We start from the raw sequence: 57671 nt of genomic DNA, 5'->3' as shown, positions 1-57671 counted from the left end.
AATTAGAAAAGTAAAATTAGTTTTGTCTAATGGCCATTATTACCTATTTTTTCTGATTTTTGACTACTTATTGGGCTAATTATTCGTAATTTGCCTTTTTTGAGCGCAACAGTTTGCGTAAAAAGATGGAAATTTTTTTGAAGAAAACAAAAAAATCCCGTAAAAAGGGATTTTATTTCTTAGATTAAGCTTTCTTCTTTGGTAATCTTGGTCATTCCATTCATGTAAGGAACAAGTGCTTCAGGAACAGTAACAGTTCCATCTTCATTTTGGTAATTTTCCAAAATAGCGGCAACTGTCCGTCCTACAGCCAGCCCAGAACCATTTAGCGTGTGCGCCAAGTGTAATTTACCGTCTTCATCACGGTAACGGATTTGTGCACGACGAGCTTGGAAGTCAGTACAATTTGAGCAACTAGAAATTTCACGGTACTTATCTTGAGCTGGCATCCATACTTCCAAATCATAAGTCTTTGCACTTGTAAAACTGGCATCCCCAGTTGACAAAGCAACTACATGGTATGGCAAGTTGAGTTTTTGTAATAAGTGTTCTGCATTCTTAGTCAGTTTTTCTAATTCGTCCCATGAGTCTTCTGGTTTGCAGACCTTAACCATTTCCACTTTTCTAAACTCATGCATTCTAATTAGACCCCGGGTATCACGGCCTGCTGATCCAGCCTCACTTCTAAATGCTGGTGACAGTGCAGTTACATTAATTGGCAGTCTGTCTTCGTGAATAATTTCGTCACGGAAGTAGTTAACAAGTGGTACTTCGGCTGTTGGAATCAAAGTTAAGTCTAGTGGCTTATCTGGATCATCATTATCGACAATTGTATAAACATCCTCACGGAACTTAGGGAATTGACCTGTTCCTTGCATTGATTCGTCATTAACTAGGTATGGTGGTATTACTTCGGTATAACCTTCCTTAGTATTTTCGTCTAAGAAGAAGTTAAAAACTGCTCTTTCAAGCAAAGCTCCTGCACCTTTATAGTAAACAAAACGTGCACCAGAAACTTTAGCACCACGATCCCAATCTAAAATATCTAAGTCAGTACCGATATCCCAGTGAGCCTTTGGCTTAAAGTCTAACTTGGTTGGCTCATGCCATTTACGGATTTCTTCATTATAGCTTTCATCTGGTCCAATTGGATCTGAATCATCTGGGAAGTTAGGCAATCTGAGTAAAATGTAATTTTGTTTTTCAGTTAGCTTCTCGACTTTTTCGTCTAATTCTTTAATTTCCTGTCCAACTTGCCGCATTTCAGCAATTGCATTTGATGCGTCTTCCTTATTTCTTTTAGCTTCAGCAATATCTTTTGAAACCTTGTTCCGCTTAGCCTTCAATTGTTCACTACGACTTAAGCCGTCTCTGCGCTCGGCATCAATTTTGACTAATTCATCAAGTTCTTCGGGCTTAATGCCACGTCTACCTAATTTATCCTTAGCCCAATCAAGATTCTCACGAATCACTTTAATATCTAGCATCTTTTTACCTCCATCAAAAAAGCCAATTCATCCCTCAAATTGGGACGAATTGGCTCTACATGGCTTCGCGGTACCACCCAGTTTCAGTCATTAGCATGACTGCACTTCATTAAGTTGGCGATAACGGTGCCGCAAACCGTGTAACTATTAATTACCCACATTAATGGAATCTGGAAACGACCTCTGTCCACTTTCACCACTACGTGCACTCTCTAAAACAGTCTTAGGATTCCGTGTTTGGATATTATTTTAAGCCATTCTCTTGTTTTTAGCAAATACTATTTCTACTTATATGAAATATTTTGAAAGAGCAAATCATCTATTACCTTTTTTAGCTTATAATACTGATTATCAGGAGGCCAAAATGAAAATTACTAATCTACCTAAAAAGACTTGGCAAAAAATATATGATTTCCAGATTCTTTTTTGTTTACTTGCAGAAGTATTGCTGATGGTGAGCGGCTTGCACAATGCAACAAAGACGAAAAATCAGGTAACTGCTATTATTTTACTTGTGCTTTTTTTAGCACTGACAGTTTATGTTCAAAAAATGAAGGTTAAAGATAAATTTACTTACGAGTTTACGCGGTGGCTAAACCTACTTTTTGGCCCCGGCATCCTTTGCACTTTTTGGCTTAAAATCGGCAACTTACTTTTAGTGCATTTGCCCCAAATTGAAATTATTTGGGTACTACTATTATGGGCAGTGTTGCTTGGTTTGCTACTACCAATTGCCATGGTTTACGCCGCCCAAATTAAGAACTGGTTCTTAAGGCTGCTGATTGTTTTCTTATTAAATATCCAGTATGGACTGGTCAACACGTTAAAAGTCTCCAGAAGTCTCAAAATTATGCATTCACTTACGGGACAAGGAGTAATTGCAGCCATTAGCCTATTTATCTTGGCATGTTTTCTAGGAAAAGCTTGGGGTTTCAGGTTTAATCCCAACTTGAAATTTATCAAAAGCCAAAACTTCCAGCAAGTAACTTTTATTTTACTCATTCTTTTTACATTATTAGACTTGTTTTACAACTGCTTTAACGCTTATTCCAAAGATATTTGGACCGTCTTTTTTAGATATGATTTTAATAATCTGAAATTTTCCTTACCTAATTTAACATGTGCAATCGAACCGGGTATCCTAGAGGAAACTGTACGTTATCTAAACATCATCATCCTGCTAGCAGGTTTTAACCACTTGCCAAAATGGCGGGTTCCAATTGCCATTTATGGTTCCACACTCCTTTTTGGACTTGCCCATCTTGGAAATGTTGGCTGGCACGGTGCAACCCTTTCGGCCACTATTATGCAAGCAATTGGTGTGACCGGTTGTGGCTTTTTATGGGCTGTTCTTTATCTTTATACGGGAAAGCTTTGGCCAGCAATTGTTGCTCACTTCATATCAGACTTCGTCGCTAATATGCTTACTGGTTGGAATTCTTCAGGATGGCACTGGCATGGTTATGCGACAGATTACATTTACACTATCTTGATCGTTGGCGTTCCACTTCTGTTTTCAATTTGGATGATGTTCGGCAAAGCTAGACAAGTAATGGAAGAAAATGCCGATCGAATAATGAATGTGAACTAGTTTGATTTTAATAAAAAAAGTCTGGGAAAAATTCTCAGGCTTTTTTATTTCAAGATAAATCGTCAAATTACCAATTACAAAATAAATTCGGTTAACTCTAAAACGAGTGGAACAACAATTACAAATAAGACCGTTGAAGTAGTAACAACATTAGTTGCATATTGAACGTCTCCGTGAGATTCACCGACTAAAATCGGTAAAACGGCTAATGCTGGCGTAGCAGATTGAACTACTAAAGTTTCCTTTGCAAGGTTCGGTAATGCTGGGCCCCAATTAGCACCAAAGACAATCAAAATAATCATCAGCGCTGGTACTAAAATGAACCTTCCAAGTAGCGCCCAAATTGTATCACGGTCTAAGTGAATTGATTTCAAACCAGCATCGGCTAAAATAATTCCGATATAAATTAGTGACATTGGTGTAACAATTCCGCCCACCATGCTTAGCACGGTTGTAATCCATCCCGGAATCGGCACTTCAACTAATAAACATATTAAAGCAATTAGGAAACCTACTAATGGAGCAGGCAACAATTTCTTCCAATTAAATTTCTGCTGTTTCTGTTTTTGCACAGTTGGATCATCACTTGAGATGAAGAAGACCCCAATTGCCCAAGTAGAAACTGTATTTAACACATAATAAATCAGGAAGTAAGGCATACTTTTTTGCCCAAATAAAGCAATGTTTAATGGTAAGCCAATAAAAATCGTATTGGCATTAGTAATAGCATTGATGAAAGTCCCGCGTCTTCCTTTGCGGATACGAAGAACTTTACACAATAGCCAAGCAAACAAATAGCTAAGGGCGAAACAAATGATGGCATAAACGAGGCCGCCAGTTAAACCAAACAATTTATCGCGGGTCAAATATTTCAACACGGAAACAAAAATTGAAGCTGGTAAAGCAATATTCATGATTAAATATGAAATATTGCCTTTAAACTGATCTCCTAGTTTTCCACTGCTGCGTAGCCAGTAGCCTAACGCAATGACCAATAACAGTTCAACAACACTAGTTAAAGAAGTAATAAAGGCTTGCATTGATCCTCACTCCTATTCATTTTTATATTCCGGCGCCCAGCGCAAAGCTTCAACAGCTTGCTTACCGTCGTCATATTCGTTTTGGTTGAGGTGATCCTTAATTGCTTGGCTAGCCACGGCATGTGCAACTGTTTGCGAAAAGATATTGAGCTTTTCAACTGGTGGTAGAACAGCAGCTCCCGGCTTAGTTGAATCAACGATTCCACCTAATGAGTGAGCAGCCACACTAATCATTTCATCGCTCAAGACTCTAGCATTAACTGCTAAAGCACCAAGTCCAAGTCCTGGATAAACTAAGGCATTGTTTGCTTGACCAATTTCATACTTAACACCTTGATAATTAACCGGATCAGCTGGAATTCCCGTAGCAACTAACGCCTTGCCCTTGGTCCATTCGATTAAATCTTGCGCTTTTGCTTCCGCCAATTGCGTTGGGTTGGATAATGGAAAAATAATTGGCCGTTCAGTGTGCTCCGCCATTTCGGTCACAATATCTTGAGTGAAGGCGCCAGAACGAGTAGATGTTCCAACTAAGATGTCGGGATGAACCGCTTGAACTACACTCTTCAGATCCTTTAACTGATCCGCATTGGTAAATTCTGACCGCTTTCTGACAAAAGGCTTTTGCGCTGGCGTCAAATCAGGTGTATCGTCAAACAATAATCCCTGCTTATCAACTAAGTAGAAATGCTGCCGGGCCTCTTCAGGCTTTAAGCCCGCTTGCAACATTTCAGAATATACTTGTTCAACAATGCCAGTACCGGCGGTACCGGCTCCGAAGCAGACATACTTTTGCTCAGTCAATTTTTGCCCACTAATCTTTAATGCTCCTAAAATTCCGGCTAACACAATAATTCCAGTACCTTGAATATCGTCATTAAACGTCAAAATATGATCACGGTACTTTTTCAGGATATTGTCTGCGTTATCACGGCCGAAATCTTCAAAGTGCAAATACAATCCTGGGAAAAGCTTTTCAACACACTGAACAAATTGATCTACAAACTGGTAATATTTATCGCCATTAACCCGACTATGTTTATTACCCAGGTAAAGATCATCTTTGAGTAATTTTTCGTTATTAGTACCGACATCGAGTACAACTGGCAAAACGCAAGCCGGATCCACACCGGCTGCGGCCGTATAAACCATCAATTTACCAACAGAGATATCAACTCCCTGAGTTCCCCAGTCGCCAATTCCGAGAATCTCTTCACCGTCAGTAACTACAATCAATTTAATATCGCGACCATCTGCAGCATTTTTTAAACTGGCTTCCATTTGATCAGGTTTATCGATTGAAAGGAAAGCGGCATTTTGCGGATTAACAAACAGGTGACTGTAATTTTCAATTGTTTCCGCAATTGTCGGATCATAAACAATTGGCATGAATTCGGTCACATGTTCACTAAAGATTTTAAAAAATAGCACCCGGTTGGTATTAAAAATAGTCATTAAAAAAATGCGTTTTTCTAAGTTAGTTGACTTTTCTTGGTACTGCAAATAGACTTCACGTACCTGGCTTTCAAGCGATTGCTCTTGTGGCGGCAACATCCCTTCTAAATGATATTGCTTACGTTGCTCTTCGGTAAAAGCTGTGCCATGATTCAAAAAAGGATCATTTAACCGATCTTGTCCTGTCTTTTCCATAATTCCACTCTCCAATCTAGACGAAATTTTTCTTTGGTTATTAACACTTTTAGCTTATTCCCATTATAGTGATAGTTCAAATAATTGAGCTTACCAATAAAATCACTTGACTTATTCATATTTTTGCTTAACTGATTTTGATAAAAAAGAAAATAATATTTTAAGTACAAAAAAAGACTAAGAAATCAATTTTCCTAGTCTCTTCTAGTTTAAGTTAATCCAATCCGCCCGTTTAAGCAGATAATATTTTTCTTCATATGAAAATAAGTTGCTGATTTTACTCAAATCAACGGCATATATAAATTTGAAACCTAAATTTCGCAATAATCTTTGCGAGCGTTCATTATCGGTAAAAGTACCGGCCCAGATCTGCTCTTGCTTTAACTTGCTAAAAGCAAAATTAAACAACAAAGTTAAGGCCTCCGTCATGTAGCCATGACCTGAAAACTCTTTATCTAATAAGAAGCCGACTTCCTTAGAGGTAAGTAGTTCGGCTTCATTAGTTCCGCGGTCATATAGTTCAACTAGGCCAATTAGTTTATGCGTTTTTTCCAAGCAGACCCCATAACTATACTTTCTAGCTGCATATTGGCCAGCTGCAATTTCGGCCTGAGTCAGATTTTGGTAGTGATCAAAACCTGCTAACTGGTGATAGTACTGATCTTGGCCCCATTTTAAAAGTGTCGTTGCATCTTCAGCCTTAAATGGTCGCAAATAGATTCGTGCAGTCATTATTTGCCAACTACCTTAAGAAGCCAGTCCATTCCAAACATTAGGGCAAAGCTGTAGGCGGCAATTGTCCATGGCTTACCCAAAATGATAATCCAAAAGTAGGTCCAGAATTTCATATCGGTTAACCCGGCTAGCAGGCAAAGAACGTCATCAGGTGCCATTGGCGCAACAATACAGATTGCAAAAAACCAGTTAAATTTATTTTGGTTTTTGGTCCACTTCATATACTTATCGAGCGTTTTTTCCGAAACAATGTGCAGGATAAATGGTCGTCCATAAAAACGCGCAAGGAAAAAGTTGATGATTGAGCCAATGCAAACTCCGACATAGTTGTAGATAAACCCGGCTAATGGACCGAAGAAAATTACTCCGCCCAACAAAGAGACACCACCCGGAATAATTGGGATGACTACTTGGATAATTTGAATTAAGACAAAAATCACCGGCCCGATGATGCGCTTATCAGCCAAATATGCCTTCATCTTCGCTTGACTAGTAAAAATCCCTAAGCGGTACCAATAAATACACAATAGAATAATAATAATCCCGCTGACAACGGTCAAGATATTGATTAATCTTCGACTAGCTTTAGCTGAAAGATGCATAACTTACCTCCAATATTAGGCTAATTTTACCAAAAAATTCACTCAGATGATTACTTTTTTAGCTCTTCAGCACAATAATTATAATAACTTAAATATTTTAAAATTAATTATAGAAAAGGTAATTAAAAGATAGCAATTTATCATTCCAAGTTAAGTAACTAAAAATAAGGTACCAAGAAGGTAACTGTTTTTCAAAACATAAACACTTTTGCCTTTTAAAGTATAATAAATTCAAGAACGAATTGGAGGTTAGCAATGACGACTATTATTAATGATGTTTTTTATGATGAAAAAAAGCAGTTGGCAACCGATATTTATTTACCCGAGAAGACGAATGCGGAAACTAAAATCCTGTTATTCTGGCACGGTGGTGGTTGGTTTCGCGGTGATAAAAGTAACCTGAAGGATTACTGCACCCAAATTACGGAGCAGAATTTTATTGTGTTTGCGCCCAATTATTCACTAGCGCCCAAATATATTTTTCCAGCCGCTCATAATGACAGTGTTACTTTTGTAAATTGGCTGCTTAACAGTTCGTATGGGGAAAATAGAACTAACGCAATTACCCAATTAGGTGCAAGCAGTGGCGGCGTAATGGCACTATTTTTAGCGGGTAAATACGGTTTCCCAACTGTAACTTGGTCTGCACCTGTTTCTTTTTCTTCTTGGATGAAAAACCACCAAGATGTTCGTCCATCTCAGCAAGCAAATTTTGAATTTGGCATAACTGATTTAAAGCAAATTAATGATGCCTTTTACAAATATTTTACCCTTACCTACACGGGCACGGATAAGCAGGAGACTTTGAAAAAATTAGACGCACAATCCTATGATTACGACAATCTAGGGCGTTTATTAATGCTTAACTCCACTAACGAGTTATCGCCAACCGACTACTTACTTGATTTTATTAGTCAACTAGCTAAAGCCGATCATAGCGTTGACCTCAAACTAATTGCCGGCAAGCGCCATGCCATGTCCTATGCTAGCGACTATCTGGCCGAGTCCATTTCTTACCTTGCTAAAAAACCTGTTAAGTAAGTTACTTATAAATAATTAGTAAAGGTAACCAGAAAAACCCCACTTTTTGATGAAAACGGTTTATAATAGTTGTTATAAATTTTACTGCAATTAGTTGCAGTACATAAGGAGATAACAAGATGGCTAAATATCAATCAATTAATCCGTACACTAACGAAACCTTTGCCAGTTACGACAATCCGACCGCTAGCCAAATTGAAGACTCAATCAACTTAGCACATGCACTTTACCAAAAATGGCGTCATGAAGAGCCAGAAAGTCGGTGCAAGACATTACATCAAATTGCGACAGCCTTTCGTGAACATGAACAAGAAATGGCAGAAATCATGACCCGTGAAATGGGTAAAATGATTGGTGAATCAAAGGGTGAAGTTGAACTTTGTGCTTCAATCTGTGATTACTACGCCGATCATGGTCCTGAAATGCTTAAGCCTCAACCGATCGAGTCCAAGCTGGGCAAGGCCTATTACCTTAAGCAAGCTACTGGCGTAATCATGGCATGTGAACCATGGAATTTCCCACTTTATCAAGTAATTCGCGTGTTTGCCCCTAACTTTATCGTTGGAAATCCGATTTTATTAAAGCACGCCCACAATGTTCCTGGATCAGCAGCCATGACCGCCAAGATTATTAAGCAAGCTGGTGCACCAGAGGGCAGCTTAATCAACCTCTACCCAAGTTATGACCAACTTGATGACATTATCGCTGATCCACGAGTTCAAGGAGTTGCCTTAACTGGCTCCGAACGGGGCGGTTCATCCGTTGCTGAAAATGCTGGTAAGAATCTAAAGAAATCAACGATGGAATTAGGCGGAAACGATGCGTTTATTGTTTTGGATGATGCTGACCCACAAGTCTTAAAGAAGGCCTTGAGTACCGCGCGAACATACAACGACGGACAAGTCTGCACGTCTTCTAAGAGAATCATTGCAGTTAAAACCCGTTACGACGAAGTTTTACATGAATTAAAGAATTCTTTTGCTGCACTGAAGCCAGGTGACCCGCTTGATCCAGCTACTACTTTGCCACCAATGAATTCTGCTAACGCTAAAGACAAGTTAACTAAGCAAGTTGATGAAGCAGTTAAAGCAGGTGCCAAGGTCTTTTACCAATATCCAGAAATTGATTCTGCTGGTGCCTTTTTCCGGCCAATTATTTTAACTAATGTTGACAAGCAAAACCCAGCTTATGATCAAGAATTTTTCGGCCCAGTTGCAATTGTGTATGAAGTCGAAGATGAAGATGAAGCCATAGCTTTGGCAAACGACTCAAGTTATGGTTTAGGCTCATCAGTTATCAGCGCCGACGTAAAGCATGCACAAGAAGTAGCTGCTCAGATTGAAACAGGCATGACCGTTATTAACGGCACCTGGATCAGTTCAGGCGAATTGCCATTCGGCGGAATTAAAAAATCCGGCTATGGTCGTGAGCTAAGTGATCTTGGCATGATGGCTTTTGTCAATGAGCACCTAGTAATCAGTATGCCAACCGAATAATTTAACTAGTAATAAAAAAGGCTAGACGAGATGCGTCTTGCCTTTTTATTGTCCCTAATTTTTATTTTTAAATAAGTTGTAGCCAAGTAAAATCGTCATCATCACACTAGATAAAATCAAGAAGTAAGTCGATGCTCCGATTGAAACTGCGTATAAGAGCAGCTGGCTAGTAATATTCTTTAAAATACCCGTATTTGATAATGCACTGTTTGACATGCGGTAGATTAAATAGACGAGAAATACTGTTTCAATTAACGATAAGACAAAGGAAATCTGGCGTCCCTTAGCCGTATCTTTCAACGTATTATAGGTAATAATCAGCGGAAAGAGCAGAATTAGTAGCCAAATCACACAGACAATTACCCCAGAAAGCATGGTTTCGCTAGATGAGAATAACCGACCGGCCAAGCCAAATGCCACCCTAGTAATCGACATTTTGCCACTATACGAAATATCAGTTACTGATGCACCTGAACCCGTGAATAAGACAACCAGGTTAATAACTGCCATCAAAATTACAAGCAGCTGCACATAATTAAAATGCTTTTTAACCGTTGCGACCTCTTCTTCCACACGTTGCTCGCCTTTGGTTGACCTCTTCCTGGACTTGACCTTTTGTTTTGAATCTTCAACATTATTAAACAAGTTAGAGCCGATTTGATTAACTTTTTCTGTCAGTCGCTCATCTACCGTGTAACGCTCAATGTCAGCAGTTCGGACGCAAACAGCATACAGCCAAACTAGCAAGGCAAAAAAGCAGATCCAACCAATACTTCGCGAAAAACTCATTATTAGCAACAATGCAATTCCCAGCAAAAAGACAATCATACTATTAAGATGCATCCATTGCAGCATTTTCTTAATCGTTAAGTTTTGCTTTTTAGGATAAAACTCTTGCCGGTATGCCTCACGACTGGCAATTTTCTTCGCAGTATTTTTATTTTCATAATTGGCGGTCTGGTGCTGATCCGTAAAGAACGTATCACGATATTTTTGTAAATTAAACTGACAGTTAGGACAAACTTTGTCATTATCAGTAATTGACCGGCCACAATTTGGACAAGTAGTCATAAGAAACTCCCTTTGCTCAGATATTTATTTAATATGTTAATCATAAAACAAAAAGCACAATAAAGAAAACTTCTTTATCGTACTTTTTTATCTTTACTATTAAACGGCGCTCGTCTAATGGTTTTGCAATTGTTCAATTTCAGCTGTTAATTGCTTGATTTTTGTAACTGAAGCTTCTGGGGCAAGCATTAACTGGTCGCGCTGAAACTTTAATAATTCAAGATTATTGTCATTACTAGCTGATGATTGCTTGCTAGCCGCCACTTTAGTAGATAGCCGTTGATGATTAATCGTCCATTTTGGTAACCCTAACTGCTCAATAAATGATTGATCATGCGAAACGATAATCAGTGCGTAAGGATAAGCGGCAATAAAGTCCACGAGAGCAGCAAGGGCTTCTAGGTCAAGAAAATTAGTAGGCTCATCCAGTAGCAGCAAGTTATATTTGCCCGTCAATATTCGCGCCAAATTAAAACAAACTAACTGACCACCAGATAAGTTTTTAACTTTTTGATGCCGTATCTGCCATAAGTGAAGATCACCCAGAACTTGCATAGTAGCACTGGTAGCAAAAATGCTGCTTTTCATAATCGCTTCGAGCACCGTTTGGTCTGATTGCAGCTTAATGATATTTTGCGTAAAATAGCCTATCTGCAGCTGGGGATGGTAAAAGCCGGTTAGCTTACGCTTAAATAGCTCTTTTAGAAAAATTGATTTACCCACACCGTTGGCACCTGTTAGGATAAGCTTATTTTGGTAGGTCAAATTCACTTCTTGTTCAATTGTAAAAAGTAATTTGTGGTATGCCTCTACTTTTTGCGGATTGAGTCTTAAAGCCTTGCTTTTAGGTGCAATTGCTTCATTCTTCATCTGGGCAGCACCGTTTTTTAAGGTGATTTGTTTACGAACAACTGGCCTAGTTAGCGTTTTTGCTTCTTTTTCAATTCGCCTTGATAAATTTTTGGTTGCACGAGCCACATTATTAGCGGCTTTTACTTTTCCTAGCGACTTTGAACGCCAGTCAGAACTGCTAATGTGCTTTTTCGGATGGCTAAAGGAATCAGCTTGTTTAGCATGCCGTTTAAAACTAGCTTTTAATTGGTTAAGATGCTTTTCCTGCCCGTTATATTCTAATTGCATACGTGCAGCCTGCTTTTCCTGCGCTCGTTTAAATTCTGAGTAAGTTCCCTTAAAAGTGATTACACGCTGGTCCTTAACACACCAAATTGTGTCACAAACTTGATTTAGAAAATGCTGATCGTGACTAATAATTAAACACGAACTTTTTAGACCACGAATTAAGTTAATCAGCCATTTTTGCTGCTCAAAATCTAAGTTTGAAGTCGGCTCGTCCAATAAGAGCAATGCTTTTGGTGCGTTTCTTAATTGTGCAATTGCCCTACTAATGGCTAACTTTTCACGCTGACCACCACTTTTATCTTGCGCATTTAAGAGCTGCGGAACATAAGCCCAATTACAGAGTCTTGTTATTGATCCCGTAGCTTTAATTAGCTCAGATGGGTTATTTATATCAGCAATTAGCTTCATCAAAGTGGTTTTACCAACCCCATTATTCCCGATCAAGCCTATCTTTTGCTTTGAATTAATTCCAAGACTAGCAATTTCAAATAATTTTTTTGCTGCCACATTTACTGTTAAGTGATTGATTTTTATTAATTCCAATTTTTACCTCGGTAATAGATTAACTGATCTGATTGATGCCAGTTTCAGTTTTCATTGGACTACCCTCCTAGATATTAATAACGATCGTTAAACTAGTAGGTGCCACTATTAGCGTTTGATAAAAAAAGTCATCAATGCTAATTTGCGTTACCTATTAACAACTATTCTTGACATGACTCTTTCCTCCATTAGATTAATTTTTTCATTTATTACTTAATTGTATTTCATTATTTATCTAATTGCAAAACTGCCATATTATCAAGTACAGCCTGGGTTTTAAAGGTAAACAAAAAAAGACTGACCCCTCAATTTGAAAAATCAATCTTTCTGTTTCAGGTTATTTAGCCTTTTACTCGTCTACTCTTCTTTTTCCAATGAACACCTTCATAAGTCAGCTTAACTGCTGCAGATAAGGTAATTGGCATGATGAAGACGAGAATAATCAAACCAATAATTACTGCTAATGCAACCTCAATCAAAGTTGGAATTCCTGATGGAATTAAGGCTGCAAAAGTACCGCCTAGAATAATTGCGGCTGAAACAACAACTGTTCCGATAATACCACAAGCTTTAAGCATTCTTTCACTTGGCTTATTACCTTCAATTGCACGGTAACGTGTCATGAGGAAGATACTGTAGTCAACTCCGAGGGCAATTAACATAATGAAACCAAAGAATGGCGTATTCCAAGTTAATAAGTCCTTGCCCATTGTAGCTTTTACAACCCATTCAGTAATTGATAATGAGCAGAAGTAAGCAATGAGAAGCGTGCCCAGAATATAAACTGGTTGCAGCAATGAACGAGTGACAAAGATTAACGCAATGCCAATTCCGATCAACATAATTGCAGCTGTTCTAATAAAGTCTTTATTAGCAATATCCTTAATATCGGCAATGTTGGAACTTTCACCACCCATGGCAATCGTTGCTTTACCTAATCGACTTCCTTGCAATGACTTCTTAGCCATTGAACTAAGCTCCTGCGCTTTTTCAGTTGCTTCAGTTCCGCTCGGGTTTGAATTAAAGACAATCATAATCATTGCTGATTTTTTATCTGGACTAAGGTAGTTATCAACTGAAGTCTGGAAAGTATCATTTTTGATAAATTCCTTCGGAATGTAAAAACTATCTGCTGCAGATGAGCTAGCAAGACCCGTTAAGTAAGCTGCTCCTTGGCCTAAGCCGCTGTTAACTTCATCAACACCTGAAGTTAATTTAGGCGTTCCTGTTGCAAGTTGACCTGCACCGGTATTTAACTGACCAACACTTGAATTTAGTTGACCAATACTGGAGCTAAACTGGCCTACACTTGAATTTAATTTACCAAGATTTGAATTTAGTTGACCGACACCACCGTTTAATGTGGTAGCACCTGAATTCAATTGACCAGATGCAGAGGCTAATCTGCCTACACCTGATTGCAATTGACCCATTTGGCCCGAGACGTTTGGCATAGAAGCCGAAACTTGCGACCATGATTTTTCAAGAGCTGCGCCAGCTGCTTGCATGGCGGCCATCTTTTGTTGTGGCGTTAATCCGGGAACTCTATTAATGCTTTGTGCCAGATTAGCCTTATAGCTCTTTTCAAGTGCAGCTTTAGTATTTGATTGTGCGGCTGCAATTCCTTGAGAACCTGCAGATAGCTGCGAATTTAATTGGTTTAAGCCGCTAGTCATCTGAGCAGTGCCGCTTTGTAAACGGCCGGAGCCGCTTTGCAATTGACCAGCACCACTTTGTAATTGGCTAGTGCCACTTTGTAACTGGTTAGCTCCGCTCTGAAGTTTACCTGTTCCATCCTGTAATTGACTAGTACCGTCGGCTAATTGGCTTGCACCATTAGCTAACTTCTTACTTGCTTTACTTAGTTTACCTAGACCAGCACGCGCCTGGTCAACCCCTTGATTAACAGTGTTCAATTGATTTTTAACATAAAGCTGATCAATTTCTTCACCGTAAGGTTGGGTGACAGAAGTTACTAGTGAGACATCCCCTGAGGACTTTAATTGTCTCGTTAGTTGATCGATTAAGCGCAAGTCCGCTTCGTTATCAAGACGATGATTACTCTTGATATACAAAGTAGAAGGCTCAGCCATACCAGCTGAGAAGTGCTTTTGAACTACACGCATCCCTGCTTTTGCTGGCTCTGCGTTATCAATTTCGTCGGTATCATCATAATTTAAATGACCTGAGTACATCAAAGCAAATGGAGTTACCACAACAGCAAGAACAATTAAGTAAATAATTGGGTGTGCTAGTGTTCCCTTAGAAATACCATGCCATAGTTTATCTTCTTGTTCACCAGTAAATTTCTTAACTGGCCAGAACATTTTTTCACCTAAAACAGCCATAAAGAATGGGTTCAAGGTTAACAAAACAATTAATAAGATTGCTACACCAACTGCTACACCAACTGCTGATTGGTAAATGGAGAAGTTAGCTAAGCTTAGGGCTGAAAATCCAATCAGGATAGATGAGCCCGAATATAGAATGGTTTTCCCAGCAACTTTGAGGGAGCTTTTCATCGCTTCATAGCGATCCATTCCCTTACCCAAATCTTCTTTAAACTTATCATACAAAAGAATATTGTAGTCCGTACCAATTCCGAACAAAACAATAATCATGAAGACCTGCGTAAAGTTTGAAAATGGGAAGTTTTGGAACTTCACTAAGTTAGTAACAATTGAAAAGGCGGTAATGAAAGACACCCCAACTGTTAATAACGAAATCAGTGGCACAATTGGTGACTTAAATACAATCACTAATACGATAAAGATAAAGATGACAGTGATAACCTCTGTTTTCTTTATCCCTTCTTGGATTGAATTTGAAAAGGAATTCTGTAAAACATCGGCTCCCGTAACATAAGTCCGAATTCCCGTTGTTTTAACAGCTTTATTCAGCTCTTGTTCAACATCATTGACCGGACCATGCTTTTTCGCAACATTAAGCTGCAAAATCCAGGCTTTGTCGTCCTTGGACTGCAATTGCTTTTTCGTTGCGATATTATCATCCGGTGCCATGACCATCTTAATACCGTACTTGCTCTTGTTTTCTTTTAATTGGTCAATCGTTTCATTGATTGCGTTTTTATCATCTGCGGTTAATTTGCCTTTTTCCTTGTTGAAGACAACTGCTATTTGATAAGTGTCCTTTTGCTTAGGTCCCCAATCATTTTGAATTGACTTAGCGACCTCGCTTTGAACATCTTGCGGCAAGGAAATGTTTGAGTGCTCACGCGTTAATCCGGTAACATCTGGCAAAGCCACAACAGAAATAATTAAAATTAAAATCCATGCAATGAATGAAAAAATATGGTTCTTTAATAGTTTTTGCACTCTGCTTTTCCTCTCTATTCTTAATTAAATACCTTTTGGCTGAACTAATTTGAGAATCAAATCATGGTAACCTTGATCGGCCTCTTTACTAGTTTCATTCTCAAAAGATGCTGATACATCTAGAAAAACATATCCTAACACAGCACCGATTAAAGAATGAAGTGAAACAGTACTGTCACTTCTTAAATTCAATTTATCGGCCAATGCGATTACATTCATGATTTCCTTAGTGATAGCATCTTCGGGTTTATACTCATTCAGGTGATAAAGAATACTAAAAAGTGCGGGGTCATTCAAAATAAAATTACGTACAATATCCGCAAATCTCAGTAAAGCTTCCTCTCCTGCAATGCCCATCAGATTTTCAACCAGCTTTTTACTTAATATCTTAATCCTGCTTGCACCAACAAGTGATAATAATTGCTTACGACCTGAAACATAGTGATAGAGTGACTGTGAACGAACGCCTAACTCTTTAGCTAGGTTCGGCAGAGTAGTCGCAGAAAGTCCTTTTTGACCAATCAGCTCCGTCGCCTTCGCAATCACCTTATCAAGATCGAGGCTTCTCTTTTTAACCAAATTCACCCCTCCTTATAACAGCATATTGAACAATATAGCACTACAGTTTGAAGATTACAATCTACAAAGTGTAAATTATTATTATTTTTTTGCTAAAAGTTAGGTGAAGGCCTGTAATGCAAGACTTTTTTGGACATAAAAAAATCCAAAAACTTGGATTAATTAGTTTATTTTACTTAAAAAAGCCGTTAACTGTTTTACCTAAATTACTAAAACTGCGGTCAGAACTAGCCCATGCGCTCACACAGTATGCGTGGCCGTGACTTTGCACAAGTGCAACGTTTGCTCTGCTATCACCAATAGCATAAATAGTTGCACCGTTAGTTTGTGCCACAATCTTGGGCTTTTTACCAGTTAGACTAAGTGAACCCAGCGCCATATTGGCATATTGCCGGTTCAAAGTTTTGTTTTGGTACAAATTGTTCATCACTGCAGCTAAGTCAGCAGCCGTTGTTGTGGCCACCGGGCCAGCCGAATAATGCTCACCGAATTTGGTGTTAGTCGCACCCATTTTATGCGCTACTTCATTGATTTTAGCGGGCTTAACTTTTCTTGTTAAAGCATTCCCAGCAGTCTTATTTTTACGCATTAAAGTCTGTTTTAAAAAGGTAACGCCATATGCAATTCCGGGTTTAAGCATTTTTTCGCCCTTAGCGCGATCCGCTTTTTTTACCTTAATCGCAGTATGGTCACTCAGTTTACCATGTTGCTCCTGATAGTAAATAGCCGCAAGCAAAAAGAGGTTACCCGTAGCACCAACTTCATGTGCTTTTGCAGTATTTGATACCCGCGCAAATTTACCTGAATTCAAGTCTTGAACACTAACTTGATAGCTTTGATCTTTTCCCATCACCTTTTCAATTTGCTTTGACCAATCCTGATTACTGCCAGAAGCAATTTTAATGTGATTGGGATATTCAACTGCTGCCATTTTCGGTTCATGGACAGTTTTACCCTTAGACTTATTGGTGGTATTTTTTTGATTTACAATTTGAACTTGCGAATTTTCTACTCGCTTAATGTTAACCGAATACAACATAAATGCTAGTAATGTTGTTATTAAAGAGCCGATGAGGACTTTATTTTTCATTTTTTTGCCTCAATTTAGAAGAAATGATGTCGTTTCATTAATACAATCAACCAGACCATTAAAAGAATCGTGATCAACATGATTGCAATCCAATCAGACGAATTATGACTTACTGGTAAGCTAACATTCATCCCGTAAAAACCCGTTAGAATGGTCGGAATAGTCAAAACTAGTGACCACACCGTGAGGAATTTCATCGTGTCATTTAGGTTATTGTTCATCATGTTATTGGATGTTGCCGAGAGAGTTTGCGTTACTTGTTGCGAAATCTTAACCATTTCTGCTGACTGATTCGATTCAATTAAAACATCGTCCAGCCGCTCGCGTGCCGGCTTAGTGAAATCCAATTCCGACAATTTTAAACTGTGCAGCATCATTAAATTGGTTTGAATTGAACTGGATAAGTAGACCAAACTTTTTTCAATACTTGATAATTCAACTAAATCTTTATTATCAATGTCATCTGATAATTTTTGATCAAGCGTATTCCGCTGTACATCTAACTGTGTAACTGCTCGCTGAAAGTATTGCGATAAAAATAACAGAAATTTCATCAATAATTCCGTTACATCTTGTGCCGTCGACAATTCACGTCTCATTGCTAAATCATTGAATTCATCAAAAACGTAACTGGTTGATTCAGTGTGAAAAGTAAAGATATTCTCACCCGAGACCAAAAAAGTAACCGGATGTGATGTAAAGTGCTTAATTGTTTTAGTAGGCCAAATTGGTACATCATAAACCATCAAGTGGATATGCGTATGGGTATCGTAATCATAGTGCGGGCGCTCATGACGGTCAGAAATGTAAGAAATCATATCAGGCGTAAAATTAAACTCGTCCTGTAATGTATTACTGTCATCTTCACTTAGATTACTAATGTCAAACCACCGATACTTGGTTGCCACCGGAAATTTCTGTTCTTTAATCATTTTCTTCACCCCTAGGTTGATGAATTAATAGACGCAAAAAGTCATATTAATGTTCTTTTATTTTACCATTCATGTGAAAAACGATAAATAAAAAAACAGGTGTAAAAACCTGCTTTTTATTTCTGTCAATTAATGATTATTGTTTCCAAGCTGCATCAAACTTGGTCTTTCCAGTATTAATAGCCTTGTTCACATTTCTATTTTTCTGAGCCGCAGAAAGAATTGATTGCATAATTGGCGTCAATTGGCTAAAAGTGGCACTTGAGTCCTTAATAACCGGAACACTGTAAAGTGAATTAGTTGACCAGATTGTCTCTAATTTTGCTGGCAATTTAAACTGCTTAATTGACTTGTATTCCGTAGACTTAGTTGCATCCTCATTAACAGGAATATAGCCCGTCTTTTTGGCCCACTTAATCTGACTTTGCTTCGAGGACAGGAACTTCATGAACTTAAAGGCCGCAGCTTTTTGCATTGCACTTGCCCGATTGAACATGTAAATATCGGTTCCCTGCTGCATCGTATACTTGCTTGGACGTGCCGCAACTTCATAGGTAAAACCCTTTCTTGCCGCCTGCTTAATCCAAGTTTCTGTTGAAGACGAGGTCACAAACATCGCTAACTTGTTATTTGTGAATGGAATGTATAAGTACTTATCAGACCCAGCCATTCTGAAGTAGCCTGCTTTTTCACCAGCTACATAATAATTAAGCACTTTTTTGGAAGCCTTGCCGGTAAAATCAATCTTACTAGAAAAATCTTGGCCCTCGTTCTTCATGCCCAACACGTAGTAGTTATCAAGATCATCAAAGCCGGCACCGGCTACCTGATGATTACTCTTCTGGTAAATTGTTTGCGCAGCCTGTTTTAATTCTGCCATTGTAGTTGGTACTTTGGTTACACCGTACTTTTTAAGCATTGCAGGATTATAAATCAAGACTTCAGTTGATTTATTAAACGGAATACCGTATTGCTTGCCGTTAATTTTAGCGCCATTAAGCATATCAGCTTTAATTCCTGAAGCAGCTGAACTCCCCCAACCAACATCATGGTTATTAATGTAAGGAGTTAAATTGACCAACATGTTATTTTTAGCGGCACTTTCAAGCCAACCAGGATAAGCTTGGGTAATTGTAGGCAGGTTCTTCGGTGATTGCATCGTTGAATTCAGTTTTGCCTGTAAATCATCGTAATTTCCTTGTTGTTCCAACTTGATTTTAATATTAGAATTCTTGGCTTCAAACTCTTTTGCAAGACTCTTTAATGTATCGGCTTGAGCTCCCTGCATTCCGTGCCAGAAGACCACCGTGGTTTTCTTTGTTACCTTAGGAATCTTATTCGATGTTGATGTTGAAGATGAATTATTGTTTGAGCAAGCAGCAGTTCCTACTAAAGCCAAACCGGCCACAGCAATTGCAGCTAGCTTCTTACCAAATTTCATTTTTTCTATTTTTCCTCCAAAATACTGGTTTAACCAACAATAAATAGTTGATCATTTTATTCTTATTTATTGTATAGCATGAAAAGTAAGATTACAATAAAAATTAGCTGAAAAATTCGGTTTTATTTCGTTTATTTATTATTTTAGTAAAAATAGTTCGGCTTTAGATCAATTTGACTAAAATTAGCCGTATTTTGTTCTAGTTCCTTACTTTGATAAACAAAAAAGGATTTATCGCCTACGACAAATCCTTTTTAAGTAATCTTGCTATTTAGTTTTTATTGTTTCCAAGCAGCATCAAATTTTGCTTTGCCTGAATTAATTGCACTATTCACATTTTGCTTCTTCTGGGCAGCAGCTAAAATATTTTGCATAATTGGATTAAGTTGACCATATGCAGCACCAGCATCCTTAACAACTGGAACACTGTAAAGGTTCTTCATTGCATCTTCTAACTTAGCTGGAAGCTTAATCTTCTTAGTATCCTTGTATTCAGCTGAATCAGCGGCAGCATTGTTAACTGGAATGTAGCCAGTTGCGTTAGCCCACTTAAGTTGACTAGATTTTGAAACTAAAAACTTAATGTAAGTAAATGCAGCTGCTTTTTGGTCTGCAGAAGCATGGTTAAACATGTAAATGTCTGTACCTTGTGACATTGTGTATTTGCCAGGACGAGGAGCAACATCATAAGTAAACTTGTTGCCAACGCCTTGCTTAACGAAACCTTCACCAGCTGAAGTACCAATAAACATTGCCACCTTTTGGTTAGCAAATGGTCCTGAAAGATAGTGTTCTGAACCAGCTACTCTAAAGTAACCGGCCTTAATACCGTCAGCATAGTAATTAATCACTTTCTTCGAAGTAGCACCAGCAAAGTCAATCTTGCTTGAGAAGTTGACACCTTCGTTTTTCATTCCCAAAGTGTAGTAATTTGATAATGAATCAAAGCCAGCACCAACAACTTTGTGATTACTCTTCTTGTAAATTGTTTCAGCATCCTCCTTCAATTCAGCCATTGTTGTAGGAGCCTTCTTAATACCATACTTCTTGAATATATCAGCATTATAAGTCAAAGTTTCAATCGACTTGTTAAATGGAATACCGTATTGTGTACCTTCAATCTTGGCACCATCTAAAAGGGCAGTTTTAATATCAGAAGCTTTACTACTTCCCCAGCCCACTTCTTTGCTGTTAATGTATGGTGTCATGTTGACAAGCATTTTGTTCTTGGCTGCTGTGTAAAGCCAGTCAGGATATGCCTGCGTGATGGTTGGCAAGTTGCTTGGCGACTGTAAAGTTGAATTAATCTTTGCCTGCAAGTCAGGGTATGCACCTTGATTTTCCAATTTGACCTTGATCTTTGGATTATCCTTTTCGAATTCCTTGGTCAATTCCTTTAAGGTTTCTTGCTGAACGCCTGGCATACCATGCCAAAATACAATAGTCGTATTCTTTTTCACCTTGGTAATCTTAGCTGAACTACTAGACGATGATGATGAAGAACTATTTCCACCATTCGAACAAGCAGCAGTACCTACCAGTGTCAAACCAACAGCAAATGCTGCAGCAAGCTTCTTACTAAACTTCATTTGGTAAACCTCCCAAAAATAAAAACTAAACAACAATTTTTTGATTAACTAAAGCGTGATTGTTTCATTACGCTTCGGTAAAATCCGTTCTCCGAATGGGTTCTCTTCCAGCTCCGGATGCAATGTGTGCACCGGAATCAATTTTGCTGGTTGAACCTCTTTAATAATTTCTTTGAGTTCCATTTCGTCTGCATGACCGGAACAACGCAAGTCTTTGAACTCAATTTCATTATGGGCTAAATCTTGCAAGAAAGGCTTATATGCCGGATCAAAATCACCTAACGGTTCAGCGTTAGAGTGAATATAGATTCCGCCTTTTTGCAAATTGGCATAATTCCCAACTGCTTGCCAGAGGTATTCATGATCATCATTTAACAGTTCATCATATGAAACTGCTAATTCCGGTTTCAGATCTGTGAATATTTTATCCCCTGGCAAGTAGTAGTAGGGGTAATCCTGCTCAATACTTTCCTTAAGCAAATGTGCCCGCTGCGCATATAAAACAACCTGACGCGGCGAATCAGCGATAATGCGTAATAGCCGTTCAACATTAGTTGGGTAAGTATTAAAAGTAATCTGCTTATGTGGGTTATCTTGTTGCAATTGAACAATTTCAGCAGTCAATTCACGCTCATTTTTGGGACCAGTAAATTCTTCGCTACTTGCAGCACTTTTTTCTTCCGGCCAAGAAACTCCTGTACCTTCAATAATCAGTGCATCACAGTTTTTGGCGGCAGCTAAGTAGGCGTGTACCCAATCAGGATGATACCCGTGCAACCTGATATCTCCTGTGTAAGCTATTCGCTTATCCGGGGTGGTAATAATCAATCCCGTTGCCCCATAAGCATCATGGTCACTAGGCCATATTTCCAACGTAATGTCACCGACTTGGATTGGCTGTTGATATTTAGCAGCAATGATTGGTCTTACATAGCTTGAAGAATGGCCAGAGGCTGGCAAAAGGAAATCGCCATGTTCATTTAGTGCCGGCATCATCTGTGCCGTAATTGGCCCAGCATAAAGTGGAATTTCTGGCGCCAAAAAATTCATTGCCTTACTGTGGTCAAGATGTAAATGTGACATATATGCTGCCGCATGTTCCCAGCGCTCATGGTCAATTGGTTTACCCGTAATTGCAGGATCGTAAAAATTGGGAACATCCCCAATCAGTTGATGCTTGACCAATGTTTCATATTTTTCATCAGGTAAAGCAAGTTCAGGACGATAGACTTCGCCGAGGTCAAATAACACATGAGAGCGGCGGTAAGCCACTTCAATCATTGGTCCGCCAATTGTTGTCAGACCGTTATAAAAGGTAATTGTGGTCTTAGCCTTTGAGTTCATTACGAACTACCCCCTTAATAATTTGCTTTCTAAAGATAAAGTACAAAATTAAGATTGGAACAACCGTTAAGGTTGCCGCAGCCAATTGCAATTGGGTTTCACTACCTGCATCAGAGGCAAAAGCTGAAAGACCATTGTTAAGAAGACGCATTGTATCTTCGTTAGTCACAAGTAGTGGCCACAAGAAGGAATTCCAGCCTGAGATAAAGCTCAAAAGTCCTACAGTGAAAAGACCGCTTTTAGACATTGGCACCAAAATCTTCCAAATGTAGTCCCAATCACTTGCACCATCAATCATGGCAGCTTTATAAATTGTTTCCGAAATGGAACCAAAGTAGCTTTGTAAATAATACATATAAAAGATGGACGTTAAGAATGGTAAAACCAGGCCAATATAGGTATTAAGTAGACCCATATGTGCAATCGTATTGTAATTGGTAAAGATAATTGCTTCACCGGGAACCATCAATAAGGAGAGCATTATCATCTGAACAACGCCCTTCCCCTTAAAGCGTAAGTTAACCATCGCAAACGCTCCAAGCAGCGAATTGAATAAGCTGACCAGCGTAGTAATTGAGGCGGTTAAGACCGTATTGAAAAAGTATCTGGCAAATGGCGCCCGAGCGAAGACTTTCGCATAATTGCCCCATTCGAAATGATGCGGAATGAGCGTTGGCGGAATTGAGGTTGTTTCCTGAAAATTCATTAGTCCGCCCAAAATCATGTAGATAAATGGAAAAACCGTAATGAAGGCAAAGATGAACAAAATAATGTAACTGAATATGACTCCTAAGCGAATTCGTTTCATTTAATTTTCTCCTATCTTCTTCATCATTTTGCGTTGCAAGAAAGTAGCAAATAAAATAATCAGGAATAAGATCACTGTTGCGGCCATGGCCACTCCTGGAGTACCAACGGTTTGAAACTTATTGTAAATATAAAAGACTGCCGTCGTACCGGAATTACCGACTCCAGCTTGCCCGTTAAACAGCGCATACACTGACGTGTAGATTTTAAATGCCCCAATAATATTCATCGTTAGTAAAAAGGCAATCGTTGGCACTAATTCCGGCATTGTAATCTTCCAGAACTTATCCTTACCACTAGCCCCATACATATCTGCAATCGTATAAAAATTAGGGTCAATATTTCTGAGTGCACCCATCAAGATCACAATATTGAAAGCCAGCGATGACCAGATACCAAAAATGATAATCGTGGTCAGTGACATTGCTGGGTCATCAATCCAATCAGGTGCTGGCAAATGGAGACTTCTTAATAAGAAATTCAACATGCCATAATCACCGTTAAAAATGTAACGGAAGACAATCCCAATCGCGATAGTTGAAGTAACATATGGCATAAAGAAGGTTGTTTCAAACAACGACTTATGCTTAACTTTGTCAAAAATAATCCAGGCAAGCATAATCGAAATTGCTAACCCGACCGGAACGGAAATTATTGCATATAACAAAGTATTCTTAATTGCCAACCAGAATTCTGGATCATTAAAAATATACTTATAGTTGTTAAATCCCGTCCAAGTCAAATCAATGAGTGACCCGCTTTGGAAACTCATGCCAAAAGCCCGCAAGATAGGATAGATACTAAACAAAGTGACAAAAATGATTGTTGGCGCTAAAAAAAGCCACGCTTTTTTCTGATTAGTTTTCATTAGTAAACCCGCTCTCCATCAGGTGTAAATAGAAATACTCGGTCCAATTTCATCGTCAGATTAACTTGATCCCCATGCTTGATTGGTACTTCCAAGTCAATCAATGACCGTGCTTGAACGTTGTCATAAGTAAATTTCAATACTCGTTCGCGTCCGATTAGTTCTATATCATCAACTGTTGCGTGCAAGAAACCATCTGGTGCAAGAACAACATTTTCTGGTCGAACCGATAAGGTGTATTCCCCATCAGGTAGTTCCCGTTTAAATCGTGCTTGTTTTAAATCAGCTAATTGAATAGTAAAGTCGTTAGCTTTTAATTCGTTTTCAGTTTTAGTTACCTTAAAGTTATCAATTACCGGATTGCCAACAAAGTTAGCTACGAAGTAATTATTTGGCTCCAAGTAAAAGTTTTGGCCTAAATCATCTTGTTGGATAATGCCGTCATTAAATAAAATGATTTTATCACCAATTGATAACGCTTCTTCTTGATCGTGAGTAACAAACAATGTTGTAATTCCCACTGATTTAACTAGAGCGCGAATCTCTTCTCGAATTTTCAAGCGTAATCTTGCATCAAGGTTACTTAAAGGCTCATCCATTAATAAAATTTTGGGTTCTTGAACTAACGCTCTGGCAATCGCAACCCGTTGCTGTTGACCACCTGATAAGTTGCCTGGCTTTTGATCAGCCAATTCTGTAATTTGCGTCAGTTCCATATATTTTTGTGCGACCTTCTCGGCTTCCGCCTTAGGCTTTTTATTTTTCCCTACAATTAATGGAAACATTACGTTTTGCAAGACAGTCATATGAGGATACAATGCATAGTTTTGAAAAACGTAGCCAATATGTCGATCTTTAGGTTCGACATTCACCACTGACTTACCATCAAAGAGAATTTCACCTGAAGTTGGGTTAAGCAGACCTGCCAGCATATTCAAAATTGTCGTCTTACCACAGCCAGAAGGGCCTAGAAGACAAACAAGATCCCCCTTTTTGACAGAAAAGCTGACATTCTTAATAGCTTCATGCCCATTATCGTAAACCTTTCTGAGATTTTTCACTTCAACGAATTTGTTGTTATCCATAAGTTCGCACCACTATATCTTGTATTAAATAATTTTTTGTCCCTCTAATTTTAAGATAAAAATCGCTTGAATACAACTTAATTTACTTAATAAAAATTCGGAGTTTAAGCTTAAAAGATCACTTTTTTTCTTAATTATTCGTATTTTAAGCTTGAATTACTAATTATCTGTTAGAAATCAGAATTAATGTTCTTATTTTGCAAACTGCAAAAAAGGCGTCATCAAACCACAAGACTTGCTCTTGCGAGTTTATTTGCCTCTTAAGATTTAATCCGAACATTCATTATTATTTTTATCTTTTTAGTTTAATCATGCAAAAATCTTGATTTCGTTATTTTATATATTCTTGTATATTTTATTTGCATTTTTATTTCTCGCATACAAAAACACATCCTTAAATTACACTTTAAGGATGTGTTAGTAAGAATATACTTGTTAGACAAGTACAAACTAATTATTCTATTACTTCATTAACAACCAATAACAGTACAAATTAAGCCGCTTGACTAAATATAAATGAAAACACATTTAATGTCTGTACTATTTCAGATTTGTTAATGATTAGTGCATTGCACTAAAGCCTACTAAAAAAATAAAAAAGTTTGAAATTGACATTTTTTTGCCCTCTTTCTATTAAACATTAGACATATAAAGGATATATTCACTGTTATTTCACAAAGTGATGTTACTATACCCTTTAACCAAATAAATAATAGTACCTAATTTATCCCAGCGAATTAAAATGTTGGCTTATTTCACATTAGTACTAATAAAAAGGGGGGTCAAATAATGAAAACCTTTGGTGAGACAATACAAAAAATTAGAAAATCACGTGGGATCACTCAAGCTGAACTTTCTAATAACTTATTAAATCGGACAACATTATCCAAGATAGAAAACTCACTTGAAGAGCCATCTTATCAGAATGCTTCATTATTGATTAAGCGACTGGGAATTACCCAAGAAGAGTTTGATTATATTCGAAATAATTATAATTTAAGCCCTAAAGAACAAATAATTTACGATACTCTAAATATTGCTTATAATTCTCAAAATCAAAAGATTGATTCCTTGCTAAAACGATGCCAACTAATTAGTAATGATGATGATATTCAAATGATTACCTCAATTCTTGAGGCTTTTAAAACAGGAAATATTATTGAAGCGCGAAAAATAATTATACCTGTATGGAAACACCGAATTTCTAAAATCGAAAACTGGAATATCCTAGATTTATATGTCTTAAATATGATCTTCTTTGTTTTTGATGAAGAAACAATGATTGGCATTTCAAACCGCGCAATTGATACGATAGAAACCAAATACCCTTTTCTTAAATCATTGAACGAAAGTTTTGCACTCAATAAAGCTGCAATTCTCGTTCATAAAAGGAAATTCTCTGAAGCAATTCCTGACTTGCAAAAAGCATGTAAATTAGCTAGAGCAACTTGTCGATATGATAAATTATTTTTAGCTAAAGGTCGTCTAGCCATTTGTCAAAAAAATAAAGAAGAAGCTGTTAAATGCCTAAATACTTTGAAAGCAATGGAAGCTCTTGATGTGTATCGCGGTTTACAAACCGAAATAAAGGAGTTCGCCGATCGGTTTAACGAAAACTAAAAAATTAGACTAAAGGCTATTGCAATGCAATAGCCTTTAGCAGGGTATATTTTATCGTTTTAATTAAAAGAATTATATTCGGGGAAAATTCATTCCATGTTCTAAGTCGCGTCCCCTTAAGTTTTTGTTCTCACCTACCTTTACCTAAATTTTAAGGGGTAATAAGTAGCAGTAATTAAATTGTTCTGTTATTTCACATTACTAAAAAGCGTTGCACACAAATGCAACGCTTTAATATTGTTCTTTTACCAACATCTCGTGGTCTATTTTTGCTCGTCCATTATTATAATCAAAAGAAAAACCGGGCTGAACATTAAATAAATAAACATTGAAATCTAAACTGCCATCAGTCGATACGGCTTGCAGGTTAATTCCCCGCGCCATCAATTCTTCTCCGCGAAAAATCGGAGTCGCCTGGTAAATTACCCGCTTATTTTCCCGCAATGCGGTCCGAACGCGACTTTCGAAGATCGTCTGAATTCGCTGATTGGAAAAAGCGGACTGCGTAAATAAATTTTTGGGATTATTTTGATCTCCTGAAAGGTTACGCGGATTAAAATTACCTTCCTGGTCTATCCCCGCAGAAACGGAATAGGCAATCAAGTGGCCGCGGTTGTATATTTGCGTTCCATTACGGCGATTATAATGCCAAGCAGTTGGCTGCACAAATTGCTGAACCCGCAAGCCACCGTTGGCAACGTTGCGTTTTTCTAAAAAAGCAGTATTGGAATGGGATGTTCGGTTAAGATTATCTAGGTTCGAATAAATAACGCGGTTGACGCGCCATGCGTTTTTAATCAAAGTTGACTTGTCATTATTAACCGTAATATAAGCTGAAGAACCACTCTTAAAATTGAGCTGTGCCAGTTTAGCATAATCTTGCTGTGACAAACCACCGTAGACTTTAGCTGCTGGCTTAGCCTGCTCAATCTTATTTTTCTTTACTGGTTCATTGCGCGTTATTTGATTAATTGTCTGTCGACCACTTGGATCCGTACCGCCTTTAGTCGAAACAAACCATAGCAAGAACAAAATAATAATGACTATCGCCCAAAAGTCACCATTAATCACCTTTCTGCTTTGTCTTCTCCGCCTGCGTGCCATTACATCCGCTCCTTATTTGATAATAACTAAGTATAGCCAATCGAACTTTTGTTTGCAATAGCTGTAAGAAAAAAGCAAAGCTTTTTACTTTGCCTTAAGATGTTAATTTCTAGCCCATTCGTCAAGCATGTTCAAAAAATAGCTCTCGGAAAGACGTTTAATTTTACTGCCGGATTTATTATATTCACGTGCTTGCTGAATTGCCTCATTGTTTTTATCAAAAAAGCTATCGTCATCAATAATTAAAAAATTAGTATCGGGCGTAACGATTGTCTGAGCCTGACCATTCATATTATTAACCATCAAGGCAGCTTCCGCATTATCCATATTGATTCCGTCAACGAATGCAACCTTTTTATTGTTGACCGGATTGCGGTAGCCAAGTTCCCAGACTTCCAGTTCGGCGGCAAGTAAATCCATGTTTTTAATCTTACCCTGAGCCTTAGCCAGTAATTCATCTGTGAAATTAGCACGAAAATCATCGTAAACTTTTTTGGTATCGATTGAATCGTCTAAGCCGTGATGCTGTTCGGTTTCTGCAATGCCTGCGCGCTGCATACAGTCAAGCAAGCGATTATGCTGGAACGGATAGTAAGCTCGGGCCAGGCGAAGCACATCAACATAATCATTATTTAGTTGAGACAGCTTAAACTTTTCCGTTAAGTCATATAAAAAATTCAAGTCAAAGTTGATGTTGTAGCCGATAATAATGTCATCACCAATAAATTGCCGAAACTCCGTCATTGCTTCTTTAACTGGGATACCCTTTGTTAACAGCAGCTCCTCAGTTATGCCGTTTAATTTAGTAATAAAAGCCGGAACCTTATTCGAGCGCGGATAAACTACTAGTTTGCTGAACTGATCAACAATTTCATTATTACGCACCTTAATGGCACCAAGCTCAGTTACATGATCACGGTAAGGATTAAGCCCCGTCGTCTCAATATCAAGCAACGTATAGTCAGCAATAAAAGCCGGATTTTCTTGGCCCTTGGCACGGAGTTTTTCTTGCGCACCAGTAACATGCAAAACACCGTTTTTGATATAAATACTCATCACAAGCCCCCTTTTTAAAGCAAGTTCTGTAATAGAATAGCTGAATCGGCGTTTACGCCAGCGCTTCTAGCTTGGATATCAAGCGGTAATTGCTCTTGACGATAATCAGCAGCAACAAAAGACCACTGCGGATATTGCTGGACAAGGTGAATAATTGGCTGAAGCAGTTGCGGGCTAGTTTCATCTACCCCCAATTCAAGGAAAACCGTTTTTTCCTCTTCATTACCAGTTAAAAACCACCGAAAACGAGTATTAGCATCGGTATCCGGGTAAAAATGTTCATTTAACGGCATGTGAATTTCCATTGACTGACCGCATTCTTTACATTTAGGCACAAAATCAGCTAAATTCTGCTTTTGCTGTTTAGCAGCTATAATTTTTTGGACAGCACCACGACTATCTTTAAGTCCGTGATTAATGCCACTTGAACACTGCATTTTTGTCCAATCGCCAAAAACATTAAAAATCCGGTTTTCATTAAAGCCAGCACTTTCAAAGAAATGACCAAAGCTGGATGTTGCAATAAAAAACTTTTTCTGGCCAATTAATTTGCGTAAATTTTTCATTGTTTGGCTTGGCTGATATTCAAGTGAATAGTGCGCAATCAGTTGACTCCAACAAAGCCATTTGTCAGACCAAGAAGCAGATTGTTGGTCTAACGCTTCTCCCACTGAATTCACATGATACTTTTCTACAATTGTGGGAAAATCCTGTGCAAAACTTGCTTGCCCCAGTAGGTCAAGTCCCTCCAATTTTGCCATTCCATTACCCGCAACGATAATCATCACATCGGCATCAGCAACCAGATGCTTCGCCTTACTCAAATTTTCCATCTATTCCTATTACTTTCTAATTGTTATTTTTGATCATAGCTAGTAAATGAAAGCTTGCCATTTTCAATATCAGCTAAGAAAATATCGCCAATATTGTCATAGCCTGCATCTTTTGCTTCCTTTTTTAACCAGTCTTCATCCTTATCAATAAATTCAAGCACTTCTTGGTTAATTTGACCATCATTAATTAGTGGAAAACGAAGATTTTTTTCATCTTCTTGAATCACAGTTAGTTGACCATTCTTCTCAAAAATACAGTTTTTGACTTCATTAACCGAATAAACACCTTGGCTCCGTAGCTTAAACATCAACTCGTTAGCAGAAATCCCGGCAGATAAGCAGTTCTTAACCAGAACTTTTCCATCCTTAATAATTTGAATTGGTTTGCCATCAATCAACACGCGAATAATGTTGCTGTGTTCACGGGCAAATTTAAGAATAAAGACCACTAAAGTCCAGACAATTAACACTAGGAGAAACTGCAGCACCGTGATGCTGGAATTATAAATAACCCCACCGATAATGCCACCAAGAACATAGTTCTGCAATTGGTCTAATGCCGTGGTTGGGGCAATATTGCTTTTACCAAAAACATTAATCTGGAAAATTAATGTTAACACACCTAAAACAAATTTAATAAAAAGTTGCGTATAATCCATGTCAATTTCCCCCCTATTAATTCTTGACATTAACTTCATGATTAATAACATGAGCTTTCTTTAAGGTGTAGCTATTATTATCATCATTCAGTTCCAATTGGTAATCAATATCTTTTGAATGAAGTCTGACAATTAGACCATTTTGTAAATTAGTTGAACTAACCATGACATCACTATTAGAAACACCGTGGTCTTTAGCAACCGACTTAATGAACGGAATGATCTGTTCAGACTGGGATTTTACCAAATTGGTTTGAACATACTTTTCATATTGTGTCCCAACAAATAATAGTAAGAAAAGCAACGCAATAATTCCTAGGTCACGGTAACGAGTATCGAACCGGTGCCGCAAGTAAAGAACTGTAAAAGCAATCATCGTTAACGCCGCAATTGCGATTAAGACATACAAAATTGTTTTACTAGTATTTTGATTCTGCTCAATGTACTTGAGTGTGTAAAAAGTCATAACACTACCACCTCTAGTTAAAAACTCCGCACCGGGTATTAAAAGCGATGCATTAATGTAATATCATGGTTAACTCACTAAACTATGTTTATAAGTCTACCTAATATCAGTATATCAAAAAGTGGTTAGAACCTGTCTAACCACCACTTGTGAATATTTATTTTAGCGATGCCGAAGTTGTCGCATCATCTGGCACCTTTTCTTTTGCTGTAGGCTGTTCTTCTTTTTCAGCAGCTGCCTTAGTCGATGCTCCCGTTGCAGCATCCGGAGAAGAATTGCGCCGATAAGTAGCGCCTGTAACTGCATCTGGGTCATTAACCAATTTTTGTCCAGTCGTTTCGCAGAAATACTTGACTAGCGGATAAAGATCTTGTACCCACTCGTAGATCCCAGCATAATTACCCTCATCATCTTCTACGCGCTTGTAGTAATGTAAAACTAATTGATGCAAATTACCAGTCGGGACAGGCATGTAGACTTCATCATGACCATCCTGTTTGGTCCGCAATGCGTGGACAACTTTTTTAGCTTCAGGAATGACATCGCGCACATCTGGATGAACTTGTCCCATCGAACTCCCTACTTGATCAGGTGTTCTTTTTGCCTTCATCTTTGTAGCTGGATCTACCAGACGGTTGTACCACAAAAACTGATTGTTATCGTCAACAAAAGTCAGTTCACCAATCGTGTTACGCAACATCCAGTTAATTTGATTCACTGTCAATAAACCACTATCAAGCTTGACATAATCATCACCACTTGCCGCGTGCGTCTTGGTTGCCGCTTGTTCTAACCAATCCGGATCATCAGGAGCAACATCACTCACTGTGTAGCGACTTTTACCCGCGGCGGTAAAATTTTCTGCTAAATATTCTTTTTCAGCCATCTTTTTTAGCCAGTTTGGTTCTGCCATAATATCTCTCCTTCTTTTCCATAATTATTCTTCAATTATATCATGTATGCGCTTCACCAAAACATAAGAATAGCAATAATATCCCCGCTTTTGCCTTAGTAAAAATCTTGCTATACTTTTACCACGTATTTTACCTGCATGGTTTTTCTTTCAATGCTCATGAGCTAAAATAGAAATTAATCATATTAAGAAGGAGAACAAAATGAAAACTGGTTCCAAAATCATTACTTTAGACAATGGTTATCACTTGTGGACAAATACTCAAGGACATGGAGATATTCACTTACTTTGTTTACATGGCGGTCCTGGTGGCAATCATGAATACTGGGAAGACACAGCCGAGCAATTAAAAAAACAGGGCTTGGATGTACAAGTAACAATGTACGACCAACTGGGCTCCCTTTATTCAGATCAGCCAGATTATTCTGACCCAGAAATCGCAAGCAAATATTTAACTTATGACTACTTTTTAGATGAAGTGGACGAAGTGCGCGAAAAGCTCGGATTAGATAACTTTTATTTAATTGGGCAAAGCTGGGGTGGCCTGTTAGTTCAAGAATATGCCATTAAATACGGTCAACACCTGAAAGGGGCAATCATCTCATCAATGGTCGATGACATTGACGACTACGTAAAGGCTGTTAATCGGCGCCGTCAAGAAGTTTTACCACAAACGGAAATCGACTTTATGCATCAGTGCGAACAAAACGATGACTATGATAACGAACGCTATCAAGAAGATGTCAATATCCTTAACATTAACTTTGTCGACCGTAAGCAGCCTTCTAAGCTTTACCACCTAAATGATATCGGTGGCAGCGAAGTTTACCATGCCTTCCAAGGGGATAATGAATTTGTCATTACGGGAAAGTTGAAAGATTGGCATTTCAGAGACCAATTAAAGAATATTAAAGTGCCGACTTTAATTACCTTTGGTGAGGAAGAAACCATGCCGATTGCTACTGCTAAAATTATGCAAAAGGAAATTCCTAATTCGCGTTTGGTTACTACGCCTGACGGCGGCCATCACCACATGGTTGATAATCCCGCTGTTTATTACAAACATTTAGCTGACTTTATTCGTCAAGTCGAAGATAATTCCTTTGCTGGTAAATAGTTGTCAAAGCCAAAAAATATATAGTATATGAAAAAGCAAGCAAAATTTAGCTTGCTTTTTGTTTTGCCAAAAACGTTTTTTAACTATATCAATTTATTTGTTTAGTCAATTTCAGAGTTTATAAAATACTATGTTTTATTTCCTTTTAGTCTACTTAAATAAATAAAAATTATAAATGAATTTTTGATATCCGTTATTTTATTATTTGATGATTTTTGTTTACTATATCAGTAAATAATTCATTGCAAAATAGGCGATACAAACGTATTAAGTTTATTTTATAATAAGAGTGTTGCATAAACATGTTTTATGGAGTAAAATCTGTAATTACGTTATTATATATTTGATTAGTTTTTGTAAATTTGTAAACAGTAATTAATAAACTCTAGGGATGATGAAATGAATATTTTTATCACGGTTATGCTTATTATCAATAGCTGTGCCTTTGTTTTCGACTTTATTTTCAGCCTCTATTTATCATTTAGTAAAAAAATTAGGCAAGAAAAATATTATGGCGGCTCGCGGAATTTTACCACCTTGCTATTGTTAATTCCAGCTATGAATGAATTCGCAACGCTAAAGCGAGATTTGCCGTATCTGGTTAAATTACACAATCAATGCAAGAATTTTATCAATTTAGAGCTAGTATTTATCGATGATGATTCTAGTGATGGCACAACGGAATTACTTGATAAATGGTCACATCACGCTAATTTGCACGTTATTCACCGTGTTAAACCAAACGCACAGATTGGGAAAGGACCAGCTTTAGAATATACCGTCAATCAAATTATTCAAATGAATTATTCCCTTGGCAAGACACTTATTGGCATTATCGATGCGGATAGTCACTTTGATTCTGATTACTTAAAGGAGGTTGTTGCTACCTTTCAAAACTCGTCTTATGACCTTGTTCAAACCCGTGTCGATATTTATAACACCGTAGACAACTTGACAATAATGCAAAATTTCGAATTTTCCATTTATAATGGACTATTGCAAATGGCACGAACAAATTGGGGGTCAGCTCTGGCATCTGGTAACGGTCAGTTCGTTACATTAAAAATGGCCAAAAATGTTGGCTGGTCTTCCTCTCTGCTTGAAGACTGTGAATTCTCGCTCAAGGGACTGCTGAAAGGCTATTATGGCACTTTCTTAAATACCGTCAGTGTTAAGCAAGAAGGTGTTTCCAACTTAAGAAAACTTATCCGGCAACGGACTCGCTGGTGCCAAGGTGGCCTACAATGCCTTAGGATTTATGGCGGAGCAATAATGAAAGCCAAGCATCTTCAAACAATTGTTAAAACTTTCATCATTTTTTTCTTAATGGTACCATATTTATCCGTCATAGTTGTGCCATCATCAATTATTTCGGTTTCAGTTTTGATTTTTTATGCTTTCTATCGGCCATTAATTGGTTTAGCAATTATTTTCACATTATTATTCATAGAAAACCTGGTCAATACGTTAATGATTGAAAAACAGTGGCACGAATCGAATTTAGAGCCACCTAAAAATCGCTTAAAGATTTTTAGAATAATCTTTAGCTTTGCCTTTTATCGCTGGGTGCTAGCCTTTATTCCCTATCGCGCCATAATCCGCCAATTAAAAGGGAATGATTCATGGGTAAAAACAGCTCACAGCTAGTTATATGTAAATGCACTAAAAAAGCACATCACAAACGATGTGCCTTTTTTGTTGAGCAAAATTAGTTAATTCACATAAGCAAGCAGATGGTGTAAAGCTCTGGGGCAAACAATCTCTGAAATTACTGTCAATAAAGAGGTCGTGAACTCGCTACTTTCTAAAGTTGTGCGTCCAAAATTGTCATAAAAACCAACGGCTCAGGCTCGACAATAAAGGCAAGTTAAAGCAAACTTTATTGATGGATGTTTTAATTCTAGTCATCACTGATCTAACAACCATCTAAAACATAAGATCAGAAATGATGATGATTCTATTCGTTCTAGTCATCACTGATTTAACAACCATCTAAAACAAGGAGAATTATAACACATGAAGTTATTTGGTTCTAATCATCACTGATTTAACAACCATCTAAAACAATTGCAATCAACAATCCACCACTCAACAAGTTCTAATCATCACTGATTTAACAACCATCTAAAACCGATCCAGCAACGAGATATACATTTAAGGTGTTCTAATCATCACTGATTTAACAACCATCTAAAACAAGGAAGAAGGTGTTGAGAAGTATCAATACGTTCTAATCATCACTGATTTAACAACCATCTAAAACCTAAGGAGGGAATTGAAGCAATTCTATATCGTTCTAATCATCACTGATTTAACAACCATCTAAAACGCCCTTTTGTGGCACGATTTCCGTTTCAAAGTTCTAATCATCACTGATTTAACAACCATCTAAAACGTTAAATAAGTATAGAGGAAACACTAATGAGTTCTAATCATCACTGATTTAACAACCATCTAAAACTACAGATCCAGATGTTAGATTGCTAATGTCGTTCTAATCATCACTGATTTAACAACCATCTAAAACTTCAATTTAAATCGTCAAATGCTTTTTTGAGTTCTAATCATCACTGATTTAACAACCATCTAAAACTTACCAATAAAACTTATGGATTCAATAGTAGTTCTAATCATCACTGATTTAACAACCATCTAAAACATACAACTGCTGAATTGTATGCTAAAGATAGTTCTAATCATCACTGATTTAACAACCATCTAAAACAACTAGATTGTTAATGTACTCAACTAAAATGTTCTAATCATCACTGATTTAACAACCATCTAAAACAATCTTATAAATTTTAGTACCTAGCGTCTTGTTCTAATCATCACTGATTTAACAACCATCTAAAACTGGTAACTAGCGTATGCAATATTTTGCGAAGTTCTAATCATCACTGATTTAACAACCATCTAAAACGTTAACGCGATTTTATCAGATGAAGATGTAGTTCTAATCATCACTGATTTAACAACCATCTAAAACGGTTTAGTTAAATCCCATAAACTGTAGTGAGTTCTAATCATCACTGATTTAACAACCATCTAAAACTGCAACTCTAATTGAAACTAACAGCCTTTTGTTCTAATCATCACTGATTTAACAACCATCTAAAACGTTGGTCATTTCATAATTGGCAAAAACAAGGTTCTAATCATCACTGATTTAACAACCATCTAAAACCGTAGATAATGCGGTATTTAAAGAAAACGAGTTCTAATCATCACTGATTTAACAACCATCTAAAACCCCTGACAATGCACTTTGTAGTGAACCTCTGTTCTAATCATCACTGATTTAACAACCATCTAAAACCATTGGTTGTTCGCGTGATAACGAATTTCTGTTCTAATCATCACTGATTTAACAACCATCTAAAACCGATATTTTATCATCAAATTTTAATGTAGTAGTTAGTACCAGTCGACTAAATCCTCGTCAATGTAATAAAATTGCGCATCCTCAGGAACAACCAAAAAATCTGTAGATGTGAATTCAATTAGAACAACCATTAACCTCATTTGTTTTGCAATTTGTGCTAATTCAGCTAATTCCCGATTATCTAAATAATTTGTTGCATTGCAAAACACGGGAACTGTTTTTAAATTACAATTTTGATGAATCTTTAGAACCGTTTCAATTATAGCATATGGATCACTCAATATATTCTCGTCTAGATGCAAATCGGCCATTTTAAGTACCTTTTTTAAATCTTCATCAAAGTTAATTGCTAGTGGTAAATCTTCAAGAAGCAGTGAATCAGATAATGCTAATTCTAAATTGCTAAAAGCACAGAATATCTTATTACGCGTGGCTTCATCTAAGTTAGTGATATAAGTACTAACAATTTTGGTTAAATATTTTTTAGTAATATCACCACTTAACAAAGGGTCTCCTACCATGTCAAAAGTTTTAGTAACTTCAACCGGATCATAATTGTCGCTCGAACAGATTAACATTTTATTTTTTCCTTGAATACCTTGAACTAAGTCGCGATACACAATTGAACTTCGAGTGGCCAATATTTTGATTCCAGAATCTGAGAAAACCCATTTCTTATGTGTTAAATACGCTAAGATCACAGGATCACTGTCCGATCAGAACTATTACGAACATCATCCACTGGCTTACCGACTAAAAAGTGCATATCATTATACTGCTTTTCCGTAACCATCAATGATTGTACTACTCCGCCATGGGGTAAAAACTTCTTAACCCTATTTTCCAGAAAAGTTGCCGTTTGCCTGGTGACACAAACCCGGGCATAAACCGAAAATTGAATCATTAAAAAGCCTTCATTAAGTAATTTTTGCCGAAACTGACGGTATTCTCTTCGCTGCTGAGCAGTTTCTGTTGGCAAATCAAACATTATCATTAAGCGCATCATTCGGTACCTCATTAGTTAATGCCATCTCCATTTCAGGTAACTCTTTCGTTTTTTCGCTTAAAAAGCACAAACAGTCATGCACATATTCAGAAATTACATTCGACAAGATTGTTTTTTTGTTGTTATATTCTATTTCTAAACTCAACAACTCGACTAAACCATATTTAATATCAGGCGTCAGCTGCTTAATCTTTTCATGGGCTTTTACCCAATAATCAACGAATGGACGAAAGGGCTCCATTAAATCCGACGCCAAGTTAAAGCAATTTTCTTCAGAATGATGGTGAATTCCTAGATATGAAAGATACCCATTGACGGCAATCTCACGGTTAAAGCTTGCTAATAAAATCGCATAACCATAATCAAGCGCCCCGTTGACCGCATTATTATCACGACGGATAAAAGTCTTATCAAATAAAGTCACGAAGTATTTCCGTGCAGCAATTGCTTCCCGATTAGTGGCATCATTTAGTTCCAGCTGATCAAGCTCATCTTGGACATTCTGCCATTCCAACTGGTAATTTTTTAAAACCGCAATCTGATTAGTAATTTTGCGGTCAACTATTTTAGTCCACAACTTTTCTTTTAACTGTAAATCCCAGTTAAACTGAATGTTCAACTTAGATAAGTTTCTAGCACCAGGATAATAACCAACGGTTTCTACAACCGGCTCATCTTTTTCATCGACAAAAATCACTTTTGTCTGGTTTTCTGCCAATTTACTAATTAGCGCACTGGTGATCACGGCCTGAGTAGTCGAAACTAACAGCAAGTTAATATCTGCAATTGGTATTTGACTAATTCCATCACGCGTTTGAACAACCATCATATTCATCGAATACGTCATCTTTGCATGTTGCGTAATGATAACTGATCTCCATCCCATAATTCCTCCTTGTATATTCTTCAAAAAATGATAAAATAATGCTATCGGGTAGCTCCCGATTGATGATACTAATCATCACTGATCTAACAACCAGACTTAAAATCAAGCAATGCATTTTTATGCAAAGTTTCAACGCGATATTTTTATCGTCCTGCCTCAGCTCTATAGCGGAGGTTTTTTTATGCACTGAAAAAGGGAACTGACAACCATCAGCTCCCTTTTTGGCTTTTATAATTTAGAAATTTTGATTCTTTTTTCAAATAAACCCGTTGGTGATTGGAAAACCAGCACTGCATCTGGCGTAAGGGTTATGCCAGAAGTTGATGTTAGTAAACCAAACAAAGTTTTAATTCCCAACTCTTTAAGATCACTAAACACCATATTGTCATGCAAACCATTAAGAATTCGGTTGATTATTTCCTTTTTCTTTGCTGGCTTAAAGCTAATAAACTTCTCTCTGCCATCATGTAAACCTTGTCTAAACTTGTTTGTATCAAACAAAGGAAGGAAGCGATCAACATTAGCAAGTATCTCATCATAAGCCTTAATCAGTAGCTGGTCTTGATCTTCACCTTTGGCGAAGTTGTCGGTCACAATCCTCATTGTTTCCCAAGATAAAGTTAACTGCTTGGCATTGGTCATATAATAAGGCGAACTTAACATAAATTTTTTGTTGCCATCAAGGACTACCTGTTTATACAAAATGTGACCAGCAGCGATGTCAAAGTCTTTTATCCCCTGCTTCGTCTTTCCCTTCTTGTCAAACATAACTAGTGGGGTTAAAACTTGCTTCAAGGTTTCGTCATATTTGCCTTGCTTTTGCGCCTTTTTTAATTTAGCCAAAGCACGCATCGGCACGCCGACAACTTTATACGTTGAATCTTTAGCCTTACGGATTCTTACTATTGCCATATATGCATTAGCGTTTCCTGTATAGCCTCCATAGATTTCAGGATCCAGGTCTTTTCCTTTAGGAATTAGGCTACGCGACTTAGCAGTATCACGTTCGGTACGTGGAAACACAGACATTTTAAACATCTCCTGATCCTGCGAAGTCGTTTCACGCGAGACCAAAAGATATTTGAAGTTATATGCCCGGCGTAATTTATCAAAGATATCAGGGTGCTTGAGGAAAACTACGCGGTCGCCCTTATCTTCTTTGATTTCTTCGGGTGCTTTTCTTTGATCATTATCCTTTTGTAGTAGTGGCCACAAGAACGTGAATTCTTTAGTATTATTGACAGTATCTTCCTGCAACTTTTTATCTTTGCTAAATTTTTTAAATTGACCGTAAACAAAGTATGGTCGAAGTTTCGGATAGACCTGATAAAGAAAATTACCGCAGATAATGGAGAGATACGCATCAAGCGCATGATGATAGTCATTTACTTCTCGGCTCTTATAAAGATTAAGCCTCTTACGCAGAGCCGAGTTATCACCCGCGCGAACCGTAATAATTTCAGATTTAGGATAAATATTTTGCAAGATGACCGACACTAGTTTGACAATTTGACTGGTTTCAACCAATTGCCGATTAATAAAACCTGATTTTTGGTACTTATTCAAATTAGCTGGATCAAGCAGCAAGTTGTTCTTTTTGCGATTATTGATGAGTCCCGTTTTTTGCCACATAGACCACATATCTTTAATAGTCATTTTTAACTCTGGTACCCAGTTACCGCCGAACCGCTTAAGTGGTACATCGTCTGATTTTTGTGCGTTGAATTTTTTAGAAGTCAAAACACGATTGTCAAAAGAATCATCTTTAATAAAACTCTGTGGCAAAATATGGTCAATATCATACCTTGACTCAATGTCATCAATATTGATCCTTTCACCAGTATAAGCATCCCGACCACCCTGAATGAAATAAAGGAAATATTTATCTTGTGCAAGTTTTCTACTAGTAATCGCATTCTTAAGACTATTGGTTAAATCCTTATCGACCAACTCTTTTGCAGTATCTTGGTATGCTTTTAGCAATTTACTTCCTCTTACCTGAGACAATTTTGGATTACTTTCGGGGCTACGAGTAAATTCAATAGCAAACTGCGCAGGCGCTTTGCCACCGGCAGCCTTAACAACATCGTTGACAACCTTAACTACCTGCCTAATGGCTTTCTTATTGGCTGGCGAAGTATACGCATCAGCCAAAATATCTTCAACACCTGTTTTCTTAACGATAACCTGATTTTCTTGCTCAATCGCATCTTTAAAGTCCGGCTCCGTAACAATCTGCATAAAGTTTTTTTGACTATCCCATAACTGAGCCATGATATTCTGGCCGTTTTGATCATGCAAGTCTACTAGCAATTTGCGAGATAATCTGCCCCAGCCTTGCAAACGCCAGTTAGCAAGCGCCTTAAATTGGTCATTTGTTAACCAATTAATTTCACGCAATTTTTCTTGATAAATTTTCTTATCTTCAAAAATAGTGGACCACTCGATTATTTTTTCAAAGTCCTTTTCATAATTAGCATCATCAAGTTCTTTATCAAAGACCTTTAAGTTTTTGAGATGGTAATAACTAGACAAGCTAGAATTAAACTTAGTCGGATCGGCTAATCCTTTAATATCATTCGAGCCATAGTTAGTTTGCACCCAGGTAGCGAATTTCTTAGCTGTAACTGTTTTATTCTTTTCAAAAAGTTCCTCGTAAGCTTTCTGTTTCTTGGTTGGACTGAGACGCTTACCATTAATTTTGATATTATTCAGCTCATTCAAAACAGTAAACTTCTGATAGAGTAAACTATTCGCCGGTATAACATCTTCACCAAGAAGGTAAGTATCTTTAAGTGTCATACGTTTAATAAATTTATTGGCAGATTTTTCTCGATCAACCTTTTCTTCAAAATTCCAAGGCGTAATCTTACCTTCTTTTTTACGCACCATCCAGGCAAAGCTCTTACCTGAAGTTTGCTCCTGCTTATTCGCTGTAATCATTGGACCGACATAATACGGTACTCTAAATCTAACTAACTCATCAAGCTTATACGGGGCCTGCTTTAGGTGCTGCTCCACCGGATTTTTCTCTGCCAAGAATGGATAATATTTGCTTTGTTTAGCAATAATTCGGTCAAGTTCAATTTGGTGCAGCTGAAATGGAATGACACCGTTACTATTTGTGCGCTGCTTTGGCATGAAATTATCAAGCTCAATTTCATGTAGAATTTGTTTAGCTGCATCTGAGTCATCGACATTTTTTTGAATTATTTTATAAAAATCATCTTTAGCTAAAACGCCCTTAACCTTTAATTCTTTTTTAGCTTCAAGCAATTCACCATGCCGGTTATTAACGTATAAATCGTAAGCTAGGCCCAACATCTTGGCTTTTTTCTTATCCGCTTGATTATCAATTGCTTTCTTGAGCAATTGATAATCTTGCGCATGTTTATTATATTTATTTACCATTGACTCAGACAAAGTCTTGCCTTCATCAACAATATTGCTAAGGGTAATTGCACTGAATAATTTTCTAATCTCAGCAATAATTGTTTGTTCTGGCTCTTCTAGTTCTGGAAGTAAAGCTTCAAGTTTATCATCCGCATCTGCATCGGTTAATTTAAGTTCCCAAGCAGCTTTGTCGCTTTTATCAATTTCTTTATCTAAAATCGTTTCAAATTGCGTCTTATAACCCATGATGGCATTAGCAATCTGCTTGGCCACATTTTTAGTAACTTTGTCGGTAGCGTTAGTTAACAAAGCGGCAATTTTCTTAACTTTATCAGCTTTATAGATAGTTCTAGCAGCATCTTCCCCCTTAATAACTGCTTCAATTTCTGCAGCATTGGTTACTTGTAGTTCTATTTGATCATCTTTTTCAGTTACCAAATCACTAAAACAATTATTGAGTTCCTTAATTACCGGCTCTACTTCAATTTTAGAAGCATTAAAATCGTTAACTGACGTATCTTGTAAAAAGTTGCCCCGATACTTAACAATATGATGCATCGTCAAAAAGATTTCACGCAAATCGAACTTTTTGTCCTCTGTCATTAAGGCCTGCCGCAGATGATAAATTGTCGGGTAATCCTTGTAAAAGGCAGCATCTTCTTTGGCAGTCGGAAAAACAATGGCCTCGTACTTCTGATGTTTTTTATCTAATGGCGATACCCAAGATTGATGCAAACGGACAAAAAAGCCCGGATCAACTTTAGCCATTGGCTCCGCGAAGATTTCTTCTAACAGACCTAGTCGCCATTTACGTCTTTTTAGGCGACGACGTGTAGTCCGAAAGCCGCGCCGGTCGGCTGCAGAATGTCCTTCTTCAAATAAATGTGAGCCCATTGCCGTCTTACCGCGTAACTTCAAAAGAGTATTTTTCTTATCCGTGACCGCCCAGCCACAGGAATTGGTCCCGATATCGAGTCCTAAAATATAGTCATCCTTAATTTTATTCATATGAGTCTCCTGTAATCACTTTCATTACTATAAGAATACCGCAACTAATTTTCATATGCACCTTATTTTTAAATTCAAACAAAAAATGGCAACTATATAGTCACCATTTCCCAAGAATGCTACTTAATTTTGTGATTTTTCCTTAATTGTTGCGGCAGAAGCCTCCAACAGCTTTTCTTCTTCCTCAGTTAATGATAATTCAACTTGTTGAATTATTCCATCGCGACCAACGATTGCTGGATATGATAAATAAGTGCCGTACTTTTCCTGGTAATTAGAAACTGGCATCTCAGTGTGGGCGTCACTTTCAATTGTTTCAACCAAACGAGTTACAGCCGCTGAAATACCATAGTTAGTATATTGCTTGCCCTTGTAGACAGTTTGACCACCAAATTTAATTTCATCATTTAAGTCTTCCAATTTCCACGATTGTTCTTTAGCCAGCTCCGTAATTGGTTTTTCCAAGACCTTAACTGTCGACCAAGCCGTAAATTGTGAATTACCGTGTTCCCCCAGATTAAAGCCTTCAACTGAGCGGGGATCAACGTGCAAGCGGGAGCCCACTGCTCGTTTCATCCGTGCAGTGTCGAGCAAGGTACCAGTACCAATGACGTGCTTTTTCGGTAAGCCCGTCAATTCTTGGTACATGCTAGTAATCGCATCAACTGGATTAGTGATTGCAACTAGAATACCGTTAAAGCCGCTCGCCTTAATTGCGGAAGCAATCGCACCAATTCTTTCTTTATTAAATTTCAATTCAGCAAACCGCTCGCCGCCAGCTTCTAACGCAATATTACCAAAAGCACTAATTATAATATCCGCATCTTTTAAGGCGGAGTAATCATTGATGACAATATTAACGTGGTGCTTTAAGTTAGCCATGGCATCTTGAAAATCTAGTTCATCAGCGGTTACTTTTGCCTTATTTTCATCAATTAAAATCAAATCATCAACTAATCCCGAAATAATTAACTGTTGTGCCACAGTACTCCCAACATGGCCGTCACCGATGATCCCAATCTTATTACTCATAACTTTTCCCTCCTAATTAGACTTTAAGTCTTTCTCATAAATAAAAATTGTATCTTTTATTATATTACGTTTTTATCCTAAAATAAATTTAACTTTAAAAAAATATTAGTATTTTTAGGAGATATTTTCAGCAAAAATTAAATTTCACTGTAACGCGCACTTTCCCGCCAGTTTGTCTTATACTAAAAAGCAGGAGGTATTATATGAGACAAATTAAAATTGGCAATACCAACTTCACAGCTTCTGCAATTGCTTTCGGCATTATGCGGATGAATCAATTAAAAGCAGCTGATGCAGTAACAGCCCTTGAAACGGCACATGACTGCGGTATCAACTATATCGACTCTTCTGATATTTATGGGCACGGCAAGTCCGAGGAAATTTTTGGTGAAGCTTTGGCAAAGTCTTCACTTAAACGCGATGACTTCTATATTCAATCTAAGACGGGTATTTATGAAAACGAAGCCCTTGATTATAAAACTACGCGGTACGATTTTTCTAAAAAGCACATCATTGCTGCCGTTGACGGTATTCTTTCAAGAATGAAAATTGATTACTTGGATAGCTTACTACTCCACAGACCTGATGCTTTAATGGATCCAGCAGAAATTGCTGCTGCATTCGATCAACTGCAACAGGAAGGCAAGGTACGGCACTTTGGTGTCTCCAACTTTAACCCAATGCAAGTTGAGTTATTGCAGTCCGGTTTAAGTCAAAAACTATTAATTAACCAATTGCAAGTAAGTGTCATGCATACTGGTCCAATTGATTTTAATATTCATACCAACATGACCGACGCACGCAGCATTGATCATGATCGCGGCATCCTTGATTACTCACGTTTGCGCCACATGACGGTGCAGGCCTGGTCACCATTCCAATATGGTCAAATTGAGGGCAACTTCATTGGTAATCCTAAATTCCCTGAAGTTAATGATGCTTTACAAAAAATTGCGGATCTAAAAGGTGTTTCCAAGAATGCCATCGCGGCGGCATGGATTTTGCGTCATCCTGCAATTGACCAAGTAATTATTGGGACAATGACGCCAGCACATATCGTTGACAGTGCCAAGGGAGCAGATATTCGACTAACCGCACAAGAATGGTACGATATCTACTTAGCAGCCGGTAATGACTTACCTTAAAAATTATTAACAAAAAAGCTTAGTGCTACAGCACTAAGCTTTTTATTTGGGTGAAATTATTAGCATCTTTTACGGTGATAACTATTAGGTATGCCCAATTTTTTCCGGTATTTTGCAATTACCCGCCGACTCAGCTCTACTCCATGTTTTGCAAAAATGGCAACTAGTTGCTGGTCACTTAAGGGTTCAAGACTGTTTTCCGCTTTTACCAATTCTTGTAAATCATATTCAATTCGTTCTTGGGATAAATCCTGTGCCACTTGGCGCGGAAATAACATTTTCAAACTAAAAATCTTATTTTGACACTGGATATATTTGTCTTTAATTGCCCTACTAATCGTACTTGGAGCAAGATCCAACGCCTTTGCGGTTTCCTTAAGACCCAATGGTTTCAACTTTTCTCTTTGCAAAGTGATTAAAAAATCATGTTGATACTCTCCCACGTATTTACCAAGCCGCAAAATGGTCTGTTGTCGTTGCTCAATTGCGTTCTTTAACTCAAGATATCTCTGTTTTTGTTCAGTAAAATATTGCCGCTCTTTTGCTTGGCCTTTCAATTCCTGAAAGGTCTGCTCATCAAACAATAGCTCTGGAATTTGAGCTTGAAAAGTTTCAATGGTCAGTCGCTGATTTTCTACTTTAAAAATCAAATCCGGTAGTAGGTATTGTGTGTTAGTATCAGTTGTATACTCACTTGCTGGAGCAGGATCCAATGTTTGAATAGAAGTTAAAGCCCTTTCTAATTGCTTTTCAGAGAATTGCGTAATTCCCCACTTTTGCGGATCTGCCAGCATTTCTAAGTCATCAGCTAATAAGATCTGTAACGCAACTTGGTCAAAATCCTTTTTTTGTTTTGCCTGGATTAATAAACACTCATTTAAGTCTTTAGCTCCAATTCCGCACGGGTCAAGTGTCTGCAAAAATTCCTTAGCCTTTTGCAATTCATCAATTGAAAATTCAGCTCCCTGCGCAATTTCAGCCAAGTCGGTTCGTAAATAGCCGTCATCAGCTAGATGATAGATTAAGAGCTTAACTGCCTTTTTAACTTTATTGTTCCAGTCGCTTAAACGTACCTGTGCTAACAAATGATCAAGTAAGCTTTCACTTTCACTATCCTTAAGCCATTCTAAATTATGACTTTCTTCTTGTGATTTACCTAAAGAAACAAAGGGATCACTTTCGCTTAAGTCTTTCATTGCAGTGACTAAGTCATAAGTACTATAGGATAAAACAGTTAGGTTTTGCTTGAGCTTGGGCGACAAAAAAAGCCGCGTAACTAACTGCTCTTTCGGTTTTAAGACCATTTTTTGCAATCGTGTCATCGGCTTTTTCTCCTTTTTTAAGTCAAATACTTACTAACTGAATTTCCATTACATTTTTATTCATTGAAAGGTCTTCAATTACATTGGCATAATCGAGAGAACGTGGTGTTTCTATATCATATATATTAACATATGTGGTATTATTCAAAGTTTGCGTTACTTTAAAGTTCACATTGATTACAGTAATATCATGTTTTCTAAAATAATCATTGATAAATTCTTTGGTTTCAACTTTATGCTTGTATTTAATCTCTAATTTTTTCATTGGATGGATATTAATTAACCGTTTCGAGAAAACTAATACCAAAATGACTGTTACAGCACCTGCAACACCTATTGCGTAATCTCCCATACCTAAAGCTAATCCTAAACCTGCAACTGCCCATAAACTAGCAGCCGTTGTTAAACCCATAATTGTTCGATGCTGAACTAAAATGGTTCCCGCACCTAAAAAGCCAATTCCTGAAACTACTTGTGCAATTAATCTAGCTTCATCAGCACGTACAACCCCTGCAAACTTTGGCTCTGTTAAAGCAATTTGTAATGCATCATAGCCAATTTTCTTTTGAATTAAAGCGATAATACAAGCACCGACACAAACTAAAACATGTGTTTTAATTCCTGCCGGTCTGTTTTTATGCTCTCGATCAAAGCCAATAACACTAGCAACTACGACTGATAAGACCAATCTGACAATAATTTCTGGTAGTGTTACGGCTATATTCAAGTTAAACCACTCCTACTAAACCTAAAACAATTGCTAAAATTAAAACACCAAGTAATATCCAATTAACATTAACCTTTTTAGATAGTAACCAATAGCATCCTAAAGTAACTAATAACGGAACTAATCCTTTCCATAATTGATCAAGATAAGTTTGAATTAGAATTGGCTTACCACCAGTGATTGGAATACTTAATTTTGATTTAAATTGGACCATCGTAGCTGTCATACACCCGATCATCATTAAGCCTAAAGTAGAAGCAGCTTTATTGAGAAGCTTCATACTTCCACTTTCGTACATATCTTGAATAAAAGTATCACCCAAGGTAAATCCCATATAAGTTAAATAGTACCTAGCTAAAATTGATGGTACATTATAAATAATTAGAAATAATAGTGGCCCTAAGATTGATCCTTGACTAGCTAAACTAATACCAACTCCGGCAGCAATTACTCTTAAAACACCCCAAAAGATTGAATCTCCAATTCCAGACAAAGGTCCCATCAATGAAGTCTTAATAGCAACCGTTGTTTCGGGATCAAAATTAGGATCTTGAGCAGTTTTCTTTTCCATTGAAGCTACAAGTCCCATAACAAACGTGCCGACATTTTGTGTAATGTTATACCAAGTGGTATGACGCATCATAGCTTTACGATGGCCTTCTTTATCATTTTTATAATATTCATCAAGAGCTGGCATAATAGAATACATAAAACCAGGTGCATGAGCTTTAGTTGCTCCTACTCGACTCGCAAACACCGTAAAAGACCGCCAAAAAATACGGTTAATTATTTTTTTATCTGTAGGTGAAACATTTTTAGTTAATTTCATGAGAAAAAGTCCTCCTCTTCTTGCTCTTCTGTCGAGGCTGAAACGTTACTTTCTACTTGGGTGTTTTGATTATTAGCAGCCATCGTCTTTTGTTTATTCTCAAGCTCCATAACTTGCTTATCTCTAATCCATTGTAAAGCTACGATAATAATTCCAATTGCAGCTACAGCTACAGAAGGCAAGTTCATATAAGCAGCCAAAATAAATCCCAAGAAATAATATGGAGACAATTGCTTACTCCAAAGCATTCTCATCAAAATTGCAAATCCTACTGCTGGTAAAAGTCCACCAGTTGCAGCCAGACCAGCCATTAAATTAGCAGGAATTTGGGCTACTAAGTGTTGTACTGGACGTGCTCCAGCCAAAACGGCAAAGAATGTTACCAATGAAAATACAAAATAATTTAAAAACCACATACCAAAATGAAGATGGGTTAATCCTTTAGCATTATCATCACTAGCAACTTTATCAACCATTGGCGCAAAAATGTTCATAACTACATTTTTCATAAACATTAAAATAAATGCAGCAAAGACACCGATTGGGACAGCTAATGCGAGAGCTGCTTTAGTATTTACGCCTAAAGTAATCGCAAATGTAGTAGCTAATACCGTAGCTGTAACAGGTTCCGCAGACAAGGCACCGCCAATATCAACTGCTCCCATGAAAATAGCTTCTAATGATGCCCCGATTAAAATGCCTGTCCTCATATCGCCCATTATTATTCCGGCAATTGTACCAACGACCAAAGGTCGCTCAATCATAGTTTGGCCCCAAAGCCAATTACCGCCAAGGCAGACAAACACGCAAAGTGAAGCCAAAAAGGCAGTTTGTAACATAATTATCCTCCTTCAAAGTATTATTATTTATCTTTCAATAAAGTTTTAATTGGTGTTTTTGCATTGCTTGGAACAACTTGATTAAATACAGGAATGTCTATCTTTGCTAACTCTTTTAGCGCTTCTAATTCATCCTTAGAAAGCATCAAAGTTGAAGATATTTGAACTGAATCCTTTGCATCATCAGCAAATCGGCCAACATTAGCCACATTAATACCCTCAATATCATTAACATTTTGAGCAATTTTTAGTGCGTCTTTAACATTATTTGTTAGAGCAAAGATTCTCATATTTGCACCCTTGGGATTATTAAAAACTTTAATCGCATCATCAACCGATCTGATTAATAGTTTTTTGCCAGTTGGTGTTGCCATTTTTAAAGTCATTTGTACCATTTGATTATTAGCAGCATTGTCATTAGCAACAACAATACCTGGTGTATTTAATTCTTTCGTCCAAACTAGTGCAACTTGGCCGTGAATTAATCGATCATCCACTCTTAGCTGTGCAATCATTATTTTTCCTCCTTATTCAAAAAAATCTGTTTCTTGTTCTTGATCATTTTCAGTATCTTCAAATTCAAAAAGCTCTACTTGACTTTGGTTAATTAATTCTTGTAAGTGCTTTTTAGATAATTTCTCACTATCAAGTAAGACCGCCATTACAATGGCCAAATTGGTTTGGGTAATAACATAAATATCTTTTTCGCTAGCGACCTTTAAAATCACCTTTTGGTTTACACTTCCACCTTTTAAATCGGTAAAAATTACCGCAGGCCGTTTAGCAGTTCTTATAAAAGCTGTAATTTGATCGGTATAATCAGTATCATCAACATATGCATCAATGGTTTTAATTTTGTCACCCATACCAGTCAAAATATCAATTGAGTTTTTAAGTCCGCTTGCAAAATGCCCGTGACTAGCAATTAGTATATCGGTCATTTTGTCACCTCCTTTACTTTCTTATTAGCAACAACCGTGCCAAGACTTTGAAAGGCTGCTATTTCGGGCAATAAAAAAGAAGTGTTTTAGTTTTAAACACTTCTTTTAGACAATATTAAACACTTTTAGATAAACTGTTTAAACAATTCATACAATAGCGATATTTCATAGGTAGAAATTTTAATATTATATTTTAATTCGATTGGTTGAAAAATACTTTTAGTTATTTCAAAAAAGGCCTTCTCTTTTGCAGATTCCGGTTCAACTTCGATCTTACCGGTATTACGAACCATCAACCGCTCAATCATCAAAGCAATATGCATATAAAGATTTAATTTGACCTTGCCATCCAACTTAAGATTATAAAAATCCTCGTACTTTTTATTAATCGTCTCAACTTCACCCAAAACTACGTCTGGATTTAAAAAGCTCAACCGCTCAGCGATTCCCTCTTTAGAAAAGAAGCGCAACAGCTCATTATTGAATTGGTCAAGCTCCCGTTGATTTAAATATGGCGATAGCCAATGTTTCAGCTTGTTTTCACCACTTGAATCCAAAATATCATAAAGATTCATATGGTTAAATTCAACTTTTTCTGTAATGTCGATCGTCGTTAAAACAAATAGGGTCTGCTTAAAGTACGCCCACTTTTGCTTTTCGATTTTTTCCTTTAAATCGTTATAGCCCAGCGGAATTACTTTGATATTGACCGGTAAATATTTTCGCAAAAGGTCACTGATTTTTTCAGCTATTCCCAGCCCTGAAATACAGGAAACCAAAATATTAACCGACTGCGAGAACCCTTCATAGTACTTAACCCCAATCTGGTAGTCCTGCTCGGCTTTTTCAGCTATTTGCTTAAACGGTAAATTCTGTTTCATTTTTAAGCCTAAATCCAGTGCCGTCAGAGTCGTCAGGTTATTGACTACCAATAAATCGCCATCTAGTTGAGAACTAATCTGAGAATAGAGCTGGCTCAATGACCCCATATCCACCATTAAAATAAAGCCGTTAGTAGTGTTAAAGCTGGCAATTAACTTATTAGCCTCACCGGCAATCGTTGCAATATTAGCATCAATCGGCATATCAATTGCATCAAACACATAATTACCGCAAAGCGAATTAATTACTGCCTGAATACTGGTTGCCGTATTTTCTCCGTGAGCAACCATCAGTCCACGCAGCTGGATTTTTTCATCAACATGATCACTAAGTAAAATTGCAAACAGATAAGTTAGGCTAATTTTACTTTTGGGATTTAAAACTGGCAATTCTTCATAAAATTTTTCAGCTACATGGAGCGAGCGAGGTAAATGCTCGGCAATCACTTCACCTAAACGGGGTAGATCATAACTTAAGCGGAAATGATGTTCATATAACGCATAAATAATCGGCTCCAGGTACGCTGTTTTCGCTAAGCCATACTGCTTTTCAATTATTTTTTGAAATAAATATTCATGTTGAACATGTAAGCCCGAATTTAACGACTGCTTATTAACAAACTGGTTAATTGCTTGAATCTGTAGTCGGCACTTATTTAAATTAACTGTCGAATAGTCAGTCAGCAATTCCTTTAACGAAGAAATAATGTTAGTTAATTTGCGCGTCATCCTAGAGTTAGAAGGTAAAAAGTACTGACCACACGGCTCGACACTAATTGCGCCATAGTCCTTAAAACGGGATAACTGGTCAATTTGTAAATCCTTTAAGTGCAGGACGATTTTCTCTTCACTGCTGCTGTCTTGGTAAGCAGCGGCACAAGAAACTTCAATAACATTTTTCAAGTAACCAATATTACCCGGATGCTTGAGCTGTACCAGAGCAGAAGTAACTTGCTTATCAACAATTATTTTTTTAGCAATTTTATGGGCTTCGGCATGAAATAATGAGTTAATCAATTCCAACCGCTCATCCACTGGCCGCTCAATATAATCTGGCAGATTGACCCTAACCGGAATTCGCCGTAAAAAAGTAGGCAATAAGACTTGCTCAGGATTTTCCGTAGTCGCCATTATGATGCGCACTTTTGCTTTTATCGGGTGAATATTATCACCCATTTTATAAAATTGGTGCGAATCAATAAAACTAAACAGTTTTTCCTGATTTTCATTGCTTAATCGATGGACTTCATCCAAAAATAAGTAACCACCATCGGCCTGCTTTAGCAGACCATCTTTTTCGGTATCCGCACCGGTAAAGGCGCCGCGAACATAGCCAAATAGCATACTAGAAATTAGTTCTGGATTATTGGCATAGTTGGCACAATTTAAGACAATATATGGAGCTTTTTGTGCAATTACGCCACTTTTTTGGGCGTAAGTATACAATTTGCTAGCTAAATAGCTTTTACCAACACCTGAATTCCCAGTGATTAAAACGTTCAACCCATCAGGAGGGTAGGCTGCAGCAGCTGATAATTGCTGGATTGTTTTCTCAAGTGAGCCGTGTCCGCCAATAATTCCACCAAAAAAATCAGAATTAGTTTGCCTAGCAGCAATTTTTTGCCACTTAACAGGCCTATCAGCTATTTTGTTTACTTTCTTCTCTTTCACAAGCTGATTAAGATAATGGCTAACAACTGATCTGGACAACTGTAAATGCTGCGCTAAATCGCTAGTATTAATTGTTTCGTTACCGGATAATTTTTCAATTTGATTTAAAACTCGTTGTTTAGCGCTACTCATCACAATTCTCCTTAGACTAATTTTTTCTTAATTATACCGAATTATAACAGTGCTTTCTATATAAAAATAGTTCTAGTTCTAAGTTTTGCAAAAATTAAATTTTTAGCAAGCATTGTAAATCGGCTGTCGTCCTATTACGTAAGGAAAGTTGCCCCTTTTTATTCTTTGGTACGTATTAATTTAAAAAATAACTACTGTTAACAATTAGGTAGTTTTTACCCCCAATTAATACCGAGTAGAAACTAAAAATTTAGTCTTGACTTGTATTTTTTAATATTTTATAATTTTCTCATCAAAGGTTGGAGGTAATTTCAATGATTAAGACTAGAAATCATCAATTACAGCAGAATAACCGTTATTACTATAGCTATTACAGGTAAAGGTTTGGATTCATCACGGTGAGTTCAAACATCAAGGTTTGAATTTATCAGTGATGGCTATAGCTTTTTAAGTATGATTAGCCACACGACTTTCTAAGTGGCTAATCTTGCATTAACAATGAATGATTAATCCCAAGGCAATCTTGTGTTACCCACTTAGAAATGAGTGGGTATTTTTTTATTGGAGGAAAAAAATGCATTTACGTAAATTAATGACAGGAATCAGTCTGGCAGGATTACTTTTATTGGGAGGATGCAGCAGTAAAAAAGCTGACGATAACAAAGCTGTTAAACATGTTGGCGTATTACAAGTAGTTCAGCACCCTTCGCTTGATAAAGCCTACAAAGGTTTTAAAAAGGGGCTGAAAGAGGAAGGTTATGTTGAGGGTAAGAACCTCAAAATTGATTACCAAAATGCTCAAAACAGTCAGGATAATTTAAAGAGCATGAGCGATAAGCTAGTTAAGGAAAAATCTGATTTGATTTTAGGAATCGCTACACCCGCCGCACAAAGTGTGGCTAACGCTACGCAAGATATTCCGGTAGTTGTCACTGCCGTAACCGACCTAAAGGCAGCCAAATTGGTAAATTCCAATGCTAAGCCTGGTAGAAACGTTACCGGTACTACCGACATGGTTTCAATCAAACGCCAAATTGACCTACTGTTATCAATTGTGCCTAAAGCAAAAACAATCGGGATTATGTACAATGCCGGTGAAGCCAATTCTAAAATTCAGGCGGACATGGCAACTGCAGTTCTGAAAAAGGCCGGAGTAAAGGTGCTGATTAAAACAGCTAATACAACTAATGATGTTCAACAGGTAACTGAAACCTTAGCCTCTAAAGTGCAAGGAATTTTCGTTCCTACCGATAACACTTTTGACTCGGCAGCCTCAGTTGTCGGCAAGGTGGTCAAAGAGAAAAAAGTACCACTAGTTGCGGGTTCAACTGATCAGGTTAAGACGGGTGGCCTAGCATCAATTGGCATCGATTATGAAGCCCTTGGCGAACAAACCGGTAAAATGGCTGCTAAGATTTTGGCTGGCAAAGCAAAACCCGCTGATATGCCGGTTGAAAAGGCCCACGATATGCGTTTAGTGGTTAATAAAAAAATGGCCAAGGCCCTGGGAATTGATCCAAAATCAATCAAGGCTCCCAAAAATTAAGATTAAATAATTAGCCGAGCTCAAATGCCCTTTCTAACAGGGTTATTATTGAGCTTACTCACACATAGCTTTTTTATCAGCCAGGTTTTTCTTGACTTTAAAATCTTAATAATTTATAATTTTTTCATCAAGGTTGGAGGTACTTTTGATCATGAATATAAATCAAAAATCACAACTGAATAACCGTTATTACTTTAGCTACTTTAGATAGCATTTGAATTCATCAAGATGAGTTCAAATGAAACGCAAGTTTGGATTTATCTATGATGGCTAGAGCGATTTGATTACGGTTAGCCACATAACTCTAAGTGGCTAATCGCAACGATTAATTTACAAAACAATGTTTGTATACCCACTTAGAAGTAAGTGGGTATTTTTTATGGAGGATTTTTAATAGATGCATATTAGAAAATTAATTACGGGACTTGGTTTAGCAGGATTATTATTACTTGGCGGCTGTAGTAATAACAAAAAGAGTGATAGCGGCCAAACTATCAAACATGTTGGTGTGCTGCAAGTTGTGCAGCATCCCTCCCTTGATAAAGCCTACGAAGGTTTTAAAAAAGGCTTAAAAGAAGAAGGTTATGTTGAGGGTAAAAATCTTAAAATTGATTACCAAAACGCGCAAAACAGTCAAGATAATTTAAAGAGTATGAGCGAAAAACTGGTTAACGAAAAATCTGATTTAATTCTGGGAATTGCTACACCGGCTGCCCAAAGCGTTGCTAATGCCACACAGGATATTCCAACTGTCGTAACTGCAGTAACCGACTTAAAAGCAGCTAAGCTCGTTAATTCAGACGCAAAACCCGGCAGAAATGTTACTGGAACCACTGATATGGTATCAATTGATAAACAAATTAAGCTGTTATTATCAATTGTGCCCAAGGCTAAAACAATTGGCGTCATGTATAATGCCGGCGAGGCCAATTCCAAAATCCAGGCAGATTTAGCAATTAAAGCACTCAAAAAAGCCGGTGTGAAAGTGTTAGTTAAGACGGCCAACACTACAAATGATGTTCAGCAGGTAACAGAAACTTTGGCGGGCAAGGTTCAGGGAATTTACGTTCCAACTGATAATACATTTGCCTCAGCTTCCTCGATTATTGGTAAAGTTGTTAAGGAAAAGAAGATTCCGCTAGTAGCAGGTTCAACTGATCAAGTAAAAACCGGTGGTTTAGCCTCAATCGGAATTGACTACGAAGCACTCGGTGAACAAACTGGTAAAATGGCAGCTAAAATTTTAGCGGGTAAAGCTAAGCCAGCAAACATGCCAGTTGAAAAAGCAAATGAATTAAAACTGGTTGTTAACCACAAGATGGCCAAGGCTTTAGGAATTGATCCTAAAACCATTAAGGCACCAAAATAAGTTTAGAAAGGCAGCGTGAACGCAAAACAATGTTAAATACTTTTTGGGAATTATTTCTTTCTGCAACTTCACAAGGATTACTCTGGTCACTAATGGCCATTGGGGTTTACTTAACTTTTCGTATTTTAGATTTGGCTGATATGACTGCTGAAGGAAGCTTCCCCTTAGGTGGTGCAATTGCCACAATGTGCCTTGTTAAAGGAGTTAATCCGATTTTAGCAACACTAGCAGCTTTTGGAGGCGGCATGATTGCTGGCCTGGTAACAGGATTTTTAAATACTAAATTACGCATTCCATCATTACTGGCTGGAATTATCACAATGACTGGCCTATACTCCATTACCTCTCGGGTAATGCAAAATGCAGCTAATGTTTCACTATTAGGTAAAGAGACCATTTTTACTATTGCCCAAAACTGGGGCTTAACGAGGAATAATGCTGTTATCGTGATGGGGCTAATTATTGCTTTAGTCGTTATTGGCTTACTGGTAGTATTCTTCCGCACAGAAATCGGCTTAGCGATGCGTGCGACTGGTGATAATCCGGAAATGAGTGCTGCCAATGGAATTAAAACTCAAGGAATGAAAATTCTAGGCTACATGATTTCTAATGCTTGTATTGCCCTTTCAGGAGCACTGCTCGCCCAGAATAACGGCTTCGCAGATTTAAACTCCGGGGTCGGAACCCTAGTTATCGGTTTAGCCTCAATTATTATTGCTGAAGTCATTGTACGGAATTTACCAATCTGGGGTCGTTTGCTGACTTTAGTTCTCGGTGCAATTATTTACCGGTTGATTTTAGCACTAGTTTTCCAGATGAATGTCGAACCATCGGATGCTAAATTAGCTTCGGCTTTGGTCTTAGTTGTTTGTCTAACCCTGCCTAACTTTCACCTACCGCGTAATCTAAAAGGAGGAAACAAGAATGCCGGAAGTACTAAAGATTAAAAACTTACACCAAACTTTTGAACGTGGGACCGTTAACGAAAACCGCGTACTACAAGGGATCGATCTCAGCTTAAAAGCTGGTGACTTTGTAACAATTATTGGAAGTAACGGTGCCGGAAAATCTACCTTATTAAATAGTATTGCTGGCACGATCCCGATCCAAGAAGGACAAATTATCCTGAACGGCAATGACATTACCAAATTACCTGTAACCAAACGGGCCAAAAATATTAGCCGGGTCTTTCAGGATCCTAAGATGGGAACAGCAGTCAGACTGACGGTTGAAGAAAACTTGGCCTTAGCAATGAAACGGGGCCAACACCGTGGTTTTTTACCAGGAGTTAAAAAACAGGACCGCAAGTTTTTTAAAGAACAATTAGCCCAGCTGAATTTAAACTTGGAAAACCGGTTGGAAACTGAAATTGGTCTGCTTTCTGGTGGTCAAAGGCAGGCAATTACCCTGCTTATGGCAACCTTGCAGCGACCTGACTTAATTTTATTAGATGAGCATACCGCGGCTCTTGATCCTAAAACTTCCATTACGGTGATGGAACTCACGCAAAAATTAATTAGTGAGCAGCACTTAACGGCATTCATGGTAACCCATAACATGGAGGACGCGATTCATTATGGTAATCGTCTCATCATGCTTCACCAGGGACGTGTTGCTGTCAACTTGGCTGGTGAAGAAAAGCAAAACCTAACCGTACCCAAATTAATGGAACTGTTCCAAAAACAAGTTGGTAGTGAAGTTGGCGATGATGCGATGTTATTAGCCTAAATACTAACTAAAAAAAAGCAATCTGAACAAAGTTCAGATTGTTATTTTTGTTTCTTAATTTTTATTAACGGCTTCACTTGCATTTATGCAGTTAATCAAGAACATCGAATTAACCGAATAGTTTACCCTTGGGTGCGCTTTTTGTAGTGCTTTTAACGTTGGCAGTAATAATTAATTTTGCACTTTTATCTAAATCGCTTTTAATTATTAATTCTATTAGGTAAAAAATATATTATCGTTACCCTTAAATTCCTAATAATTACTAAACTATTCTTGTCAAATGGAATTGAGGTTCAAATATTATCCTTGAATAGTTTTTTTGCATCTAGCTCACTTATTTTTTAATTAACCAGCGCTCAATAACGTTTAAAAATAACTATTCTCTTTTTATCTATAATGTACTTGACAATTTACACTGAATAATGTTAACAAAATTTCGAAAATTCTAATCAATAATTTAAATTAACCTTCATAATCAGCTTAAACTCATATCTATTCAACAATGCAGGAAAACTCCAGATTTTACAGGTAACCAAGATTAACTGTCGACCTTCAAATTATGTTGAAAATTCAATAAATAATTAAATTGGAAAATCC

46 protein-coding genes and 1 CRISPR repeat array are annotated in these 57671 nt (G+C 37.5%); of the genes, 11 read left to right on the top strand and 35 right to left on the bottom strand.

Annotated elements, in window-relative coordinates:
* Positions 1–179: 179 nt before the first annotated feature.
* The gene (gene serS, locus J3U73_RS09235) at positions 180–1487 is read right to left on the bottom strand and encodes a serine--tRNA ligase (RefSeq protein WP_103753126.1); all 1308 of its coding nucleotides are present in this window, start codon (positions 1485–1487) and stop codon (positions 180–182) included.
* A 364-nt stretch (positions 1488–1851) separates the two neighbouring features.
* Between serS and J3U73_RS09230 the strand changes: the two genes are divergently transcribed.
* Positions 1852–3078, top strand: coding sequence for a CPBP family intramembrane glutamic endopeptidase (locus J3U73_RS09230; RefSeq protein ID WP_267410252.1), 1227 nt, complete (start codon positions 1852–1854; stop codon positions 3076–3078).
* A 74-nt stretch (positions 3079–3152) separates the two neighbouring features.
* Here J3U73_RS09230 and J3U73_RS09225 read toward each other — a convergent pair whose 3' ends face one another.
* From J3U73_RS09225 to J3U73_RS09210, 4 genes are all read right to left on the bottom strand, one after another.
* Positions 3153–4118, bottom strand: coding sequence for an AEC family transporter (locus tag J3U73_RS09225; RefSeq protein WP_103753128.1), 966 nt, complete (start codon positions 4116–4118; stop codon positions 3153–3155).
* A gap of 12 nt (positions 4119–4130) precedes the next feature.
* A complete protein-coding gene (locus J3U73_RS09220; RefSeq protein ID WP_267410250.1) occupies positions 4131–5768 on the bottom strand; it encodes a malolactic enzyme in 1638 nt (545 codons plus the stop codon).
* A 204-nt stretch (positions 5769–5972) separates the two neighbouring features.
* Positions 5973–6500 carry a GNAT family N-acetyltransferase gene (locus J3U73_RS09215; protein ID WP_220269161.1) on the bottom strand — a complete coding sequence of 176 codons (528 nt, stop codon included), beginning with the start codon at positions 6498–6500 and terminating at the stop codon, positions 5973–5975.
* Positions 6500–7105: a TVP38/TMEM64 family protein gene (locus J3U73_RS09210; RefSeq protein ID WP_103753131.1), complete on the bottom strand. Its 606-nt coding sequence runs from the start codon at positions 7103–7105 to the stop codon at positions 6500–6502. Before J3U73_RS09210 ends, J3U73_RS09215 begins: the two co-directional genes overlap by 1 nt.
* A 255-nt stretch (positions 7106–7360) precedes the next feature.
* Here J3U73_RS09210 and J3U73_RS09205 point away from each other — a divergent pair, with 255 nt between their 5' ends.
* Both J3U73_RS09205 and J3U73_RS09200 read left to right on the top strand, forming a co-directional pair.
* Positions 7361–8146 (top strand): alpha/beta hydrolase, encoded by a 786-nt coding sequence (locus J3U73_RS09205; protein WP_267410249.1) that lies wholly within the window; start codon positions 7361–7363, stop codon positions 8144–8146.
* Positions 8147–8265: 119 nt separating this feature from the next.
* Entirely contained in the window at positions 8266–9642 is a 1377-nt protein-coding gene (locus J3U73_RS09200; protein WP_220232753.1) for an NAD-dependent succinate-semialdehyde dehydrogenase, read from the top strand.
* Between the two features lie 54 nt (positions 9643–9696).
* Here J3U73_RS09200 and J3U73_RS09195 read toward each other — a convergent pair whose 3' ends face one another.
* The 12 genes from J3U73_RS09195 to J3U73_RS09140 form a co-directional block, all read right to left on the bottom strand.
* Complete coding sequence (locus J3U73_RS09195; RefSeq protein ID WP_103753134.1) at positions 9697–10713, bottom strand: zinc ribbon domain-containing protein; 1017 nt, start codon at positions 10711–10713, stop codon at positions 9697–9699.
* A 114-nt stretch (positions 10714–10827) separates the two neighbouring features.
* Positions 10828–12396 (bottom strand): ATP-binding cassette domain-containing protein, encoded by a 1569-nt coding sequence (locus J3U73_RS09190; protein ID WP_267410248.1) that lies wholly within the window; start codon positions 12394–12396, stop codon positions 10828–10830.
* A gap of 341 nt (positions 12397–12737) precedes the next feature.
* Positions 12738–15731, bottom strand: a complete 2994-nt coding sequence (locus tag J3U73_RS09185; protein ID WP_220269156.1) for an MMPL family transporter — start codon at positions 15729–15731, stop codon at positions 12738–12740.
* A 24-nt stretch (positions 15732–15755) separates the two neighbouring features.
* Positions 15756–16310, bottom strand: coding sequence for a TetR/AcrR family transcriptional regulator (locus tag J3U73_RS09180; protein WP_220269155.1), 555 nt, complete (start codon positions 16308–16310; stop codon positions 15756–15758).
* A 172-nt stretch (positions 16311–16482) separates the two neighbouring features.
* The gene (locus tag J3U73_RS09175; RefSeq protein WP_267410247.1) at positions 16483–17400 is read right to left on the bottom strand and encodes a serine hydrolase; all 918 of its coding nucleotides are present in this window, start codon (positions 17398–17400) and stop codon (positions 16483–16485) included.
* 14 nt (positions 17401–17414) lie between these two features.
* Positions 17415–18332, bottom strand: coding sequence for a magnesium transporter CorA family protein (locus tag J3U73_RS09170; protein WP_103753139.1), 918 nt, complete (start codon positions 18330–18332; stop codon positions 17415–17417).
* Between the two features lie 136 nt (positions 18333–18468).
* Positions 18469–19773, bottom strand: a complete 1305-nt coding sequence (locus tag J3U73_RS09165; protein ID WP_267410246.1) for an extracellular solute-binding protein — start codon at positions 19771–19773, stop codon at positions 18469–18471.
* Between the two features lie 278 nt (positions 19774–20051).
* Positions 20052–21362, bottom strand: coding sequence for an extracellular solute-binding protein (locus tag J3U73_RS09160; RefSeq protein WP_267410245.1), 1311 nt, complete (start codon positions 21360–21362; stop codon positions 20052–20054).
* Between the two features lie 48 nt (positions 21363–21410).
* The gene (locus J3U73_RS09155; protein WP_267410244.1) at positions 21411–22706 is read right to left on the bottom strand and encodes an MBL fold metallo-hydrolase; all 1296 of its coding nucleotides are present in this window, start codon (positions 22704–22706) and stop codon (positions 21411–21413) included.
* The gene (locus J3U73_RS09150; RefSeq protein WP_220269151.1) at positions 22690–23514 is read right to left on the bottom strand and encodes a carbohydrate ABC transporter permease; all 825 of its coding nucleotides are present in this window, start codon (positions 23512–23514) and stop codon (positions 22690–22692) included. The genes J3U73_RS09155 and J3U73_RS09150 overlap by 17 nt, the downstream gene beginning before the upstream one ends.
* Entirely contained in the window at positions 23515–24381 is an 867-nt protein-coding gene (locus tag J3U73_RS09145) for a carbohydrate ABC transporter permease (RefSeq protein WP_103753147.1), read from the bottom strand.
* Complete coding sequence (locus J3U73_RS09140; protein ID WP_220232746.1) at positions 24381–25466, bottom strand: ABC transporter ATP-binding protein; 1086 nt, start codon at positions 25464–25466, stop codon at positions 24381–24383. Before J3U73_RS09140 ends, J3U73_RS09145 begins: the two co-directional genes overlap by 1 nt.
* Before the next feature lie 789 nt (positions 25467–26255).
* Between J3U73_RS09140 and J3U73_RS09135 the strand changes: the two genes are divergently transcribed.
* Positions 26256–27086, top strand: a complete 831-nt coding sequence (locus J3U73_RS09135) for a helix-turn-helix domain-containing protein (protein ID WP_220220708.1) — start codon at positions 26256–26258, stop codon at positions 27084–27086.
* 231 nt (positions 27087–27317) lie between these two features.
* Here the strand turns inward: J3U73_RS09135 and J3U73_RS09130 are convergent, their stop codons facing one another.
* From J3U73_RS09130 to J3U73_RS09105, 6 genes are all read right to left on the bottom strand, one after another.
* The gene (locus tag J3U73_RS09130; protein ID WP_267410243.1) at positions 27318–28190 is read right to left on the bottom strand and encodes a DNA/RNA non-specific endonuclease; all 873 of its coding nucleotides are present in this window, start codon (positions 28188–28190) and stop codon (positions 27318–27320) included.
* A gap of 102 nt (positions 28191–28292) precedes the next feature.
* The gene (locus J3U73_RS09125) at positions 28293–29246 is read right to left on the bottom strand and encodes an exonuclease domain-containing protein (protein WP_267410242.1); all 954 of its coding nucleotides are present in this window, start codon (positions 29244–29246) and stop codon (positions 28293–28295) included.
* A gap of 14 nt (positions 29247–29260) precedes the next feature.
* On the bottom strand, positions 29261–30079 hold the full coding sequence (locus J3U73_RS09120; RefSeq protein WP_267410241.1) for a Sir2 family NAD-dependent protein deacetylase: 819 nt from the start codon (positions 30077–30079) through the stop codon (positions 29261–29263).
* Positions 30080–30102: 23 nt separating this feature from the next.
* Positions 30103–30738, bottom strand: a complete 636-nt coding sequence (locus J3U73_RS09115; RefSeq protein ID WP_174683356.1) for a DUF421 domain-containing protein — start codon at positions 30736–30738, stop codon at positions 30103–30105.
* A 16-nt stretch (positions 30739–30754) separates the two neighbouring features.
* A complete protein-coding gene (locus tag J3U73_RS09110) occupies positions 30755–31204 on the bottom strand; it encodes a DUF3290 domain-containing protein (protein WP_220220705.1) in 450 nt (149 codons plus the stop codon).
* Positions 31205–31361: 157 nt separating this feature from the next.
* Positions 31362–32117: a PAS domain-containing protein gene (locus tag J3U73_RS09105; protein WP_267410240.1), complete on the bottom strand. Its 756-nt coding sequence runs from the start codon at positions 32115–32117 to the stop codon at positions 31362–31364.
* Positions 32118–32319: 202 nt separating this feature from the next.
* On the opposite strand from J3U73_RS09105, the gene J3U73_RS09100 reads away from it, so the two are divergent.
* Together J3U73_RS09100 and J3U73_RS09095 are read left to right on the top strand one after the other, a co-directional pair.
* The gene (locus J3U73_RS09100) at positions 32320–33234 is read left to right on the top strand and encodes a proline-specific peptidase family protein (RefSeq protein WP_267410239.1); all 915 of its coding nucleotides are present in this window, start codon (positions 32320–32322) and stop codon (positions 33232–33234) included.
* Positions 33235–33633: 399 nt separating this feature from the next.
* Positions 33634–34881, top strand: a complete 1248-nt coding sequence (locus J3U73_RS09095; protein WP_267392468.1) for a glycosyltransferase family 2 protein — start codon at positions 33634–33636, stop codon at positions 34879–34881.
* Positions 34882–35131: 250 nt separating this feature from the next.
* Positions 35132–36619: a CRISPR direct-repeat array (repeat unit 36 nt; unit sequence GTTCTAATCATCACTGATTTAACAACCATCTAAAAC).
* A gap of 32 nt (positions 36620–36651) precedes the next feature.
* On the opposite strand, the gene csn2 is transcribed toward J3U73_RS09095, so the two are convergent.
* The 5 genes from csn2 to J3U73_RS09070 form a co-directional block, all read right to left on the bottom strand.
* A complete protein-coding gene (gene csn2, locus J3U73_RS09090) occupies positions 36652–37320 on the bottom strand; it encodes a type II-A CRISPR-associated protein Csn2 (protein ID WP_220235116.1) in 669 nt (222 codons plus the stop codon).
* Positions 37317–37622 (bottom strand): CRISPR-associated endonuclease Cas2, encoded by a 306-nt coding sequence (gene cas2 / locus J3U73_RS09085; protein WP_103752921.1) that lies wholly within the window; start codon positions 37620–37622, stop codon positions 37317–37319. The genes csn2 and cas2 overlap by 4 nt, the downstream gene beginning before the upstream one ends.
* Positions 37600–38511, bottom strand: a complete 912-nt coding sequence (gene cas1 / locus J3U73_RS09080) for a type II CRISPR-associated endonuclease Cas1 (protein WP_267392469.1) — start codon at positions 38509–38511, stop codon at positions 37600–37602. Before cas1 ends, cas2 begins: the two co-directional genes overlap by 23 nt.
* A 228-nt stretch (positions 38512–38739) precedes the next feature.
* Entirely contained in the window at positions 38740–42912 is a 4173-nt protein-coding gene (cas9, locus tag J3U73_RS09075; protein ID WP_267410237.1) for a type II CRISPR RNA-guided endonuclease Cas9, read from the bottom strand.
* A gap of 123 nt (positions 42913–43035) precedes the next feature.
* Positions 43036–43944: a lactate/malate family dehydrogenase gene (locus tag J3U73_RS09070; RefSeq protein ID WP_267410235.1), complete on the bottom strand. Its 909-nt coding sequence runs from the start codon at positions 43942–43944 to the stop codon at positions 43036–43038.
* A gap of 203 nt (positions 43945–44147) precedes the next feature.
* Between J3U73_RS09070 and J3U73_RS09065 the strand changes: the two genes are divergently transcribed.
* A complete protein-coding gene (locus tag J3U73_RS09065) occupies positions 44148–45089 on the top strand; it encodes an aldo/keto reductase (RefSeq protein ID WP_220269141.1) in 942 nt (313 codons plus the stop codon).
* A 59-nt stretch (positions 45090–45148) separates the two neighbouring features.
* On the opposite strand, the gene rpoN is transcribed toward J3U73_RS09065, so the two are convergent.
* The 7 genes from rpoN to J3U73_RS09030 form a co-directional block, all read right to left on the bottom strand.
* Positions 45149–46411, bottom strand: a complete 1263-nt coding sequence (gene rpoN, locus J3U73_RS09060) for an RNA polymerase factor sigma-54 (protein ID WP_267410234.1) — start codon at positions 46409–46411, stop codon at positions 45149–45151.
* A 22-nt stretch (positions 46412–46433) separates the two neighbouring features.
* Positions 46434–47138, bottom strand: coding sequence for an MgtC/SapB family protein (locus J3U73_RS09055; protein ID WP_220269139.1), 705 nt, complete (start codon positions 47136–47138; stop codon positions 46434–46436).
* A 1-nt stretch (position 47139) separates the two neighbouring features.
* Positions 47140–47967: a PTS system mannose/fructose/sorbose family transporter subunit IID gene (locus J3U73_RS09050; protein WP_103752903.1), complete on the bottom strand. Its 828-nt coding sequence runs from the start codon at positions 47965–47967 to the stop codon at positions 47140–47142.
* Positions 47964–48806, bottom strand: a complete 843-nt coding sequence (locus tag J3U73_RS09045; RefSeq protein WP_220269138.1) for a PTS mannose/fructose/sorbose/N-acetylgalactosamine transporter subunit IIC — start codon at positions 48804–48806, stop codon at positions 47964–47966. The genes J3U73_RS09050 and J3U73_RS09045 overlap by 4 nt, the downstream gene beginning before the upstream one ends.
* Before the next feature lie 23 nt (positions 48807–48829).
* Positions 48830–49321: a PTS system mannose/fructose/N-acetylgalactosamine-transporter subunit IIB gene (locus tag J3U73_RS09040; RefSeq protein WP_220269137.1), complete on the bottom strand. Its 492-nt coding sequence runs from the start codon at positions 49319–49321 to the stop codon at positions 48830–48832.
* A 12-nt stretch (positions 49322–49333) separates the two neighbouring features.
* Positions 49334–49747 carry a PTS sugar transporter subunit IIA gene (locus J3U73_RS09035; protein WP_220269136.1) on the bottom strand — a complete coding sequence of 138 codons (414 nt, stop codon included), beginning with the start codon at positions 49745–49747 and terminating at the stop codon, positions 49334–49336.
* A 125-nt stretch (positions 49748–49872) separates the two neighbouring features.
* On the bottom strand, positions 49873–52431 hold the full coding sequence (locus J3U73_RS09030; protein WP_267410232.1) for a sigma 54-interacting transcriptional regulator: 2559 nt from the start codon (positions 52429–52431) through the stop codon (positions 49873–49875).
* 574 nt (positions 52432–53005) lie between these two features.
* On the opposite strand from J3U73_RS09030, the gene J3U73_RS09025 reads away from it, so the two are divergent.
* The 4 genes from J3U73_RS09025 (at position 53006) to J3U73_RS09010 (ending at position 57074) form a co-directional block, all read left to right on the top strand.
* Entirely contained in the window at positions 53006–53977 is a 972-nt protein-coding gene (locus J3U73_RS09025; protein WP_220232730.1) for an ABC transporter substrate-binding protein, read from the top strand.
* Between the two features lie 397 nt (positions 53978–54374).
* On the top strand, positions 54375–55346 hold the full coding sequence (locus J3U73_RS09020; RefSeq protein WP_267410231.1) for an ABC transporter substrate-binding protein: 972 nt from the start codon (positions 54375–54377) through the stop codon (positions 55344–55346).
* Positions 55347–55375: 29 nt separating this feature from the next.
* Positions 55376–56293: an ABC transporter permease gene (locus J3U73_RS09015; protein ID WP_267392476.1), complete on the top strand. Its 918-nt coding sequence runs from the start codon at positions 55376–55378 to the stop codon at positions 56291–56293.
* On the top strand, positions 56271–57074 hold the full coding sequence (locus J3U73_RS09010) for an ABC transporter ATP-binding protein (protein ID WP_267410230.1): 804 nt from the start codon (positions 56271–56273) through the stop codon (positions 57072–57074). The genes J3U73_RS09015 and J3U73_RS09010 overlap by 23 nt, the downstream gene beginning before the upstream one ends.
* Positions 57075–57671: the final 597 nt, after the last annotated feature.

Origin of the sequence: Lactobacillus sp. B4005 (genome assembly GCF_026536045.1) — a bacterium.
Lineage (GTDB): Bacteria > Bacillota > Bacilli > Lactobacillales > Lactobacillaceae > Lactobacillus > Lactobacillus panisapium.
This window is presented reverse-complemented; position numbering and strand designations above follow the sequence as displayed.

Coding starts and splice junctions, on each gene's coding strand:
- serS (WP_103753126.1), bottom strand. CDS start 1,487: ATGCTAGATATTAAAGTGATTCGTGAGAATCTTGATTGGGCTAAGGAT.
- J3U73_RS09230 (WP_267410252.1), top strand. CDS start 1,852: ATGAAAATTACTAATCTACCTAAAAAGACTTGGCAAAAAATATATGAT.
- J3U73_RS09225 (WP_103753128.1), bottom strand. CDS start 4,118: ATGCAAGCCTTTATTACTTCTTTAACTAGTGTTGTTGAACTGTTATTG.
- J3U73_RS09220 (WP_267410250.1), bottom strand. CDS start 5,768: ATGGAAAAGACAGGACAAGATCGGTTAAATGATCCTTTTTTGAATCAT.
- J3U73_RS09215 (WP_220269161.1), bottom strand. CDS start 6,500: ATGACTGCACGAATCTATTTGCGACCATTTAAGGCTGAAGATGCAACG.
- J3U73_RS09210 (WP_103753131.1), bottom strand. CDS start 7,105: ATGCATCTTTCAGCTAAAGCTAGTCGAAGATTAATCAATATCTTGACC.
- J3U73_RS09205 (WP_267410249.1), top strand. CDS start 7,361: ATGACGACTATTATTAATGATGTTTTTTATGATGAAAAAAAGCAGTTG.
- J3U73_RS09200 (WP_220232753.1), top strand. CDS start 8,266: ATGGCTAAATATCAATCAATTAATCCGTACACTAACGAAACCTTTGCC.
- J3U73_RS09195 (WP_103753134.1), bottom strand. CDS start 10,713: ATGACTACTTGTCCAAATTGTGGCCGGTCAATTACTGATAATGACAAA.
- J3U73_RS09175 (WP_267410247.1), bottom strand. CDS start 17,400: ATGAAAAATAAAGTCCTCATCGGCTCTTTAATAACAACATTACTAGCA.
- J3U73_RS09170 (WP_103753139.1), bottom strand. CDS start 18,332: ATGATTAAAGAACAGAAATTTCCGGTGGCAACCAAGTATCGGTGGTTT.
- J3U73_RS09165 (WP_267410246.1), bottom strand. CDS start 19,773: ATGAAATTTGGTAAGAAGCTAGCTGCAATTGCTGTGGCCGGTTTGGCT.
- J3U73_RS09160 (WP_267410245.1), bottom strand. CDS start 21,362: ATGAAGTTTAGTAAGAAGCTTGCTGCAGCATTTGCTGTTGGTTTGACA.
- J3U73_RS09155 (WP_267410244.1), bottom strand. CDS start 22,706: ATGAACTCAAAGGCTAAGACCACAATTACCTTTTATAACGGTCTGACA.
- J3U73_RS09150 (WP_220269151.1), bottom strand. CDS start 23,514: ATGAAACGAATTCGCTTAGGAGTCATATTCAGTTACATTATTTTGTTC.
- J3U73_RS09145 (WP_103753147.1), bottom strand. CDS start 24,381: ATGAAAACTAATCAGAAAAAAGCGTGGCTTTTTTTAGCGCCAACAATC.
- J3U73_RS09140 (WP_220232746.1), bottom strand. CDS start 25,466: ATGGATAACAACAAATTCGTTGAAGTGAAAAATCTCAGAAAGGTTTAC.
- J3U73_RS09135 (WP_220220708.1), top strand. CDS start 26,256: ATGAAAACCTTTGGTGAGACAATACAAAAAATTAGAAAATCACGTGGG.
- J3U73_RS09130 (WP_267410243.1), bottom strand. CDS start 28,190: ATGGCACGCAGGCGGAGAAGACAAAGCAGAAAGGTGATTAATGGTGAC.
- J3U73_RS09125 (WP_267410242.1), bottom strand. CDS start 29,246: ATGAGTATTTATATCAAAAACGGTGTTTTGCATGTTACTGGTGCGCAA.
- J3U73_RS09120 (WP_267410241.1), bottom strand. CDS start 30,079: ATGGAAAATTTGAGTAAGGCGAAGCATCTGGTTGCTGATGCCGATGTG.
- J3U73_RS09115 (WP_174683356.1), bottom strand. CDS start 30,738: ATGGATTATACGCAACTTTTTATTAAATTTGTTTTAGGTGTGTTAACA.
- J3U73_RS09110 (WP_220220705.1), bottom strand. CDS start 31,204: ATGACTTTTTACACACTCAAGTACATTGAGCAGAATCAAAATACTAGT.
- J3U73_RS09105 (WP_267410240.1), bottom strand. CDS start 32,117: ATGGCAGAACCAAACTGGCTAAAAAAGATGGCTGAAAAAGAATATTTA.
- J3U73_RS09100 (WP_267410239.1), top strand. CDS start 32,320: ATGAAAACTGGTTCCAAAATCATTACTTTAGACAATGGTTATCACTTG.
- J3U73_RS09095 (WP_267392468.1), top strand. CDS start 33,634: ATGAATATTTTTATCACGGTTATGCTTATTATCAATAGCTGTGCCTTT.
- cas2 (WP_103752921.1), bottom strand. CDS start 37,622: ATGCGCTTAATGATAATGTTTGATTTGCCAACAGAAACTGCTCAGCAG.
- cas1 (WP_267392469.1), bottom strand. CDS start 38,511: ATGGGATGGAGATCAGTTATCATTACGCAACATGCAAAGATGACGTAT.
- cas9 (WP_267410237.1), bottom strand. CDS start 42,912: ATGAATAAAATTAAGGATGACTATATTTTAGGACTCGATATCGGGACC.
- J3U73_RS09070 (WP_267410235.1), bottom strand. CDS start 43,944: ATGAGTAATAAGATTGGGATCATCGGTGACGGCCATGTTGGGAGTACT.
- J3U73_RS09065 (WP_220269141.1), top strand. CDS start 44,148: ATGAGACAAATTAAAATTGGCAATACCAACTTCACAGCTTCTGCAATT.
- rpoN (WP_267410234.1), bottom strand. CDS start 46,411: ATGACACGATTGCAAAAAATGGTCTTAAAACCGAAAGAGCAGTTAGTT.
- J3U73_RS09050 (WP_103752903.1), bottom strand. CDS start 47,967: ATGAAATTAACTAAAAATGTTTCACCTACAGATAAAAAAATAATTAAC.
- J3U73_RS09045 (WP_220269138.1), bottom strand. CDS start 48,806: ATGTTACAAACTGCCTTTTTGGCTTCACTTTGCGTGTTTGTCTGCCTT.
- J3U73_RS09040 (WP_220269137.1), bottom strand. CDS start 49,321: ATGATTGCACAGCTAAGAGTGGATGATCGATTAATTCACGGCCAAGTT.
- J3U73_RS09035 (WP_220269136.1), bottom strand. CDS start 49,747: ATGACCGATATACTAATTGCTAGTCACGGGCATTTTGCAAGCGGACTT.
- J3U73_RS09030 (WP_267410232.1), bottom strand. CDS start 52,431: ATGAGTAGCGCTAAACAACGAGTTTTAAATCAAATTGAAAAATTATCC.
- J3U73_RS09025 (WP_220232730.1), top strand. CDS start 53,006: ATGCATTTACGTAAATTAATGACAGGAATCAGTCTGGCAGGATTACTT.
- J3U73_RS09020 (WP_267410231.1), top strand. CDS start 54,375: ATGCATATTAGAAAATTAATTACGGGACTTGGTTTAGCAGGATTATTA.
- J3U73_RS09015 (WP_267392476.1), top strand. CDS start 55,376: ATGTTAAATACTTTTTGGGAATTATTTCTTTCTGCAACTTCACAAGGA.
- J3U73_RS09010 (WP_267410230.1), top strand. CDS start 56,271: ATGCCGGAAGTACTAAAGATTAAAAACTTACACCAAACTTTTGAACGT.